The sequence below is a fragment of the uncultured Microbulbifer sp. genome, assembly GCF_947498635.1.
Classification (GTDB): Bacteria; Pseudomonadota; Gammaproteobacteria; order Pseudomonadales; family Cellvibrionaceae; genus Microbulbifer; species Microbulbifer echini.
Window position 1 is genome coordinate 1 of record NZ_CANMKV010000007.1, and the last position, 52,789, is coordinate 52,789.

Genomic DNA, 52,789 nt, shown 5'->3' on the forward strand with positions numbered 1-52,789 from the left:
AGCGCCGACAGTGTCAGCGGCGGTGCCAACCACGGCTGGAGCCTGACCGCCACGGCCAATCAGGTGGTGCACAACGGTGTCACCATTACCGGCGCGGAATCTTTGAGCGCTGGTAACGGCCGCCTGAGCAGCAGCGAGGATGACCGTTACGCGTTCAACGCCGACGCCGATCAAGTCACCGTCGACAGCATGGTGTTCGCCAACCTCACTAATATTGCCGCCAGCGGCAGCGCCGACAGTGTCAGCGGCGGTGCCAACCACGGCTGGAGCCTGACCGCCACGGCCAATCAGGTGGTGCACAACGGGGTCACCATTACCGGCGCGGAATCTTTGAGCGCTGGTAACGGCCGCCTGAGCAGCAGCGAGGATGACAATTACGCGTTCAACGCCGACGCCACCGCAGTTACCGTCGACAGCATGGTGTTCGCCAACCTCACCAGCATTACCGCCGACGGCAGTGCCGACAGTGTCAGCGGCGGCATCAATCACGGCTGGGCCCTGACCGATCAAACCAATCAGGTGGTACACAACGGGGTCACCATTACCGGCGCGGAATCCCTGAGCGCTGGTAACGGTCGTCTGAGCAGCAGCGAGGATGACAATTACGCGTTCAACGCCGACGCCGATCAAGTCACCGTCGACAGTATGGTGTTCGCCAACCTCACCAATATTGCCGCCGGCGGCAGTGCCGACAGCGTTAGTGGCGGTGCCAACCACGGTTGGAGCCTGACCGCCACTGCCAACCAAGTGGTGCATAACGGCGTACTTATCACAGGAGTGGAGTCCTTCAGTGGTGGCGCGGGCAGCTTGGACGGAGGGGAATTTGTCGATACGTTTACCCTGTCTAAGAGCAATAACAGCACCTTGATTCAAGTGGATGCTATGAGCTTCACCGGACTCAATTCAATTGATGCAGCTGGAGGCTCAGACACGGTTGCCGGCGGAAATGATATCAGCGGTGAAGACTGGGTTCTGGGAGCAGACAGCGGCAGTCTCGCTGTTGCCGGAGTGATCTTTGAGGGAATCGAGAAGGTTACTGCGGATGATGTGGCGGTGGATGCGGCTACTAATAATCAGGCCGATACTTTTGAATTGGCAGCATCCGGGCAGTCTCTCAAGGTTCGCGGCATAGCGTTCTCTTCTGTTGCCAGTGTTTCTGCGGGTAGCGGCAGCAGTGAAAGCGATAAGGTTCAGAGTGATGCCGCCACCTGGCAGTTGAGCGGGGCAAATGCGCTGGAGGTTAATGGTGTCCAATTTAGCGGCATCGATATCGCAGAAGCCAACAATGCGCAGTTGTACGGTACGGAGGGGAATGATGCCTTAACCTTAACCGAGTCTGGTATTTCTACAGCCGGAATAGCGTTTACTGGGATTAAGAAAGTCAGCGCTCAAGGTGGTACAGACAAGCTAACTGGCTCTGATGGCAATGATACTTTTACCCTGGCCTCGAATGGAGACATCACCGCAGCCGGTATTCTCTTTACCGGGCTCGAAAGTGTGGATACTGGTGATGGTGAGGATACGGTTAACGCCGCTGGTAGCGGCGCGAGCTGGACCTCTACTCGTAATGGCAATTCTCTAGAGAATGGCACTGCTCAAGCGACGGTAAACGGCCTGACTGTTTTGTTCGACAGTTTGGAGTTGGTTCAAGGGGTGGGCAGCTATATCGGCCAGGATATCGGCAGTACCTACGTGTTCGATAGCGTCAATAGCATGACGGTTGCCGGGGTGAGATTTGCGGACCTGAAGAGCCTCAGTGGTGGTAGTGGTAACGACACAATCGAGGGCGCCAATATTGACGCTGCTTGGGATATTAACGATTCACAACATACGGTAAAAGGCGGCGGCGAAACGCTGGTATTTAGCGGAATTGAATTGATCGAAGCGGGCAGTGAAAGGGATACCTTTAATCTGGGTGGCGGTGAGCTGACCTCTATAGATACCGGCGCCGGTGATGATAAAGTCATTCTATCCGGCACTTCCATTGGTAGCCTCTCTCTCGGAGAGGGAGATGACTACGTACAAGTGGATGTGGACAGCACTGATGCAGTAGCGCTCTCTGGTGGTGCTGGGCGCGACTCCTTCCAGTACAATCTGGGCGGAGATACCTGGCGAGTAAACTCTTCTGGTAACCAGGTAGGCAATTTTGATTTCTCCGGTTTTGAGCTGCTGGATAACACCTCTGACAGTCTCACTCTGGAAACTGATCTTACTTTTAATTTTGAAAACGGCGGAGTCAATTCCGGCAGTTTCAATGAAAACGGAGCGGGCCTGAAATTCACTAATAGTGGTATGCGCCTCGGTTACGATGGCACCGGGGATATCAATGTGCTGAGCAGTGCCAAAGGCACAATAGGCGGTAGCCTCAAGGCCAAGCATGCTGACTTGGTTGTCAGCGGTGATGTAAATATTGAGTCTGATGTCGATGCCTTGGCTATTTCCACTTCTGGGCCCGATATCGATATTACCGTTCTGGCAAAAGATGATTTACTAATTGATGAAATCAATGCTGGCCGCGGTAATGTCCAGCTGACCAGTGCTGGGTTTGGTGATCTCACCGCCGAGACCTACGGTGATACGCATATTACTGCGGGCAATGTCACTCTGGGCACCGATACTCAGTTCTGGCGCATTATCGGTAGTGAACTTACACCGCTGCGTATGGATGTGACTACTAATGTGGAAATTGTTTCTGCCTCTTACTATGAGCCAGAATTTATTGGCCAGGTGCCGAACTTCACCAGTAAGGGGGATGAACTGCAATCTATTGCCGGTGCGCAGGCGTCGCAGGGGCTGCGTTCCGCAATTCAAAATGGTGTTGAGGATTTCACTCAGGTTGATCCGGCCATCTTCAGTGCGGTGAAGCCCTACAGCAGCGGGGTCGATGCGCTGAACTCCCCGGAAATGCGCCTCAGATCTGGGGAGCTGTTGCCGGCAGCGGCACTCTCCGGGGCGGAGGACGGTGAAGATTCGGAATTTGATGCCAGGCTGGAGGAGAATCAGGATGTCACCGCTGACTTCCGCGAGCAGGAGGTGCTGGCATCTAACTGAAACTGGGGCTGACGCAGCGCATTAATATAACCGGCTCTATTTTTGGGCCGGTTTTTTTGTGGGCCTTTATCCAGCAAATAGGATGGGGCTTTTGAGATGGGAATTCGGTAACCCACAACGAAAAAAGGCCGACTCTTTCGAGTCAGCCTTTTTGGAATTGGTGCCCAGGAGAGGACTTAGGGCCACTTTTCCCGGTAGGGCCTATGGGCGCCAGTCAGCTCCAAATTATTGATTTTATTGAATATTTAAGATTTATTTTCCCTTTGTGGTTGTCAGCGGTTTGCAGCTGGTAGCAAAATACTGCACCAGATTTGCACCAGGGAGTAAGGGAGCATGGCGACGTTAGCTAAACGCGGTAAAGCATGGCGCGCTCAAATAAGGCTAAGAGGCCATTCTGTTAGTGGCACCTTTGACACTAAAAGACAGGCTCAGGAATGGGCGCAGGATACCGAATTTCAGATACGACAGGGAACCTACGGGAAGCCACAGGCTGGAACTTTTGGCGACCTAATGCAGCGTTTCGCTGAGACAGTATCACCAGGCAGGGCTGGGGCTAGATGGGAGGCGATCAGGCTCAATAAGCTTCTGGCAGATCCCATATCCCTAGTGCCATTATCAGAACTCAAGACACAGCATTTTGCTGAATTCCGAGACCGGCGCCTTACCTCTGTTTCTCCGGGGTCCGTAAATCGCGAAATCAACTTACTGGGCGCCGTGTGTCGTTATGCGTTGCGCGAGTGGCATCTACTAGATCACCACCCAATCCAAGGGCTTGAGCGACCCAAAGACCCACGACCACGGGATCGCCGCATTAGCGATAATGAAAAGGATCGAATCCTTAGAGCCCTGGATTGGCGAGAAGCTGCGCCCCAAAGCCGGGGCCAGGAAGTTGCTTGGGCGTTTTTAGTGGCTTTAGAGACGGCATTAAGGCTTGGAGAGATACTGGCATTAACCCGCGCTGATCTGGATTTGCCGGGGCGATTTGTCACTGTGCAGACCTCAAAAAACGGGGATAAAAGGCATGTGCCACTATCCCGGCGAGCGGTGGAACTGTTTAGTATGGTGGCGGATAGCTCGGGAAGTTTCTTGGAAGTTGGGCGGGATGTGGCAAGTGTTCTTTTTCGTCGCGCTCGCATAGATGCTGAAATTGAGGATTTACGCTTTCACGATTCTAGACATGAAGCGTTGACGCGGTTAGCCAGAAAACTCGATGTGTTGGATTTGGCGCGTATGGTTGGGCATCGAGACCCACGCTCTTTAATGGTTTATTACAACGCTACGGCTACAGAGATTGCATCGCGCCTAGATTGAACCGAGTTCTAGGCGCAATGAAGAACCACGGTCGTTAAGCTACCGCCCGTGGTCTGCCAGGTCCAGATCTCCTTGAGGGTCTCTGTTTCTTGGCCCATTCGCGGACCTCCTCAGATACCCACCTGCGCCCACTCACCCCGCCGATTTGGACTGGCTCGGGGAATTGGGGTTTAGCAGACAGCCTGAACACGGTGGACTCACTACAGCTTAAATAGCTTGCGATATCTTCGCTGGTCCAGAGCCGGGCATTTGCTCCGCGAAGTGCTTCGGTGATGGTATCGACAATTTTTTCTAGTTCGCTCATTTTGAGAGGGCTCCTTTCCTTTTAACTTTGCACCAGGGCAAACCCCTGGCCGTTGCGTGTGAGTGCGCCTGCTTGCTGCAGGGCGTCGAAAACGGGTTTAACGGTTCTGTATCCGCCGGTGATGCCGTTGCTAATGTTGCGCAACACTGGCTCATTACCAAATTCACCGGCGCGGATACGTTGGGCGAGTTCCTGTTGTTTATCGCTGAGGTGTGCGATGTAGGCTGGCTGTTGTTCTGCTGTTTCGGCCTGTTGCAACAGCGTTGCAGACCGTTTAGCAACTGTTGCAGCGGCGTTAAACGCGAGCAATGCGACTAGTCCCACTATGTCTGTGATGATGGCGAGCGCGAGGAAGCCGATATGCTGAAGCCGCGCGGGGTCTGCGTTTAGGGTGTTGGCGAGGCTATTAAAGGCGCTGTGTGTGTTGGCGGTTTGGCCGGTGGTGGATAACTTTCCTATCAGCTGGGTGCGCTCAGTCTCCAGTGTGGATAACTGCGCTGCGGTATGAAGGGCGCGCTGGCGGTAGCCGTTGTTGGCGTCGGTGTTGATCAGGCCGTTTAGGGTGTTGATCTGCTGTTGCAGGCTGTTGAGCTGCTGTTGCAACGCTTGGTATTCATGGCTGTTGCGGGTGCTGCGCTGCTGCTGCTCCTCGCTGTGGGTGGCGAGGAATCCAACCGTTGCAACAATGCTGATCACTACCAGCAGTGGCCAGAGGCAGAGCAGGGCGTAGCCGCTCTTTTGCCCTTGGCTGCACAACCAGAGGCCCAGCGGGGCGAAGCTAAATTTACACAGCTCCAGGGCCACCGCAGTGGCACCGGCCACCAGCTGTCCGCCCAGACCTGCGGGCATGGATATCCACAGCTGCACGGTGAACGCTAGGCTGGTGCCGCAGAAGATTAGGGCAGCGATGCCGGTGAGGGATTGCCAGAGCTTCACTTGGCCAGCTCCAGAAGTTCTGCGTTGATTTCTAGATTGTCTAAGGCATTAAGACATGCTTCATCAGCAGTAAAGCCCTCTCCTTGAGCAATGCACCTTCCTGATCTTGGGGTTTCAAATAGCCATGCTATCCAGCCTGTCGTTCTGGTTCTGGAAATTCCTGCATGTAAAAGCGGGTAATGATTTTCCAATTCCATAGCCTTACTCAAAAACATGGATGCGCTATTTATTTTTGATTTTTTTTCCATGTTCATGCGGCTCTCCCTTTTTCCTGCTTACGATTTGGCAGAATCTCTGCTTGCCAGCCGTGGTCCTTGTAGTGGTTGGGGTTGGCCTTGCTTTGGATGGTGTCCAGCTCTGGGCGCACCAGCTCGGCCAAATCGTTTAGGCGGACTCCGCGCGCCTCGAACTCCGTTGAGTCGCTGTAGAACTCACCTTCTGAGCTCTCGCATTCGACAAATACCGTTACCAGCCAGTGGTGTTGCCAGTTGAGGATTTCGTGCTGGAGCTTGGCGCGGGCGATATCACCCACAGCACCGCGTTGGCGTCGATGACTGATTTTTAGAATGGGGTCGCCCTCTGTATCCAGACCAGTACTGCTACGAGCAGAAAGGAGTAAGCCGGGCAGCCAGTGGTTTACCTTTCGGGCGTGTTGGGCCTGCTTGCTCATGGGTTTGCGGGGTTTACGTTTGGCCATTCTCTATTCCTCAATCTCCTCTACCCACTTAGCCCGCACTGGGCGGGCTTAGATCGGTATTTAGTGTTCAGCAGGCCTGGGGCTGACCGGTTTCAAATAACCCAGTAGGGCAAGTCTTATCTTTCCGTTCTTTCAACTTTCCATCCACCACGCTGTAAATCTTTGCGGTGTCTGTTTTCTTGTCGAATATCTGTACCCAGCTGGTGAAAATATCGTTTTTGGCAATTTGTGTTGCCACTTCAAAGGCTTCTTTTTCTGTGTGGTATGACTGCTTAAAATCTATTACGCCACCCATCATTAGGTTGTAGGCGCCGCTAAATAGAGCGTATCGTTTCATTGGTTTCTCCCATTTTTAAAATGGGCTCCGTACCGGCAGCCCTAACGGTTACAGCTGACTGATGCGCCTGGGCGCGGTTAAATTTTTAGCTGGCTTTGGGTATGGGTTTGTCTTCAACAAGGTCGCGAATCCAGACCATGCCTTTGGCAGTTACTTTGGTGGTGATGTACTGCACTTTTACCGGGCCACGGTAATATTCATCTGCTTCGGCAATTAGCAGTTGCTGCGAAACTGCTTGTTTTGTAGGTGTGTTGCGCATGGGTTCGTGGTTATGCAGCAAGCCGTTTACCCGCATTAATTTCAGCAGGGTATTTCTACCCAGTTTCACGGTTCTGGCGGCCTGGGTGATGGTGAAGGTTTTTTCTTTTCTCACACTACCTCCTGGTCTTCTTGTTGTGGGGCTTGGCTTTGGGTGGTTTTAGTGAGGGCTGCGATTTGTTCGCGCATTCTCTCCATTTCAATCTTGTGCAGCTTTACCTTGGTCAGTAGTTCTTCGTACAACTCTAAGATTCGGCTGAGCTCATTCATTAGGTAGCCCTGGCTTTTGCGGCGGCTTCGCCGGCTAGGCCAAAATAGGCTGCGCCGTCTTCATAATCGTCCGCCACAAATACGCCGCAGCTTGCGCGGGATTGTTTGAGTAGCACCATAAACATCCAGCCGTGTTCCTCGGTGAGGTCGGTTCCGTACAGGGCATTAAATGCCTTTACGGTTTTGGCCATGGAGCGCTCGCCCTGTTCGCTATCGCGTTGCTCTGCACGGTCGCGCATGTGCTGGGCGCCGTTTTCCAGAAAGGCGGGGGCGCTGTAATCCGATGGTGTAAATTCTTTTGTGCTCATGCGGCTTCCTTCCTTTGAATTTCCAGGTGGTTCCATTCGCGGTAGAGGGCGTGAAACTTTTTCTCACCATCCGCAATGACGTTTTGCGGTGCTCTGCCGTGGTAGCGCAGGTTGATTACGTTGAGTGCGTGCTGGAAGTTGTCGCCATCCAGTAACGAAAGATTTGCAACGGGGACTGAAAAATCACTGCTATTCCAGGCGGAAAGTAAAACCTGTGCGGCAATTTCGCTGGCACCTGAGTGTCTGCCGGCGACCCTGAGCAGGGTTTCCACGCTCTGGGTTGGGCTGAAAGTGTTCATGCGGCATCCCCTCCAAATGGGGGCCAGTCGTTGTTATGCGATGGCCGTGCAAAGGAGGGTTTTGGCTGTACTAAGCGAATGTGCGCTTTGCGGTCGGCACTGGCGATATCGATGCGGCGCTTAAGCCGGTCGATATTGTTTTTGCTCATAGCGGTTGGATGTACAAACACGGTGGCGGTCATGCGATTCCCTCCCGGTTATTGCGGATGCGAATAGTTCGAACTGTGGGGCGGCGTTGGATGCGGGTGCGCAATTGGTCTTGTGCATCGGCACCGATGCCGCTGAGTACGCAGGCGAGCAGTGCGAATTGAATTAATCCGTGCTTTACCGCTTTGGCCACTGCGTCTGTGCTGTTGCGGGCGTGCAGCTTGTAGAAGCATTCGGCCAGCAGGTTGGTGACGTTGGTGACGGAGCACCGCATAGCCTGGGCGGTCTCGCGATTGGATAGCCCTCGGGCGCGATGTGTGAGCGCTTCGGCCTGGCGTGGGGCCAGTGGTCTGAGGTGCTTGGCGGTGTCCATTTGAGTGCCCTGTCCTTGGTTTCTTTTAGATATTAGCTTTCTAATATTTAAAGTCAACAGAATATTCGCAATAGGATTGAATTTTGAGGTGTTTTGCGCATGGGTTGCACCTTGATATTCTTGGGGCGCATTTATCCATGGAGGACAACAATGAAAACACTAGGGTTTGGGGTGGTTTTGCTGGCGGTAGGCCTTGGGGGCTGTGCGATGACTTATGAGGCGCCAGATATAAGTAACAAGCCGTTCTCGACGGTACATTTGTCTAGTAAGCAAGACATCCTTGAGCAGGCCGAGCAGGCTTTGCTGTTGGAGGGGTTTCAGATTCAGTCTTCAGATTTGAAGTCTGGCTATATCTCCACATCGCTCAAGAATTGGAGGCTGACACCTGAGCAGGCTAGTTGCGGTAAGACTATGGGGATTGATTACCTCAAGGATAATCGGACTAAGACCGAGGTGGCCTTTAATGTTGTGGTGAATGATCAGGAGGTGATTATTCGCTCAAATATTCAGGGTGAGTATAAGCCGGGAGCAGCCACGCAGGATATTACGTTAACTTGTGTTTCTCGTGGTGTGATTGAGGCTGAAATTGCAGAGAAGATACTTTTCTAGGTTGTTTTGAGTGCTTCAGGAGAGCCCGCAGTTGCGGGCTTTTTTGTGGGTGCTATTCGGGGCTGAAAGAGCCAATGATAACGCCGCAGAATGTTACTTCTTTGCCGGTGATGTCCATAGGTGAATAGGTTGGATTGATGGGGTGTAGGTAGATATGGCCCATATCTTCCGCGTAGGTTTTGAAGGTTGCCTCGCCATTAAGCTTGGCGATCACGCGGCAGCCATTTACCAGGGGTTTATCTGGGTCTACAAAAATGATGGTGCCTGGTGGGTAGGACTTTTGACCAGGGTAGGGGCTGGTCATGCTATCGCCCTGTATGCGTAATGCATAAGTACGGTCTGAGTGTTTAACCGGGCAGGGCATCCAGTCTTCTGCATCGCCAGGCTCGAAAATGTCAATGGTCTCGCAAAATTCCCCCGCTTGTACCCAGCTAATTAGCGGTACGCGGCCTTGTATGCGTGGGCCTGGGCTTACATTGCTGCCAAAGGTGCCTGCTTCTTGTGCTGCTGCGTCGTAGTCCAGTGAGCCTAGGGGAAGCTCCAGCCCGGTTTCGATCTTTCTGGCGGCTCGGCTACTGATGGAGCGCTTTTCATTGAAGATGAAGTGAATGTAGCTTTCCAGTTCGGGAAGCTTTTCCTTTAGCCCTTCCACTCCATATTTATCAAGCAGCGGATCTAAGTTCTTGCGGCGAATCTCTTCTATCAAGGGGGGGCGCATTGCGCCTTTGCCAGTGGCCAGCCAAATAGGATTGACATTTAAGTATAGGGCAACCTGAGTAAGAAACCGGGAGCCGTAGGACCGTCCACTTTCCAGGTTTGAGTATGAGGACTGTGTAATGCCCACGTCCTCTGAGACCTGCTTTTGTGTCTTGCCGGCAGCTTTTCGGGCCTCTTTCAGTCGGTCCTTTAGGTCGGTCACATGGGTGTTCCATTGGTGGTTACTTGGGCACGTATGTTATTAGTTGCGCTGTATCCAGCATAATTCGTCTTTCGGTTGACCTAATATCGATAAGCTAATACTCTCTAGTCATGAACAAGCTAAACCGGGTCGAAATGGCCGTCAAAAAGCTGATCGAGCACTTTGGCGGGCAGCAAGCAGCTGCCAAAGCCCTAAAGGTCAGTCAGTCTACTATCAGCAACTTAAAGCGTGGAAAGCAAGGTGCTTCAGCCACACTGGCTCTGCGCGCGGAGCGGGAGGCAGGTGGCCTGGTTCGGGCTGTGGATCTTTGCCCGGAATTGGCTGAGCTTTTTGAGGCTGCTGATCAGCAAGGAATTCCAGAAATTCGGGAGGCAAGTTAAGCCCGTGCGGGTTTGTGGGTGAAACCAGAATAACGATCATTTTCAAATCCCCATTTTATTGTCCTGCCATTCTGCGGTGAATGAGGGTTGGGATTAATTAGTTGCGGTATATGGGGATTTGTACAGGGTTATCTCAAATAACCACAGGAAGGGCCGGTGAGGGACGCCAACCCGGCCCGCTTTGATGACGGCGGGAAAGACCGCTGACAGCCGGGAAAGACCGGCATTCAATATCTAATCATTGATTTTTGCCAATTCAGGTGGATTTGCTGGAGGGTTAGTTGTGTCTGAAGAAAGGGCTTTTGAGGGGGTTTGGATTTCGGCCAGTTTATGGCTGGATAAATCCTTAACGATGCAAGAAAAAGTGATGTTGGTAGAGATCAAGAGTTTATCCGCTGACCGGGCGAGGGGCTGTTACAAGTCTAACAAGGCGTTTGCCGAGTTCTTTGGGGTTTCTACATCGAGAGTTTCGCAAATCCTGTCCTCGTTAGAGGAGAAGGGCTATATCACTCTCCGCCATAAACGCGAAGGGAAACGGGTTATTTCACGGAATATTTTCCTGTCTGAAGCTTACTCTAAAAACCAGTCTGACCTATTTAGAAAACCTAAAGGGGGGTATTTAGAAAACCTAAACAACCCCGTTAGGAATCCTAAAGAGGGGTATTTAGGTTTCCTAAAAGAGAGGAATACATTACTGAGTAATACAGTAGAGAATAAGACTATTGGGCAACATCCGGAAGTTTCGCAAATTGATCCGATTGAATCCGAGTTTGAGCAACTGTGGAAATCCTACCCAAAACGGGCTGGCGGTAATCCAAAGGGGGAGGCCCTGAAGGTGTATCGCAAGCAACGCAAATCTCACCCACCGGAAGAATTTCAATCAGGGCTGGAACGCTATCGCAGTTACTGTGAGCAAGCCGGAAAAATCGGTACCGAATTTGTTATGCAAGCCAAGAGGTTCTTTGGTGCTGGAGAACACTGGCAGGAAGGATTCATGCCTCCTGTGAATCACCAACAGGGGGCGGGCAATGAGAATCGGAACTCAGGCGCTGTCGGTCGGCCCCAGCAGCGAACACGAGACCGGCCAATCAGTGAGATTCTGACAGATACCAGCTGGTAAATACGAAACATCAAGGAGCGATAGCTATGACCGTTGTGACCCTCACCGAGGCTAAAGAGCGAATTTTAACAACTGCAGCCAGCAGGCCGTTAGCGGCATTCCGCACGAATAATCCGCGCCAGGTGGATCTGGTGTTTGCGAATACGGTGGTCACTCAAATTAAAATCCGGCAAGTGCATGAGGATTATCTGGGTACTTTCCACCGGGATAACCTGCATGTGGCGAGAAAGGTTTTTCAGGAGTATTTCGATAGTTTGCAGGAAGCTGCGTGATTGGTTCGGTTGGTTTGATTTTCCAGTGTGATTTAAGGGGATTTTGCTAATGTCGGAAGTAGGTATTCGTGATCTCTTGTGGGAGTGGGCCAGAGCTTATCCTGAGAGGGCGGGGGATTCTGTATCTTGGCCGCGTATGGCGGCATTTGGCAGGGAGATGATGAGCGGATGCACGGAAATTCCAACGGGGGTTGATTGGGAAAGGGCGGCTAGAACGGATGCTGTGGTGCTCGCTTATCTGAACACGATTACTCGCCGGCAGGACAGGGGGAAGGCAGAGTTGGAGGGAATGGTTTTCTGGTTGAGGTATTACTATCGATGGGAGATGCCTCATGTGTGTAAGAAGGTTGGTCAGGGTAAAACCTGGGTGATTAATATGTGTCGAGTGATTGAGGGGACAGTTGAGGCATTTTATTTGGCGCGGGATGCTGCATAACTGGATTTTAATACAGTGCCAGGCTGTTGACAGTGCGCACGTGCGCACACTAATATGTGCAAAGCTGCTCAGGTTATTGATGCGGCGAACAGAATATCTTTCTAAACCGGCCTTGAGCCGGTTTTTTCGTTTCTGAATCCCTATTTTTCATTGCTCCATCCTCTGCTCTTGGCGGCGCTCTTTTGGGCGCCTTTTTTTTGCTTAAATATTGAGGCCCTATGTTACAGAGCGACTATTTCACTGAGTCGGAACTGGCCTGTCGTTGTTGTGGCAAAAATCATTTCAAAGATGAAACGCTCAGAAGGTTAATCCGAGTCAGAGAGCGATATGGCAAGCCGATGATTATTAATTCCGGTTACCGTTGCCCAGCTCATAACGTCAGATTAAATGCGACCATGACCCATACCACCGGGCAGGCTGTTGATGTTTCCGTGGCGGTTAGCGGGGCGCATAGGCTTATGAAGATTGCTCTGGAAGAAGGTTTCACTGGGGTAGGGGTGAAACAAAAAGGGCCGATCAAAAAGCGGTTTATCCATTTGGATGACCTTGATTCAGTTCCTGGCGAGCGTGCGCGCCCTACCGTGTGGAGCTACTAATGATTTCCGCTATCTCGAATCTGCTCGGCAAGGTCATAGACAAGGCTTTCCCAGATAAGACAGAGGCCAATCGCCTAAAGGCACAGGTAGATGCAAAGTTAATCTCAATGGACCTGGAGGAGTTGAAAGCGGCTACCCAGGTAATCACTGCTGAAGCAGGGGGGGAATCGTGGCTACAAAGAAACTGGCGGCCGGTAACAATGCTCACGTTCGTGGGGCTGATCGTGTTTCATTGGTTGGGGTGGACAGCACCAAACCTCAGCGAGAGCCAGACCCTCGCCCTTCTGGAAATCGTAAAAATCGGCCTCGGTGGTTATGTCGTGGGGCGCAGCGTTGAGAAGGCAGCCATTGCCTGGAAACAGTCATGACACTTCAGGATGCTCTGAGAGAAATAGCGGATAAGGCTGGTTATATGACTGCCATTGGTGCTGGAACTTTTGCTGGATGGCTTGCAAACAACTGGCTTGGACTTGCCGGTGTGCTGATAGCTGCGGTTGGTTTGGCGGTTAATTGGTATTACAACCATAAGCGTTTGAAGCTGCAGGAGCGGCAGCAGGTTGAACCCTAATGCCAGTTAAAGCTAAGCGTTACTGTGCCCGCTGCAAAGCGGCTCATGCTGGGAAATGCCCTAATGCGGTTAATGGTTGGGAGCGATGGCAGCAGCAGAACGGCACCACCACTGAGCGTGGTTATGGTTACAAGTGGCGCAAGCAGGTGAGGCCGTTAGTGATTAAGCGAGATAAAGGATTGTGCCAGATGTGCTTGCCGGCAGGTGTTGTGACGATAGGTACGCATGTCGATCACATTAAGCCGAAGTCTCAAGGCGGTACTAATGAATTGAGCAATTTGCAGCTGTTGTGCAAGCCTTGCCATCAACGCAAAACCGCGCATGAAGGTGGCGGCGCAAGAGGCGTGACCATAGAGGGAACCTACTGGAAGCATGGTCAGGTTCTAGCGATCGGGCAAAAGGGGAGGGGTGGGTTCAATCTCTGAGAGGTGAAAACCCAGACACCGCCGTCCTAAGTCAATTTTTATGCGCGCTGAATTGAATCGAAAAAACCCACTTGGGTATTTTTTAGGTGATTGGTATGGCAGGTAGATATCCTCAGGGTGGAAATGTTGTTAGCCATCCAGCAGCTGAACAGAATGAACAGGCTTCTATTGAAAGAGAAGCTGAACTCAAAGAGCTGGTTAAAGATTTACGGCCGCGTGGAACGACAAAAGAAGAGCGGCGGACTTGGGATCGTGTAGCCCTGGAATTGGCCAAGGTCAATCGACTGAAGCCGCTCTTTGTAGATTATATATACGAGTACTGTCGCACTAAGGTCGAGATGGATGAGCTGCGGCAATACATCGTGGATAACGGGCGGACCTATACCGTTATGGGTCGCAATGGTGAGCAGATAAAGAATCACCCAGAGGTCGGCCAGTTGCGAGAGGTTGCCCGGTTCTGGAATAGCATGGTGGCTCAGCTAGGAATGTCTCCAGCAACTGAGCTTCGTTTTAACGACAAACAGGGAAGCCTGTTTGGTGATGATGACTTTGACCGCTTATGACTTGGGATATTGATCACCTGGCAGATATCAATGCGTACTGCAACGATGTTCTGACTGGCGTGAAGCCCGCGTGTCGGTGGGAAATCCTTTCTGTTCAGCGTCACATTGAAGACCTGCAGAAAGGGGAAGAATTTCCCTATGTGTTTGATGGGGATAAAGCCTTAAAGGTTATTCGCTTTGTTGAGTTGCTGCCTCACGTGAAGGGGAAGTGGGCGGCCGGGCGAGGCGCTGCAAAACGCATTCGCCTTGAGCCCTGGCAAAAATTTATTCTGGGTGCTCTATTTGGCTGGGTACATAGAGATACTGGCCTGCGCCGTTTTCGGATCGCTTATATCTGCGTGCCAAGGAAAAACGGCAAGTCGATTATTGCCGCCGGTATTGCTCTGTATATGCTCACCGAAGATGGCGAGTATGGTGCGGAGGTTTATTGCGGTGCTACTTCAGAAAAGCAGGCCTGGGAAGTTTTCCGACCCGCGCAGAAAATGGCAGAGCGCACACCAGCATTTCGGCGCGCCTATGGCGTGACATCCCATGCACGGCGGTTGGAGTGTGATAAACGAGGCTCTAAACGCCTACCCGATAACAGTCGCTTTGAGCCGGTGATTGGTAAACCCGGTGACGGCGCCAGCCCCAGCTGCGCCATTCTGGATGAGGTTCACGAGCATACCGATGATGTGCTCTACGAAACCATGATTACCGGTATGGGTGCTCGGGATCAGGCAATGCTGTTACTGATAACCACAGCGGGTAACCATGTTGCAGGCCCATGCTATGCAATACAGCAGGATTTGCAGTCGGTATTAGAGGGCAGTATTCAGAATGACGAGCTATTCGGCATTGTCTACAGCATTGATAAGGATGATGACTGGACTAGCGAGCAATCACTGATTAAGGCAAACCCAAACTTTGGTATTTCGGTTGGCAGTGATTATCTGAAAGCGCGGCTTCGCGATGCAGTGCAAAGCCCACGCCAGCAGAACTCATTTAAAACGAAACACCTGAATGTCTGGGTTACCGCCAAGAGTGCCTGGCTCAATATGGTGGAGTGGAACCGCCAAGCCGATACTTCTTTGCAGCTGGAAGATTTCGCAAATGATCCCTGCTACAAGGGTTTGGACCTGTCTAGCAAGTTGGATATCACTTCTAATATCTGTGTATTTGAAAGGATGGTCGAAGGCTATCGCCACTTCTACATTTTTGGCCGCCACTACTTACCGGAAGAACGGATCAGGGAAGACAGCAACAAGCACTATCAGACCTGGGAGCATCAGGGAGTATTAATCCCCACCGATGGCGAAACCATAGACTATGACCAGATTCAATCAGACATTGAAAATGATGTGCGTGATCTGGATGTAAGAGCCCTGGGCTTCGACCCCTGGGGAGCGACACAGCTCGCACAAAATATTCAGGGGCAACAGCCGGAACTGGAAGTGATCGAAGTGCCCCAGAACTATTCCATGTCCGACGCCATGAAAGAGTTTGAAGCCCTGCTTAAAGATGGCCGTATACACCACGATGGAAACCCAGCATTAACTTGGATGATGGGCAATGTGGTCGCCAAGGAGGTGGACGACGGCAAAAAGATCCGACCCGTTAAGGGAGATCGCGAATCAAAAATTGATGGCGCCGTGGCAACCCTGATCGCCTTTACCATCGCGCTCACTGGCAAAGAGCCTACAACCAGCGTCTACGAAACCCAAGGCATCCGATTCCTATGAAAAATCATACCCCAGACCTGATCGCCCTTATCGGCCTCGGGCTGCTCGCCTATGGGCTGTGGAAAATCAATCACTCCCTGGCGCTCTGTGTCGTGGGTGGTTTATTGATAGCTTTTGGTTTTTTGGTTGCCTGGCGCAATGCTCGGTCCGCTTCGATGGAGGAATTTATAAAAGCCCGCACGGAGAAGGTAAACAATGCTCGGTAATCTTTTTCGCGCTGAGACCAGCACCTTGCAGGACCCCAGTGATGAACTATGGGATGCACTGTGCGGGCCTCAATCTGCTGCCGGAAAGGTAGTCACTGCAGACACCGCCATGCGCGTGGCTGCGGTGTATGCCTGCGTGCGTATTCTCTCGGAAACGGTCGCCGCGCTACCGTTTAACCTCTATCAAAAAACAGCAAAGAATAATCGCGAGGTGGCCAGCAAGCACCCCCTACAAATGCTGCTGCACGATTTGCCCAATGAGGAAATGACCTCAATGGATTTCCGCACCCAGCTGATGGCCGCATTGCAGCTGCGTGGCAATGCCTTTAGCGAAGTGGAGCGGGACCGCGCCGGGCGTGTTCACGGCGTCTGGCCAATTAACCCGGATAAGGTGTGGGTGGGGCGCTCAGAGAAAACCAAGCGATTATCTTTTGAGATCCACGACGGGGATATGCGCACGCTAACACCGCAGCGCATGTGGCGAGTTGCCGGCCTATCCACCAACGGCATTATCGGTCTCTCGCCAATTAGCCAGGCCCGCGAAGGTATCGGTCTATCTTTGGCATTGGAAGAGCACGGCGCAAGGCTGTTTTCTAACGGAGCCAAGCCCGGCGGTGTGCTACAGGTGGAAGGTAAGTTATCAGATCCAGCCTATGCGCGCCTGAGGAAAAGCTGGAGCGATCGGCACCAAGGCGGGGCCAACGCCCACCGTGTGGCCATCCTGGAAGAGGGCACCAAGTGGAATCAGATTGGCATGAGTTCCGAGGATGCCCAGTTCCTCGAATCCCGAAAATACCAGCGCAGCGAAATCGCCTCTATGTTCGGTGTGCCGCCGCACATGATCGCCGACCTGGAAAAAGCCACCTTTTCCAATATCGAACATCAGTCAATTCAGTTCGTTGTGTATAGCCTGCTGCCCTGGCTCAAGCGTATCGAGCAGAGTATTTTCCGTGATCTGCTTTCCCCAGTGGAACGCCGCGAATACTACGCAAAGCATAGCGTCGAAGGGCTGCTGCGCGGAGACTCCAAATCGCGCTCCGAGTTTTACAAGAACCTGTTTAATTCAGGGGCTATCAGCATTAACGATATGCGCCGTCTGGAAAATATGAACAGCATTGACGGCGGTGATCAACACTGGCTGCAGCTGGCGATGGCACCAATCACTCAATCCCGTGAACCCAGCAGCTCAGGAAGCAGCAATGACTAAATGGTTTGAAATCAAAGCGCAGACCGACAGCGCCCCCGCTGAAGTGTATATCTATGATTACATCGGCTATTACGGCGTGGAAGCCAAAGCATTTATCGATGAGCTGAAAGCGCTGGATGCGGATGAAATTGACTTGCGCCTCAATACCCCCGGCGGCAGCGTATTTGAAGGCAACGCCATTTATAACGCCCTCAAGCGCCATAAAGCCAAGATCACCACCTATATCGATGGACTCGCTGCTTCCATGGGATCAATCATTGCACTGGCTGGTGAAAAGGTAATCATGGCCGATAATGCTATGTACATGATTCACAATCCCTGGACCACCGCTTATGGTGATTCTCGCGAGTTGCGAAAAACAGCCGAAACCTTGGACAAGCTGCGCTCCTCCATGCTCAACGATTACCACCAGAAAACGGGTATCGAAAAAGAAGAGCTGATTGCGATGCTCGATGGGGAAACCTGGCTCACCGCCAGCGAGTGTGTGGATAAAGGCTTTGCTGATGAAACCGTCGAAGGGTTGCAGGTGGCCGCCAGCTTCAGCCCGGATAAATTCCAAGGCTACCAGAAAGTACCCACCAAGCTGATTGCCGCAGCGGCACCGCCACCGGCAAAACCGAAGCCCAAAGAAGAGCCCTACAACCACCGAACCCCGCTCTATGCGCGTTTAACTGAAATTCAAACCAGAGCCTCATAATGATCAACGTCATAATCGGTCCACCTTGTGCGGGGAAAACTACTCACATCAGCAATGTAAAACATGATGGTGATGTGGTGGTGGATTTTGACCAGCTGGCACTGGCATTGGGGTCTGAAGTTTCTCATGGCTCTGAAGGCGCAGTCCGTTCGGTAGCCTTTGCGTGTAGAAATGCGGCAATTGATGAGATTTTGGCGGGGCTTGATAGCAATTCCTGGATAATTCACTCTCGTCCAAATGAGGAGCTGTTGCAGCGATATGTTGAAGCTGGAGCAGCATTCACTGTTATTTCGCCGGGCCTTGATGTTTGCCTCGAAAGAGCGGAGGGCGATGGCCGCCCTGAAGGAACCGAAGAGATTATTCGTGATTGGTATGAAAACCCGCCGGATATTCCAGGGTATACCCATGAGGGCAATCAAGCCTACAACCACAGAACCCCGCTCTATGCACGTTTAACTGAGATCGCCGCCAGAGCCTAACCCTATTGCGAGCAGGAGCGCGCCGCGCTTCTCGCAACCACAACCGGCCACTGAAACCAGTGAGCCGGTTTTTTTATGCCTAACCGGAGAGCACCATGAGTAAATTACTCGACCTACAACAGAAGCGCGGCCAACTGGCAGCCTCCATGCGAACCTTGGTGGATAGCGTCGATGCCGCCAAGGGCATGACCACTGATCAGGAAAGCCAGTGGAAAACCATGAATGATGATCTGAATGCGCTGGACAAGCAGGTCGAACAGCTGGAAAAAATGGAGCAGATTGAGGCGCGTTTGGGTGAAGTGCCTGAACCTGCACGGCGGCCAGAGCCCAATGCCAACGCCACAAAAAATCCGCTGGAAACCGACGAATATAGAAATAACTACGAGCAATATATTCGCGGCGGTATGACTCCGGAGATTCGGGGCGCGCTAACGGTGGGCACTGAAGAGAAAGGAGGAATTTTAGTCCCGATTGAATGGCGCAAAGAGTTAATTGAGTCTCTGACAGATGCTGTGGTTATGCGGAATATCTGTACCGTGATTTCAACCAGCAGCACCACAACGCTCCCCTTACTGGCAGATTACGGAAGTGCCGGCTGGCTAGACGAAGGTGCCCCTTATCCAGAATCTGATATTGAATTTGGTTCTGGAGTGCTGGAAGCCTGGAAACTTGGAAGAATTATCAAGGTTTCTGAGGAGCTTTTAGAAGATAACCAAATTAACTTGGCGTCAGAAATTGCCCGAATCTTTGGCCTTACTTTTGGCATTGCAGAAGATGAAGGCTTTATCGTTGGTAATGGAACTAAAAAAGCTACCGGCGTATTGGAAACTGCAGAAATCGGCAAGGTAGCAGCAAGCGCAACGGCGTTCACCTACCAGGAAATTATTGATCTAATTTACTCCGTGCGTGCCGTTCACCGCAAGGGCGCAAGCTTCCTAATGGGCGATAGCACTACTGGAATGATGCGTAAATTGACTTCTACAGAGGGTGTTCCTCTATGGCAGCCCAGCTTGCAGGCTGGAGAGCCTGATACATTCCTTGGCTACAAAATACATACCAGCGAAGCAGTGCCAAACGTTGCTACTGGAAATAAATCCATGGCCTTCGGTAACTTCAAGCAATATCGAATCGCTGACCGTGGCGGAATCATGATGCAGCGTCTCGACGAAAAATACGCAGATAGCGGTCATGTGGGTTTCCGTATGCGCAAGCGTGTTGATGGCAAGCTGCTAATTCCTGAAGCAATTAAGACTTTGCAGCAAGGTTAATTCACCTCTTAAAAGCCCGGCCCCGTGCTGGGTTTTTTTATGTCCGGAGCACAATAAATGTCGGCAAAATTCAAACTAATCCTGCTCACCAGCATGGTTACAGTCTCGGAAAGTTACGTCCCCGGTGATGAAATCGAGGTGGGCAATGATGAGGCTTGGCAATTGCTCAATGAAGGATTGGCCGAGCCTAAAAAGAAAAACCAGAAAGCGCCACAAAAGCCGCAGCGAGTGCTGGAGGCGGAAGCGCGCGCAGAGACGGAGAAGCAGCGCCAGGCAGAAATACAGCTCCCCTGCATACACCCCGAGGGCAAAGAGCTAAACGAAGCCCTGGTCAAACTGGCTGCGCGGGATAAAGAGTCGAAACAGCAAGCCGATGAAATCGCTCAACTGGAAGCCAAGCTCACTGCGGCTGAAGAGCAGAACAGCCAGCTGAGTGAACAACTGGCTGGGCGGCATCAGCAGATCCTAGAGATGACCGATCTTACCGAGCAGCTGGAAAGCAAAGTGGCTGCTCTCGAAGAGGTTTTATCTGAGCTGGATGATCAAGATGAGGCCGGGGTCCAACCGCAGCAGCCGCAATTCCTAGAAGACCCAGCCCCGGAGAACGCCCAGTGATCTTTTCCCTAGATTTTATCAAGCGGCACCTGCGTGAGCCGCCTGAAGAAGAGGATACCTATCTCACTTCGCTGAGCGTGGCTGCAGAGCAAACCTTTAACAGCTACACCGGCCTTATTTTATATGCCGCTGATGCGGACCTCATTGAGGCACCAGAAAACGCCATCGCAGTCACCGAGGAAATCGAACTCGGTGCAGCGGTGCTGGTGGCCTGGCTTTACGAAAACCGCGAGGGGGATGTCAGTAATGATCAATTGCCGGTCCCCACGCGCTTACTCTGGAATCCTCACCGATGGCTAAACGTGTAAATAAGCTGGGGCGTTTGCGTTACCGCGTCACCCTGCAAAAGCCTACGCGGGTGCGCAATAGCGAATCTGGAGATTTCGAAGACAGTTGGGCCGATATCGACACCGTTTGGGCCAGCTTCGACGCGCTCAGTGCCAGCGAGTTTATTCAGGCCAGTGCAGAAACCTCTGAGCTTGTGGGGCAGATGGAAATCTTCAAGCGCTCCGATATCGATACCCAGTGCCGTGTGTTATGGGATGGCAGCACCTACGAGATTAGCGGAATCCTACCGATTCCCGAACGGGGCCGCCTGCGGTTGATGGTCAATAGCGGCGTGCGCCCATAGGGGAAAACCATGGATATGAAATTTGATCTTCACGGTATGGATGAAGTGATTGCCGGATTGCAGGCACTTGAAAAAGATGTAAAGAAAAAGGCCGCGCGTTTTGCCCTGCGCAAAGCGGCAATGCTGGTTTTGAATGAGGCTGTGGGCAACGCTAAACGAGTGGATGATCCCCTTAGTGTTTCGGTGATTAGCGAGAATATCGCCCTCCGATTTGATAACCGGCACTTTAAAAACACCGGCGAATTGAAATTCCGCGTGGGCGTGTTGGGTGGAGCTAACCCCAAGCAGAAGAAGTTCAGTGAGCATTTGCCGGGCGGCGGCACCCAGCACTGGCGCCTGCTCGAATTTGGCACCGAGCATATACCCGCACAGCCGATGATGCGCCCGGCGCTCTCAAGCAATATCGACAATGCAACCGCAGAATTTGCCCGTGAGCTGGATAAGTGGTTGCAGCGCTACACCAGACGCATGGCTAAAGCGGGGAAATAACTGTGCTGGATCTTCCTGTTTTTCGCTTGGCAAAAGCCAGTAGTGATGTTGCGGATGTGCTGGGCGAGGGTGATGACTGCCGTGTCTATCCCTTCGGCGAAGCGCCGAAAAATGTGGCTCACCCCTATGCGGTTTATCAACTGATTGGCGGGCAGCCGCAAAACTATTTAGCAGAGTCGCCTGATGCAGACAGCGCCCTGGTGCAAATCGACGTTTATGGCGGCAGCCCTTCAGCGGTACGCGCAGCGGTAAAAGCGCTCGCTCAGGCCGTAGAGAGCGGTGGCTATATCACTCGCTGGGGTGCCAGAAGCCGTGACCCCAAAACCCGAAACTACCACATCGGTTTCGATGCTGAATTCTTGATTGAACGCTAATGGAGAACCCCAATGTCCCAATTTTCTCAGGGCACCAAACTGTATTTTATCGACCCGGCGGATGACTCTGTTCAAACGCTCACCGGCGTCACTTCTTTCAATCCCGGCGGCAGTCCCGCCGACCAGCTGGATGACACTTCCCTGGAAGACCTGGATAAAAAGTTTAAGCGCGGTATGCGCACACCGGGCCAAGCGTCGGTGGGCCTGAAAATAAACTCTCAAAATGCAGTCCATAAGCGCCTGCACGCGCTGTCCCAGGATGACACGGTGGACAATATAAAGTGGGCGGTGGGCTGGAGTGATGGCACCGAGCCACCTACGGTCACCGACAGTGATTTTGTCCTGCCGGATAGCCGTACCTGGTTCACCTTCGATGGCTATGTGGCCGACTTCCCCTTTGATTTCCAGTTGAATTCCTTGGTGTCTGGTGAAATGTCGATCCAGCGCAGCGGCGGTTCTGCCTGGACTCCGAAAGCTTCAAGCTAAGGGCTAAGCCATGGAATTATCTATTGAGTCCCTGCAGCAGCAGGGCGCCTTCTCTGGCGCGCCGGTTCAGCGTTCCATTACCTGGCAGCAGGGCGAACAGGAGTTAACGGCGACGGTGTATATTCGCCGTCTGTCCTATTACAGCGCGGTCAATGATGTGGCGGCACTGCGCGGTGAGGGCGATGTGATCGCCGGGCGTATTGCCGCCTGTGTTGTCGATGCCGCGGGCAAACCGGTCTTTACCCCGGCGGATATTACCGGCGAGGCAGACCCGGAGCGCGGGCCGCTCAATGCAAACCTCACCCAAGCACTGCTACTGGAAATCGGTGCGGTCAATAACCTGGGAAAGACACCCAGCTCAGCGACCTAGACGAACTCTGGCACGAGCTGGTGCTGAATGGCATCGGCGGTTGCACCATCGCCGAGGCCCAGCAACGGCTCAGCTATGAAGAGGTTCAGCGCTGGGCACTCTACCGCAAGAAGCGCGGCTCCCTGCATCCGGGCATGCGCACTGAAAGATCCACGGCACTACTCGCCACTCTCTATGCCAATACCCACCGCGGTAAAGGCAACCCCGTAAAAATCACTGACTTTATGCCCCATGAGGAAGAGCCGGAATTGTCGCTGCAACAGGCGATGAAAACCTGGCAATAGGATTGCTATGTCTAAAAAAAGTTTGGGCACATTAACGCTGGATCTAATCGCCAAGGTGGGCGGTTTTGAGCGGGGGTTGGACAAGGCCGCGCGCCATACCGATAAGCGTATGCGCGATATCAAAAAAAGCAGCAAGACGGCCGCGCGGGCTATTGGGGCCGCCTTTGCCGCTATCGGTGGCGCTATAGGTAGTAAAGCGATTATCGATGCGACCATACGCCAGGAAAATGCCCTGCGGCAGCTGGAAGCGCGGTTGAAGTCCACCGAGGGCGCCGCGGGGCTTTCCTCGGAAGAACTGCAAAACCTGGCCGGCAGCATGCAGCAACTCACCACCTTCGGTGATGAGGCGGTGATGGAAATGGAAGCGCTGCTGCTGACCTTTACCAATATCCAAGGCGAGGTATTTAAACGAGCCACCCCGGCGATTCTGGATATGTCCGTGGCCATGGGGACCGATTTACGCTCCTCCGCGGTGCAGCTGGGCAAAGCGCTGAATGATCCGATAAAGGGTATTTCTGCCCTCAGCCGCACCGGTATCCAATTTACCGATGCGCAAAAAAGTACCATCGAAGCCCTGGTGGAATCCGGTCGCACGGCCGAGGCGCAGGGCCTGATCCTGGAAGAGCTGGAAAAACAATTCGGTGGCGCTGCGGAAGCGGCAGCGGATACGTTTGGTGGGGCCTTAAAGCAGGCCCAGAACGCCTTTGGCGATCTGCTCGAATCCGAGGGCGGGCTCAATGAGGGTAAGGCCGCACTGCAGGAGCTGACCGAACTGCTGCAAGATCCGGCCACCAAGAAAGCGGCCGCTGCGCTTACCAATGGTTTGATTAAAGGATTTACCGCAGTTTCCAAAGTGATCACTGAGACGGTGAACACCGTCCAGTATCTTGCCGAGGAGTTTGCGGCCATTACCGTGGGCATCCATGCCGACGATATTGTGCGCCTGGAACGGGATGCCCAGCGTATTCGCGATGTGCTCGACAATAATGACTTTGGCGAGCGCCTGCGCTTCTTCGGCCCTAAGGGCGTGGTGGAATATTGGAACGATAAAGAATTAAAGACAGAGCTGGCGCGGCTGGAATCCGCGATCGATACCTATTACAAACCGCGCTCAAAAATTGCCGGCAACTCAACACCGGCCCCCGCCGGCCTGACTGAAAATACCAGCCTAATTACTGATGCGCACCCGGAGGGCGAGTTACTTCCACCGGTGGATCACTGGATCGCCTTTCACGAAGTCATCGAAGAGCTCGGCACCGAATTTAAAACCGCGAAAGAAGAAGCCGAGGCCCTGCAGCGCAATCAGGAAGCCTATGCCAGCTTGCTGCGCGATCTGCGCACCGAGGAAGAAGTACTGACCGATCAGATGCGCGAGCGCCTGGCCATTGTCGATGCCATGGCCGGCCTGACCGACGAGCAGCGCCAGGAAACCCTCGGCCGTATCGCCGACGCCGCCACCGAAGACGGCCCAACCCTGGGCGGCCTCGACAGTGGCGAGGATATCGAAACCGCGCGTACAGAACTCGAGGACTGGTATTCCACCCAGCTACAAATGCTGGAGCAATTCCGCAGCGAGCGTGCCGACCTCAATGCCACCTGGGATGAAGAGGAATTATCCCTGCGCCAGCAGTACGAAGAGCGCCTGACCGAAATCACCCAGGCCAATGAAGACCAGCGCCGCCAGCAGCAGCTGGAGGGGTACGCCACCCTGATGGATGTGGCAGGGCAGTATTACCAAGGCATGGAAGGCGAAGAGGCGGCCTATATGCGCGCGGCCCTTTCCATCGGCGGGGCCCTATTGGATGAGAAAAAACGCAACGCCCTGCAGAGCGTAATCGCCAATACCCAGGACGCCGCCATGGGGGCCTATAACGCGATGGCTTCGATTCCCTATGTGGGCCCGGTGCTGGGCGCCGCGGCGGCGGGTGCGGTCTATGTCACCGGCGGCTTAGCCGCGGCAAAAATTACCGGTATGGCTCACGACGGTATCGACGCGGTGCCGGAGGACGGCACCTGGTTGCTGCAAAAAGGCGAGCGGGTCACCACCTCAGAAACCAGCGCAAAACTGGATCGCACCCTGGCCATGATTCAGGCGGATATGTATCGCGGTGGGAATAGTGGTAGCTCTGGTGGGTCTGCGCCAATCACTCAGAATATTAACGTATCTGGTAAGCCGGATAACCGCACCGCCTCACAGCTCGCCCGCGAAAGCGAACGCAAACAACGGATTAACCGCAGGAGGCTCGGCTCTTAATGTTTAACGAAAGTCGTCTGCTGGAAAAAGTGGCCTATGGCTCCGAATACGGCCACCGCTATAAAACCGAAATTAAAGCATTGCGCAGCGGGGTAGAGCGCCGCAATGCCGAATGGGAGCGCCCCCTGGGCCGTTATTCCCTGCTGTTTAAAAACCTGGATTCTGCAGACCACCACATCGTGGTTGCCGCCCATCACGCCTGTATGGGTGCGCTGATCGGCTTTCGCTTTAAAGACGCCAGTGATTTTGAGGCGGAGCGGGAAGTGATTGGTTTCGGTACAGGCAACAGCGAGAGCTACCAGCTGGTAAAAAAATATACGTTCGGGGCCTTTTCCTATCAGCGCAAAATTGCGAAGCCGGTGATCGGCCGGGTAACCATTTTTGCCGATGGCAATCCGGTGGCCGCCAGTATCGATTACACCACTGGGCAAGTGCAGCTCAGCGCGGATAACGGGGCAGAAATTACCTGGAGCGGCGAGTTCGATGTGCCCGTCAGGTTTGAAGACGATGAGATCGGCTTCAGTATCGACAACCGCCACCAGCGACTGCCGGTACTCAATGGCAATGTGGACCTGCTGGAGATTCGCCTGTGAGACAGATTCCCCCAGCTTTACAGGCCCATTTGGATAGCGGTGTCACCACGCTGTGCCGCTTATTAAAAATCACCCTCACCGATGGCCGTCAGTTTGGTGCTACTACTCTGGACCGCGATATCGAATTCGAAGGGCTGATGTATTACGCCCAGAACGGTTTCGATTCCAGCATTATCGCCAGCGATACCAGTTTCGATGTGGACAACGCCGAGGGCTATTCGCTGTATAGCACCGACGTGCCCGGCATCACCGTCGAGATGGCCGAGCGCGGCGAACTGGATGGGGCAGAGTGGGCCATGGTTCTGGTGAATTACCGCGATCTCTCCATGGGTGCGCTGTTATTGGATGGTGGCGATATTGGTGAGGTGCGCACGGTAAAGAATACGGTGTTTATCCCGGAATTACTCAGCTACGCCATGCGCCTGCGCCAGTCGATCGGCCATGTGGATTCCATCACCTGCCGCGCGATATTTGGAACCGATGCGGACTCGCAGACCGGCTGCGGCGTAAACGCGGAACCGCTGTGGCAATCGGCCACCGTGACCGCCGTGGATGGTGACGAGCCCAAGGTCACCTATATGGCCGATAACATTGCCAGCCTACCCACCGCGGCCAAACGCTGGCGAGTGCGCTGGAAAAGCGGCAACAACGTCAGCTCCCGTTTGTATCAGGTGGAAGCCGTGGATACTGCCAGTGGACAGATCACTCAAATCGAACCGCTGCCCTTCGCCGTGCAACCGGGCGATGCGCTGGAAATACGCGAAGACTGTGACAAGCAGTTTTCCACCTGTAAATACCACGGCAATTGGTTGGATTTTAAAGGTGAAAACCTTATCCCCATTGGCCAGGCCAGCGATACCCCCGGCGCCGGTGTGCCCGGCAGCACCGGTGGTGGCTCCTCGTTTAATTCCAACGGCACCAGCCAGCAGCAACGCTAATGCAACAACAAAGAATCGACACACTGGCCTTTGCCCGCGGCCTGGTGGCTGCTGGCGTGCGCTGGCGCCACCGGGGCCGCACCACCTGGGCGGTGGATTGCGTGGGGTTAATCGTGCTCAGCCTGCGCGCCGCCGGCCTGGAAATCGAAGATGAAAAACACTACGGCCGCGAACCCTGGAAAGACGGCGTGCGCCGCAAGATGCGCGCGCGTTTCGGTGAACCGATTGCGGAAGAATTCTGGCAGCCGGGGGATATTGCCGTTTTTAAATCCCCGCAGCGCAGCGATCCCAGCCATGTGGGTTTTTTAGGGGATTATCCGCACGGTGATTTCTCTCTGATTCACGCCCACGCCGATCAGGATTGCCGCGAGCATGTATTGGATGCGCGCTGGCGTCGCTTGCTGGTGGAGGTGTATTCCCCATGGGCAACCTGATCTTCGGCAAGACCACCATTCAGGGGCGCAAGTTCGACAAGATCCAACTGCAAACCAGCAAGGCGGGTGTGCCGCGCCCGATTATTTTCGGTCGGGTAAAGCCGGTGGTGGGCAATATTATCGCCACCACACCGCCGAAGATTGTCAAAAAAAAGGAAAAGCAAAAAGGAGGCAAGGGCGGTGGATCTACCGAAGTGGTCAATGAGGAGGTGTACCGCACTTACGCCATTCGCATTTGCGAAGGGCCTATCACGGGTATCTGTAAAGTCTGGCGCAACAACGAATTGGTTTACGATCGCGATAGCAACGACCCTACGCAGATCGACAATAACCAGGCGTTTTTGCAGCTGGCCGAGTTTTTTCTCGGCGGCTTCCAGCAAATGCCCAGCGCGGTACTGCAGGCCGCCTTTGGTATTCACAATGTGCCCGCCTATCGCGGCACCTGTTATCTGGTCATCGACAACGAAAACCTCACCAGCACCGGCGGCGCCATTCCGCAGTATGCGTTTGAGGTGGAGCGGGCCGAAGGAACTCTGGTCACCAGTCGGCCCTATGCGCTGGAGGCTAGCGATACGCTGAGTATTCAGGCAGCGGCCAAGGAGATTCGCCAGCGACCGGCGTCAGAAGTTCTGGAAATCCTTCCCTCAGTCACTGCAATCTCACTCGTCCAAAGTGTGATTCTCTCGGAGTACTCTCCAGCTGCAGAGACGCTAGCGTGTGCGTCCTCGGTAACCTCAATCAATCTTCAGCAAATCCTGATTCGCTCGGAATACTCCCCGGCAGCGGAGTCGCTTCATTTACAGCCCAGCGTTACCACTATTCAACTCAAGCGGGTGGTGGGATACCTGGATCATAACAGCGGGGCCGAAAGCCTTGGGGTTCGCACCTCCGTCAACGCAATTCATTTAGAGGAAATATAGCCATGTCCAACCCTTTAGCTGTGGCAAAACTAGGCGTATCGGGTCGTTACAAACTCACCGCAAAGAATGTCGATAATGGCAGTGAGCGCACTGTGGCGGAGTTTCCAAACCTAATCACAAATCTTGGCCTGGATATGCTGGCCACCGTCTCAGAAGACTGGACCCATTACTATGGCATTTTATATACCTGTGTCGTGGGCAGCGGCAATACCACGCCCAGTAACTCCGATACTAAGCTGTCGTCAGAGGTGGCCGTTACAACCTCTATCAATGCAGATACCACTATCAACACCGCAGAAAATTATCTTTCGGTAATAAAAAGGTGGGGTTTTTCTCAGGGGGCGGCAGCGGGCAATCTGGCGGAGATTGGTGTGGGCACGGACTCAGAAAATCTATTTAGCCGAGCTTTGATCCGCGACCCCGACGGGAACCCAACCGCGCTTTCGGTGCAATCCAATGAGGTTTTGACCGTAACCTATGAGCTGCGTATTCATATTCCTACGGCTGATACGGCAAGCACTGTGGATGGCTACGCACTGGTATTGCGTGCTGCTGGAGCTACCAGCACTATCTACTGGAAAGGAAATCAATTTAGGTTGCATACCGACAGTTTTGTTTACGATGGCGATATGGGGGATAGGACTACAATCCCCTGGTCTGACAACGATAAACGATCCAGCTCCTTGGCGAATGACGCCTACATAGCTGGCTCGTTTTCTCGCACAGGCCGGGTACAGTGGGACCCTAGTCGGGGCAATACCACGATTAAAACCATCGTATTTCAATTCGGGTGCGGCTACTTTCAATTCTCAGTAGATCCGCCAATCGTGAAAACCAACGAGCACGAGCTGACCGTCGATGTCGCGTTGGTATGGGGCAGAGAAGGGGAGCTTTAATGCTACCGCAATTTGCTCTTTCCTTAGAGCCAATGCCCACAGCCTTTATCGGTGGCGCCGCCCTGCCGGTGCGCGCGATTACCGACTACGAGCGCGGCGGTATTGCCCTGCAAGATCCCAGTCGAGGGCTGAACTTTCAGACCTGGCGCGCACGGGTATTGGAAGACGGCAGGGCCATAGTGCTGGATGCCCAGCAGGTGAGGGCGAGCACTGTGATTACCGGGGTTAATATCACCGAGGTCAGCTTGGCCTTCGACCAGAATATGCGCCCGGTCATCGCCTATGTAGAGAGCGGCACCGCCAAGCTCTACTGGTATGACAGCAGCCAGGATGCCCAGGTAACCACCAGCTGGCCGGGGTTTATTACTCCCAGGGTTTCCCTGGACGATAAGCGCCAACTGCAGTCCTCTGTAGGCGATGTCATTTTTGCTTATTTAAGAAACGGGAATCTGTATTACCGCCAGCAGCGCGACCGCTATGGCACGGAATATCTACTGGCCAGCAATGTGAACAGCCCTGGCCTGGTCAAAATCGGCATGAGCCGCAATTTACGTTTTCAGTTTTTGCTCAAAAGCCCTGACTAGCCCCCTGAATAAAACCCCGACTACAACCTTCGAATAAACCACTATGTCTTATCCCCTTTATGCCGTGGTCGCGGAGATCTGTGAGCGCGCCGGCCTGCCGTTTGGCAAATTTGATACCACCCTGCTGGAGGGGTATGTCTCGGGGATGCAGATCAGCAACGACGCCCCCGCGTTCGAACCTATTCAAGAGCTGGCCAAGACGTTCTTTTTTGACCCGGTCAATCGCGGCGATTCCCTGGTGTTTACCCCGCGCGGCGCCGAGCCGCTAATGACCATCGATGAAAACGATTTGATCGGCGAGAGCGACGACGAGAAAACCCGCCGCTCCCCCGAGGAAATTGTGCGGGTGCTCAACCTCAACTATTACGACGCAGACGGCGGTATCGATACCTGCAAGCAGACCAGTGATCGCAGCATCGATACACGCGGCGAGGGCGAGAAAAATATTGAGACCCCGCTGGTGCTGGAGACCGACCAGGCCGCGCAGATCGCCGTGATCATGCACAAGGTGATGATCGAAGAGCAGCGCGGGGACTTTGAAATTACCCTGCCGGACAGCTATCTCAAACTCACCCCCGGCGATGTGGTGTTGTTCCATGGGGACCGCTGCCGCATCGATGAAGTCTCCCTCGATAGCGGGGAACAGAAGTACAAACTGATCCACGACCGCAAGAGCGCCTATCAATCCCAGGCCTTCGGCGTAGCTCCCATGGCCCCACCGGCCCCGGTGCCACTGGTGCCGGGCGCTACCACCATCGAATTTATCGACGCGCCCATTCTGGCCAGCGGTGATGATTTACAGCTGGGTTACTACGTCGCCATCGCCGGCAGCAACAGCGCCTGGGCCGGTGCCACAGTGGCGCTGTCCCTCGATGGTGGGCAGAACTATATCGAATCCGATAACACCGATATCGAGGCCGTGATGGGTGAGCTCACCACCAGCCTCAACAGCCACAAACGGGAAATCCCCGATACCCACAACCGCGTGCAACTGCGCCTCTACGATAGCGGCGACGCCCTGGAAAACCGCACCCTCGCTGACTTACTTAACCGCCAGAATAGGGCGCTGATCGGCCATGAAATCGTCAGCTTTGGCGAGGCCGAAGAAATCAGCCCCGGCGTGTGGGAAATCGGCTACTTGCTGCGCGGGCGTCTCGGCACCACGCCGACAAACCACCCAGCCGGCACGCGCTTTGTATTACTGGAACGCAACACCCTGAATTACATCGCCACCGAGCGCTACAACCTCGGCCAGTCGCTCACCTTCCGCGCCACCAGTATCGGCAGCGGTAAAGAAACAACCACCAGCGGCACCTTCACCGGCGCCAGCCACACCGAGCCAGCCCCAACCAATCTCAGAGCGCACCGTACAAATGACCAGCTGGTTATCCAATGGCTTGGTGTAGGGCGCCTCGGCGGCCGCGCTGCTTACGACCAGTCGCAATACTTCAGTGGCTACCGGGTAACGGTCAATGGCCAGAACACCGACACCACAGCAACCACACTCACCATTGCAGACCCAGGCAACGCGACGATTAAAGTCAGCCAGCTCAACAGCATCGCCGGCCCAGGCCCGGCCGCACAGATCAGCGTATAAGCAGGAAACAAACCATGAGCACCACACCGAATAACGGCATTCCCTACGCACAAGAGGGCACCCTCGACCCCGCCGCCAGCCTCAATCAGGCGCTGGATACCATCGATGCGCTGTTACAGATCGAAGTGCTGGGGATCCAAAACGATCCCCCCGGCTCCCCCAGTGATGGCGACCGCTATTTAGTTGCCATAGGCACCGGCACCTGGGCTGGCAAAGACGGCCAGCTTGCGCGCTATGTGGCAGACCCAGGCTACTGGCAATTTTTCCCGGCAAAAGTAGCCCTGAATAAAGCGGATGGCTTGCTGTATATCAACGGCAGCGGCGGCTGGCAGGTGGCCAACCGCCCGGCGGCATTGCCGCAGATTACTGGCGACACAAGTAGCGATTTGGTTGGGGTGGTTACGCAGATGTTAGGGGCTTTGAATGGAGTTTATTGGGATAACCAAGTCACCTAATAGTGTCGCCAAACGACAGTATAAAAACCATAGAGGATACAGACGGTGGTGGATATTGGTCGCGATGACTGTTGTCCTAATTGGCTAATTGTTGCCAAGTGGTTGATGTGTATTGAGTTGATGGAGGAGGATAGGATATTGGTGTAAATTTTTATTAGAAATAGTGTCATGGTGACCACTATGTAAGCGTTAGAATGCTGGGTAGTTATAATGAAGAAATTAGTGATTTTGGCCTGTTAGAATTTTCCGGCTGGAAGCTATAAAAAGAAAAATTTTCAGAATGTAAGTTGCTCCTTCTGTGGGGTTATGATACTTGAGATATCAGCTATGGATTATAAAGTATATTTAAAACAACTCGACGCTATCGTTGACTTTTCTGAGATTACTTTCAACGCACTGTGTATCGATAATAGTACCGATGCCCGATATTTTGTCATGATGGGCTTGTACGCCTCTTTGATTGAACGGAGTAGGGCATTTTCAAGACTGTTCCATGATAAGTTATTCTCTTCGACACAACTTGTTGCTCGATCTGTTTTTGAAATTTTTATCGATATGAAGAATGTTGATTGCAATGGTAATTACGTAAATTACTTGTATGCAGAGTATCATGATAGAAATAAGAGTTTAGCGAGAAAGGAATCTCAAAAAAAAATATACCGCAAGAAAAGAAGTGAGGCTTATAGCCTTTTCAGGCCGGGTAAGAACTATGAAGAGCTTACAATTCGAAATAAATTTACAGCGATAGATTATCAGTCATATTATGATAGTATTTACTCGCGCATGTCTGGAAATGCCCATAGCGGGTATGATCTTATTTTAAGTAGACTTGAAGATGGTGGTGATTTAAATAAATTAAATCCAGATTCTCTCTTTAAAAATTTACCAAACCAGCTTGAGGTTTCCTCAGTTCCGTTGGTTTCTCTGTTCTTAAAAGAGTCGACAGAAATTATTTCAAAACCTTATGGAGTTGAAGGATTAAAAATAGTTGACGATTTTTTTAATGAGTTGGATACTTTTATTAAAAAGTGTCATGACAAGTCGTAGGTGGAGGTCACTGACACTTCACGTTAGCACCTCGCTTCGCTCGGCGACCCCACAAAACAATCGTTATTGTGTCGTGGATTAATAAGAGGGGTCAGAGTAATCCTTTGGTAGTGATGATTTATATACGTTTATTTTCCTTACTTGCTGTAGTGACTACATTAAGCGGCTGCTACGAATATGAGCCCGAGGCCTACGACCGCCAGCAGTGGCTCCCCCACTGGTCCGATGCCGATCGCGATTGCCAGAACACTCGCCAGGAGTTGCTGATTCGCCTCTCCCTAGCTCCGGTTACATTTAGCAATGAAAAGTCTTGCACTGTGGTATCGGGTTTATGGATGGACCCTTATACCGGTCAGTTTTTCCAGATGGCTTCTGACTTGGATGTTGAGCATATAGTCCCACTAGCCTGGGCCCATAAGAATGGTGGCGCCAACTGGACCCGTGAACAGCGTCGCGTCTTCGCCGAAGACCCGGCCAACCTCTGGCTAGTGGATGACGGCCACAACCAGAGCAAGGGCGATAAAGGCCCCGATGAATGGTTGCCCCCCTACCAGCCCGCTCGCGCTATTTATACGCGGCAGTTTGAAGCAGTCGCGCAGAAATATGGGCTGATGTGATTTGACTTAATTGGAGTGGGAAACAAATTTCTTTGCCCTCTCCTTCACTCTCACTCTGTTTAAGCATGTTTTATTGAGCTAGAGCTACCCGCCAGCTTTGGGCTCCGACGCTTCCGGCTTGTAGGTGGCCTTGGTATCCGCAGCAATACTGCCGCTATAAATACATAGCATCCGCCACATTGCATAAGAAATATTCTTTTCCCCGCTGGTGAGCTTGCGCACCTGGCGGCTGGAGGTGTAGCCGAGCAGGGCCGCCGCCTGGGCGCCGGTCAACCCGGCCTGGGCAATCTCTGCTTTAATTTCCGCCGGGGTAGGCTGTTCAAAACCAGCATCGTAGCGCTTGTAGATCGCGGGGCGCGCTGGTCCCTGGTTATAGACTGGGCTCTGTTCACTCATTGTTTTATCCAAGGGCGGGCACTGCCCGCCGGTTGTATTTAGGGGAGGGCTTATAAAAGCCCCTTCTCCGCAAAACTTAAATTGGTCTCGCCGCCGATAATGAGGTGATCCAACACTGGGATTTCTACCAAGGCCAGCGCCTGGCTTAGGCGCTCAGTCAGCCAGATATCCGCCTGGCTGGGATCGGGCAGGCCGCTGGGGTGATTGTGGGCGATGATCACTGCTGCGGCATTCAGCTCCAGGGCGCGCTTGACGATTTCGCGGGGGTAAACATTGGCGGCATTGATGGTGCCCTGAAACTCCTCGCGGTAAGCAATCACGCGGTGCTGGGTGTCGAGGTAGATCACAGAAAAGACTTCGCGCTCCAGTGTGGCCAGGTTCAGCAGCAGGTAATCCACTACCGCACGTGGGCTGGTAAGCGCGCTGCCGGGTTTGCGCAGCTTGGAGAAAAGGATCGCCTTGGCGGCGTTGATGACGAGAGATTCGAATCGTTGAAACATGCTTTTTCCTTTCGGATATTGGGGCCGCGTTGTGCTTCCCACTGATGACAATGTTAGGCCCCTGGGGGCCTGGCGTCAAGCATTTTTTAGGCCCTTAAGGGCCTATTGAGACGTTACATATTCATGTCGAAGTCCGAAAAGTCTCGCTCTTGTTCTTGTCTCTGCTGCTCTTGCTCTTGTCTCTGTCGCTGTTTCTTGAGCGAAAGGCTTTCAAACTTCGCAAGTGCAATATCTCTGTCCCCACTAGTGAAGATAACGCCTGCAAGTGTTTTTATTTCATAAGTAGTGGTCACAATACCTGCGCCATCGACTTCTCTGATTTCAGTAAGAGTGAAATCGTCATTGCTTAGCTGTTCTTCTTTTTCATGCATTTCGATTTATCCTTTTGTTTCTATAGGTATCAGCGCCTACATATTGACCCTTTAGTAGTCCTTTAATTCAACAGGTTGTTTGCATGGATAAATTCTTCACTATGTAATGGCTTTTCTCGAAAAAAAGGAACGAGAGGCATACAATCAGAGATCAACAATTGCGCGGCACCGTGCATGTATTGAGGAGGCGGGACAATGCCAGATAACAGTCAGATCTGGATCGAATGTAAGCCCGATGTAATGGTGGGCAAACCCTGTGTAAAGGGGACACGGATAACAGTAGAGAGCATTTTGCAGATGCTCAGTGCCGGGATGACCTATAGCGAGATCATTGAAGACTTCCCGAGCCTGGATGAAACCAAAATACGCGCGGCAATCGGATATGCTGCGACTCACCTGAGCAAGGGAAATGCGGCTTAATGATACTCATTGATGAGAATCTCTCTTACCGGCTAGCTGCTCGGCTCGCTGGAGATTTTGCCGGCACTCTTGCGGTGCCTAAAGTGCCAGCCTTGGGGGAAGGCACCAAAGATTCCCGAGTTTGGGAATACGCACAAGAGCATGGCTTGGCGCTGCTGACAAAGGATAAAGATTTTGTCGACTTCTGGCGCCGTTTCGGACCTCCCCCCAAAGTCATCCGCTTGGATATTGGTAACAATATTCGGGTACGCTCCATCGAAACTCTGATGAAAACTAACAAGCGTCGCGTGCTGGAATTTTTAGCTGAGCCTAAAACCGGTTTGCTGGTGCTTAATGGTGGTTAGTTTTCCTCTATGGGGCCGTGCGCTTTCTTCTGTGCTTGGTAGGTGCTTTCTATAGACCTTTGGATATGTAGCTGCCATTCCTTGGGCAGTTGTGCATAAAGGCGTGCTGTTAGTGGCGGAAAGGGTATCTGTGCAAAATGGTGCAGGTTCTCGGCCCCGTAAACTTCCGGCAGGGTGATTGACACAGCCTCACACCAGGCCGGTAGCAGTTCCGCCGGCACCTTCTGGCGGCCTGTTTCCATTTTAGAAATCTGTGAAGGTGCAAGCCCCAGCCTCTTACCTAGCTGCGCCCCCGTCATCCTCTTTCTTGTCCTTGCTTCGCGCAGGCGCCTGCCTAGTGTGCCTGGCTCTAACATCCAGCCGTTGCCGTACCCTCATGTAATAACAAGATTTCGATTATCGAAATTCAACCGCATTTTGCATTGCTAGATTAGAAATAATCCAGAATATTCATTTATAAACTGTGATTTTGTTAGTAGTGTTTCGGTGCTTGTCGCCAAAAGCCCGAATAAATCACTGAAGGGATTTGCGGCGGTGGGGGTTTAGAAGTTCCTACAGGAGGTAGACCATGCCAATAACTGCTCATATTCAACAGCTTCATCATATCGATAGCCTTTGTTCTGGCCTGGAGTGGGTCACGGACTGCCCGGATCAAGGTGCGCGAAATGTGTTGCTACGGTTAATCGGCGAGGAGATGGGTGCAACCGTTCGCGGTGTAATTCATACGGCGGAGGCGTTGAGCGTTGGTAAGTGTGGCTTAAGGGAGGAGGCGGATTAGTGCTCCACGCCGGCAGTTAGCCTTTCCGGCCTGCTTGCCAAGTGGGGGGTTCCAAAATAAACTGTATGAATATACAGTTATCTAAGCATCCCCCTATGGCACTTGCTCCCTTATACGGCCACGGCATCAGCTGTGGCTTCCCTTCACCTGCAGATGATTTCAAAGAAGCCGCACTCAGTCTCGATGACCATCTGATCACCAAGCCGTCAGCAACCTACATGGTCCGTGCCAATGGCGATTCTATGGTGAATGCTGGCATTCATGATGGCGACCTGTTGATTGTCGATCGCTCCCTGACGCCTGTACATGGGGATGTAGTCGTGGTGGCCCTGGATGGGCAGCTTACCTGCAAGATTCTGGACCGGCGACGGGGCCGACTTCTGCCGGCAAACTCCAACTATTCGGCAATTCCTATCTGGGAGGGGCAGGAGTTGATTGTGGAGGGGGTGGTTAAGGCGTCAGTCCGTTGCCATCGGGCAATCTGAGAGGCCCTATTCTGAGAGCCCCTATTTGGGGGCTACTTTCGTTAAGCCCCTACTTAATGTGCGCCAACGTCAGGGTGTTCTTACTGCAAGATGCCGGCCTTTGATGGGTGGGGAGTATTCATAGGGCGCTGAGCAGGATGATCGAGCGAGCAGGGGGTAGCTAGTGGCTTGAAGGCGTCAAGCTTTCAGTTGGTATAAAGGATAGGGGATCAAGGTTGCTATTTTTAAGTAGCAAGGGGGTAAAAATCTAGGGGGGGGGATGGGAGTTTTTGAGAGGTGCACCATCTTTACACCAAATTGACCATAACTCATTGATTTGTAAGAGAGTTATGGTGCCCAGGAGAGGACTTGAACCTCCACGACCGTTAGGTCACTAGCACCTGAAGCTAGCGCGTCTACCAATTCCGCCACCTGGGCAAATCAACGTGTGCTCCGTTGAGGACGCGAACTATAGAGATCCGTTGGAAAGGTGTCAACGGGTTCACTGCGGTTTTTTCAACATTTTCCAAGAAGGTCTGGAAATGTGCTGAAATCGCTTATAATGCGTTCAACAGCGGCGAAACATTGAACAAAAAGCTTTCTATCTCTGCCGTCTGCCTTTGACCGGATAACCTCCGGAAGCCGCCCACCCTCGGCGGTTACCCCAACAACGGATGCTGTTTTGACACAAAAAATTACTTCAGAGCCCCTCAATGCTGATCCCCATGCCCAGCGTGAGGCGGAGAAATATGAAAAGCCAATCCCCAGCCGCGAATACCTGTTGCAGCTACTAGAGCAGCAAGCGGGGCCCGTGCCCTGGGAGTTTGTTGCGGATCTGCTGGAACTGGAGGATGAGGACCGCCGCGAAGGGGTACGTCGGCGCCTTATCGCCATGTCCCGGGATGGCCAGATCGCCAGCAATCGCGCCGGTGACTTTGGAGTATTAGATAAGATGAGTCTGGTTCGAGGCCGAGTAATTGGCCACCGCGATGGTTTTGGATTTGTTGTTCCCAGTGATGGCGGTACCGATCTCTACCTGTCCCACCGACAGATGCGCAAGGTGTTTGACGGTGATGAAGTTCTGGTGCGGGAAACTCCCGAAGGTTTTCGCGGCAAGCGTGAAGGCGCCGTGGTACGGGTGATTAAACACAACACCGAGCAGCTTGCGGGCCGTTTATATCTGGAAAATGGGATTTGCTTTGTGCGGCCCGATAACCCGCGGGTGAACCTCGATGTGATGGTGGCAGCGGAAGACACAGCTGGTGCCGAGCACGGTCAGTATGTGGTGGTGAAGATTGTCACCCAGCCGGGGCGCGATCGCGTACCGCAGGGGAAAGTGCTGGAGGTCCTCGGTGACCATCTTGCACCGGGAATGGAGATCGATGTCGCGATTCGCAACTACGGAATCCCCCATGTTTGGCCCACCGCTCTACAGTCCGAAGTGGATGCTATTGCCGACGAGGTGCTGGAAGACGATAAGAAAGCGCGGGTAGATCTGCGCCAGTTGCCTCTGGTCACCATCGATGGTGAAGATGCGCGGGATTTCGATGACGCCGTGTACTGTGAGCTGTTGCCCGATAACACCTGGAAGTTGTTGGTGGCCATTGCCGATGTGTCTCACTACGTACGGCCAGGTTCGATTCTGGATGAGGAAGCCCATAGCCGCGGCAATTCGGTTTATTTTCCCGATTTCGTGGTACCCATGTTGCCCGAGAAACTATCCAACGGGCTCTGTTCGCTCAATCCTGAGGTGGATCGATTATGTATGGTGTGCGAAATGCACATCGATCGTCGCGGTGAGATTAGCGATTTCCGCTTTTTCGAGGGGGTGATGCGCAGTCATGCGCGGCTGACTTATACCCAGGTCGGTGAAGTATTGGAGGAGCGGGACAATCGCGACAGCGGTCTGCGCAAACAGTACGCCGCATTGGTTCCGCACCTGGATAATCTGCACGACTTGTACCTGGCGCTGCGCAGTGCCCGTGATCGACGTGGGGCTATCGACTTCGAAACCACCGAAACCCGAATCCTGTTTGACCGCGAGCGCAAGATCGAGCGCATCGTGCCGATTACACGCAACGATGCGCACAAGTTAATCGAAGAGTGCATGCTGGCGGCGAATGTCTGTGCGGCCAACCTCATGGAGCTGTCGAAATTACCGGCGCTATTCCGTGTGCACGATGCGCCTAAAGAGGAAAAACTCAGCAACCTGCGCGAGTATTTGGGCGAGTTGGGCCTGCGCCTACCCGGTGGGGCTGAGCCTCAACCGGCGGATTTTCAGGCTCTATTAGAGCAGGTCGAGGGACGTGCCGATGCGCATATTATTCAGGTCATGTTGCTGCGCTCTATGAATCAGGCGGTTTACCAGCCGGAAAATAGAGGCCACTTTGGTTTGGATTATCGCGCCTATGCGCACTTTACCTCGCCGATTCGCCGCTACCCAGATTTGTTGCTGCACCGCGCGCTGCGCTGGCTGATCCGCAATGGCAGCGCCAATGAGCCTGCAGTGGCGCAGAAGATTCACGTCGTACCCGGTGCCAAGCCCATCGATCAGCAGAAAATTCTGCCCTACGACATGCCGGCGATGTTACAGCTTGGTGAACAGTGTTCCATGACCGAGCGTCGCGCCGACGATGCCACCCGGGATGTGGTCAGCTGGCTCAAGTGCGAATACCTGCAGGACCATGTGGGTGAGGTTTACCCGGGTGTCATTAGTGCTGTCACGGGGTTTGGCTTATTCGTGGAACTGGATAACCTCTATGTTGAGGGACTAATTCACGTCACTGCGTTGCCAAAAGACTATTATCGCTTCGAACAGGCGCACCAGCGTTTGATTGGAGAGCGTAGCGGCAAGCGTTACCACCTCGGTGACTCGGTTGCCGTCCAGGTGGCGCGGGTCGACCTCGATGAGCGCAAAGTTGATTTTATTCTTGAAGAACTTGTACCGCGCAATAAAGCAGCGCGGACGAAAGCAGAGACTACGAAAGTAAGTTCTCGCGCAATGGAGATGGCCGTGGAGCACCAACAGGAACGCGAGCGCCGCGGTAAGCAAGAAAAAGAGAGTGGCAGTAAGTCTCGTGCCAATCCATGGGGCAAGCGCGCGGAAACCTCAGAGGAAGTTGCGCCGATCCGCAAACGTAAAGTTGGTTCCAAAGAAGCCGTTGTTGTGGAAGATTCTGCACAGGAAAAGCGCCCGGCGGAGCAAAAAGAGTCGAGTGACAAAGCTGAACAACAAAAGGCTGATGCTCCGGCAAAGCGCCGTGGCAGTAAACGCACCCCGCCGCGTAAGGGAGGTAAACGCCCGGCGGTAGCTGCGCGCAAGGCTGCGCAAAAAGTAGATAAAGACAAGACGCGCAGCGGCAAAGTCAAAAAGAAGAAAAAAACTTCTTCTAACAGTAAAAAGAAAAAGTGATTGAGGAATACATTGAGCCAAGAATTGGTGTACGGCCTGCACGCGGTGCAGGCGCTTTTAAAGGGTTCTCCACAGAATGTGCAGGAGCTGATGTTATTGCGCGGACGCAAGGATCAGCGTTTGCAGAAAATTATTTTGCAGGCGGAGAAAAATGATATTGCCCTGAGCTTCGTTGACCGGCGCACTTTGGATGACAAAGTGGAAGAGGGTGCGAATCATCAGGGTGTAGTGGCACTCTGTGTCGGTAAAACCAAAGTCCATGATGAAAAATTTCTGTTGGAATTACTCGAGCAGCTTGATCAACGGGCCGAGGCGCCTTTCCTGTTGATATTGGATGGTGTCACTGATCCCCATAATCTGGGGGCCTGCTTGCGCTCTGCTGAAGCCGCCGGGGTACACGCCGTTATTGCGCCAAAGGATAAATCTGCGGGCCTTACGCCCACCGCGCGAAAGGTGGCTTGTGGCGCAGCGGAGGTTTTGCCCTTCGTCACAGTGACTAATCTCGCGCGTACCCTGCAGCAATTACAGCAAGCCGGGGTATGGATATTTGGCGCGGCTGGTGAGGCCACTCAGAATGTTTATCAGTCTCAGTTAACGGGCCCTATGGCTCTGGTGATGGGAGCCGAGGGCAGTGGTCTGCGCAGATTGACCCGAGAGCACTGTGACCATCTGATTAAAATTCCCATGGCCGGTGAAGTCAGCAGTCTTAATGTCTCTGTCGCTACCGGAGTCTGCCTATTTGAGGCGGTGCGCCAGCGCGGCGGCTGATTTTCTTTCCGAGTTTAATCCGGCTTCGCGACCCGGTGTTTACTGACGCCGGGTCGTGTATTGGCCCGGCGTAGCTTTTCACGTACAAATCCCTTTCACTGCTCCTCCCCAGCGAATTACTGCTAGATTTTTTCTCACTGCCATCATGTGGTTTCACTGTGCAGTTTTCATTTTATTTATGTCGCGAGTAGAGAAAAACTTGCGGACACCTTTTCCCTAATTTCCGGGAGTAGTGGTTTGTACGCCTGGCCCTCCAAATTACTGCTGCGGCGATCGAGTGGTGCTCGCTTTGCCGAATTCGTTCACCCACATATCCGTCAGCTCTATCGTATGGCCTATCGTTGGACCCGAAATCGAGAAGAGGCCGAAGATCTCGTACAGGATGTACTGGCCAGTTTGTTGGCGCGATCAGTGGCATTGGAAAAAATTGAGCGCCTGGGTCCCTGGTTAATCAAGGTGCTTTATCACCGTTATGTCGACCTCTACCGCAGGCGTCGCATCTCACCAATTGATTCTGAGGTCGATTGGCAAGAGGCGGCAGGCAGTGTATTTGAAGAGGAGCCCTATGCGCGGGTGGAAACTCAGCGCCTGTTGCTACAAGCCTTATCGACCTTAGAAGCGGGATGGCGCGATGCTGTTTTACTGCACGATGTGGAGGGCTATTCAGTACTGGAGGTGTCGGACATTTTGGATGTCAATGTGGGTACAGTGAAGTCGCGCTTGCATCGCGCACATAAAAAATTAAAAAAAATACTGGGCGAGGGAACCTATAGCGAGAGTCAGCCGTGTTAATGATTAGAGGAAACGGCAATGCTAAAAAATGACTTGGCAGATTTTTCAAGTGATGCGGATTTGGAGAGGCAGCTCAGGTGTCTGCCGGTTGAGGAGCCCGGCGATGATTTAGAAGAGCGCATTTTGGCATCCTTATTTGCTCGTCAGGAGGCACATGCTGCGTATTCTGCAAAGCGCCTCTCCGGTGGTAAATACCCGAAGCTGGGACAGCTGGCGGTAGCCGCTAGTTTTCTTCTAGTCATTACATTGGTAGCGCTGTTCGCCCCCTCAAAAAATTTGTTATCGGAAGTCGCATCGGTTTACACACCCGCGCATTCCAATCGGGCTCATACACAAGCGGCGACTTCACGGCCAGTGCATTTTGTGCTGCATAGTGGCCGGTCCATGCCGGGCGCGGTAATCCGGATAATCCTACCGGAGAATGTACGTCTCGAAGGGTATGCGAGCAGACAGGTATTGCAATGGCAGACGGATATTGCGGTTGGAAGTAACCGCCTGTCACTACCGGTGAAAGTTCTCGGCGATAGAGACGCGGGGGAGATATTGATTGAAGTGGAATATGGCGGGGCGAGTAAGCGCATGCGACAACGATTAACGCATTTGTGAACTCAACACCTCCCGCCGTATTGAATGGCAATGTACGTCACAACTTAGAGGTAACCAAGCGATGTGGAAACAGGGAATATTGGCGGCGAGTGTCGCTGCGACAGTGCTGTGCACCGGACCACTAATGGCACAGGAAATGCCTGAAGATCTGGATGTCACTTTAACCGTGGTAGAGGAGGACCAAGATGCGCTGGATGTGGTGAATAACATAGAGTTGCCGCCGGATCTGCAAGAAATTGCCGAGGAAACCATGGCCGCGGTGATGGAGGCGATGGCTTCCTCAGGGATGGGGGCCGAGCACAGCGAGGAAATTGAGGCGAAGATGCATGAGGCTATCGCGCGGCACCAGGAAATTATGGCCAGTGCGCGTCTCTCAGCGGAAGCGGCTAGGGAAGAGGCCATGCGAACAGCCGAGGTCGCCAGGGAAAATATCGAAGAAGCTGTGAAAAGTGCTATGAATGGTGCCGATATTCAGGGTGTGATCGAGCAAATGATGCAGGATATCTTGAGTAGTTTGCCAGTTGATATTCGCGATCAGATTTCAATGGAGCTCGATGGAATTTTGGGGCAAGTTCAGGAGGATTTACCCGATGGCCCGGATGCCTAACTGACGGATACGAAAAAACTTGATGACAGGGAATGTTTAGGAGTAATCCACAGTGCAACATGGGCAGATCGGAACAGTACTAATCACACTGATGGTATTGATACCTTCAGTATCTATGGCGGCGGATTCCTTTAGCGAGGCGACGGAGGCTTTTAAGCAGGGAAAATACCGTAAGGCGCTAAAGTATTTTGAGGCTGAGCGTGAGTCTGGCAATAACTCGGCAAAGATCAGATATAACACCGGCGTTACCCTGATGAAACTCGAGCGTTATTCAGAGGCCACGATTTATTTTCTCGGCTTGCTGAATGACGCTCGCTGGCGAGATCTGGCCCACTATAACCTGGCCATTGCTGCGGAGCGCAGTAAGCGAGAGCTGGTTGCGCTCAAACACTATCGTATTGTGCGGGAGGGAGCGGCCAGTGAAAAACTGCGAAACATGGCCGCTCGCCGCCTGCGTTTACTTGCCGATGCACATCGCGGAGAACAGGATAAACCCTGGTTGGCTACGGTTAGTTTGAGCGCCGGCCATGATGACAACGCTTATGCGTTGCAAAATGAATTGCTGGAAGAATCCTCAATCGGCGATGACAACTTCGCAGAATTTTTTGCCTGGGGGCAATATCGTTTTAGCGGATCGCAAGCAAATGGATGGCGGGTGCACGGTTACGGGTTTGGGCGGAAATATAAAGAGTATGAGAATCTTGATCTAGCCAGTGCCCGTGCAGCGTTTTCCCGAGATCAGCAGCGGTTTGGTTGGGCGACAGAGTTGGGCCTTGCGGCCGAGATGGTGACGCTGGGAGGAGAGTCTGTCACCCAGCAGGTGCGGTTACTTGCCAAGGCCTCAAAAAATTGGGGGCACTCAAAAGTAGCTATTTCCTACAGCCCAGGATACTACATTGGTGGCGATGAATATGCTTACCTGGATGGTTGGCGCCAGTTTTTTGATGTGAGCTGGCAGCGTGTATTATTTTCTGCCGAGGCTTCCATTTTTTATCGTTTCGACTACAGCGATCGCGAAGGTCAAGTGAAATCCCAGGGGGATTACTATAGCTATTCTCCTGCCCGACACTCCTTGGGTGGGGCCCTGGCCTGGAACCTCTCTGCTAAGTGGAATTTTTCTACCGGCTTGGAGTATCGCAGTAGTCTCTATAACGAAAAAAATCGTATTACTGACAATGAAAGCAATATAGATTTTTACTACAGGGAGGCTGATAGGGTGAGATCTTGGTTGGCGGCAAAACTTAGAATTACTCCAGATTTTCACGTCAATGGAAAATATCAGTATATTGATAATAGTGAAAACCGGGACTTGTATTCCTATAGCAAAAGCGAGTTTAGTCTTGGTGTTGCTTATGTCTTCTGAGAGGAAGATAGAGAATCTAATCAATTTATAAATTACTTGGCGTTAGTGATGACTTTTTTCTAGGGAAAGTCATCACTAGTTTCAGCAGCTATCTTGATCAAAACTTAAAAAACGCTGCTGAGAAACGCTTAATTTCTGTATTCGCTCAAGGGGGAACCTCTCTCTAAAACGAACACTTCACTATTTAAGTAATCATAATCCAGCGGGTGATCAAATATTCCAACGGGGATTTTGTTTTTTAGAACGTCTTTCGATAAATGGTTAAATAGGGCATAGCTCGATTGGAATGGTGCTGCTCCATAACTCAATCTGCGAATGCCCGCTGTGTAGAATTGCGTCGGCGCCTCCATTCCAGGTAGCAACATTAAGTTGAGCGGGATAGTGATTTTCTTTGCAAGGCGCTGAGCCTCCGCCAGGGAGGTTAAACCCGGGATAAATCCTCCATTCGCACCGGCATTTTGATAGTGCAATAATCTTTGTATCACTTCACTGAGCGAATCTTCACTCTCATTTCCCCTGTTTAGGTATACGTCAGTCCGCGCATTAATAAAAAGTGATCGCCCCTGTAAGGCAGATCGAATGGATCGGATTTTTTCGCACAGCAATTGCGGGCTCCCGTTGCCATCCTCGATATTAATCCCTACGACACCGAGATCGCTCAAAGTTTTGACCAGCTCGGCTACCTGAATGGGGTCGGAGCTGTATCCATCTTCTATATCTATGGATACCGGTATCCGGGAAACACGCAAAATACGCTGAATGGCTCCGAGGTGTTCCGATACAGGCAGGCTGCCGCCATCCGTATAACCGAGTGACCAAGCGACCGCGGCGCTACTGGTGGCCAGAGCGGAGGCACCAACTGCCTGGCAAAGCAGCGCGCTGGCGGCATCCCAGATATTGGGCAGAATGAGCACCTGGTTACCTTGATGCAAAGTTTCGAATTGCTTGAAATGGTCAGTAGTCATCGAATTCCCCAGGCGATCGTTTATTGGTTTAGCTTGCTGGAAGACAAGTTACTTCCGACCTGTTGTGGATACTGGCCAGAATCGGAAGCGAACAGAAAATGACTGGGCGGAACGATGAAGGTCGCAGAGGGTGTCGCGGCAAAGAAAGCATTAAGGATGTGTTGATCATTAGAGGTCATCGCCTGGCGCCAGGGGAGCCGTTTTCAGTTCGAGATGGCGGGTTGCTGGGTCAGCCAACTGTCCACTTCGGCGACGATTGGGCGCGGATTTTTTATCCAGCTTAGATGCGGATTGCCTATAGGGTGCGTGGCAGCCATCTCTCGGGTTTCGCCATCCATAATCGCAGCCAGTCTGCGGGCTGCTTCTAGCGGTGCGAAAGGATCACCGGCCAGGGCGATATGCAGTGTGGGTTGGTCACTGGCTTTGCGTTCAATAAACTGTTTTTCCGGGGAAAAATGGCCGCTGAAGATCGCGCTGGCCCAGTCCTGCATCAGCTTGCGCGCTTCGCGCCAGCCAAAGCCCATTCGCGCGCCGGGGAAATAGCCCAGCACGCTCGATGTGGCACTGGCAATCGCGGCGAAAGTCAGCAGGGCATAGCGCTGTAGCCCGTGCCAACTGCGGTGATCGACATGTCCTGAAGCAATGGTCACCACTTTGGCGTTGCCGGTCAGGCCCGCGCGCGCCGCCAGGGTGCTGGTTTGGCCGCCGATGCTGTGGCCGAGAATCAGGGCCGGGCCGGCGGGGAAGGACTGCTCTAGCAGCTTCAGTAGCTGCGGGATAAATGTGAATACCAAATCGTCGTAACCGTAGTCGGCACTGCGGCTTGGTTTTGGCAGGCTGTCGCCTGTACCCGGTAGCTCGGTGATGGCGGTGCTGTAGCCGAGTCGCTGTAGCTCTTCGAGCAAAAGTCGGTAGCGATTGGCCGGTACCCCCATGGCGGGAATGACCAGGACGAGAGGGCTTTCGCCATTGTGAAAAGTGGCGACTGGCACCTGGAAGGCGCCAAATGTGAGATTGTGGATTTCTTGGGGCACGGTACTTCTCCCTGCAACTGGTGGCACTATATGCCAGCACAGTGGTGAAAACCCATGACCAGATCGCACACTTCAGTGGCTTAATCCACGCAAGCACCGCCCCCGCTCGCGCATAACATCGATTGATACACCGATTAATTGATCAATTTGCAACCGGGTTGGCGACGGCATCGGCCTAGATGAAATTGATCAACTTGCAACCAATCCCGCAACTGCCTAGAATACGCCGCCCGCAATGGGCTCGGTATCACCGCGCCTGTTGTACTCCTTGCCTCATCGGACTGTCCGGGAGGCTGATTAACCCGTAAGGAGCTAAAATGCGTCATTACGAAATTGTATTCCTGGTTCATCCGGACCAGAGCGAGCAGGTACCTGGCATGGTGGAGCGTTACACCGCTGCCATCAAGGACACTGGTGGTGAAGTTAACCGCCTGGAAGACTGGGGCCGTCGCCGTCTGGCTTACCCGATCAACAAGATCCACAAAGCTCACTACATTCTGATGAATGTTGAGTGCACTGAAGAAGCTCTGGAAGAGCTGACCACCAACTTCCGTTACAACGATGCGGTTATCCGTAATCTGGTAATCCGTGAAGACGAGGCGATCACCGATGAGAGCCCGATCATGAAAGCGGAAAAAGAAAGCCGTGAACGCAAGGCCGCCCGTGCAGAGCGCACTGAGCGTCGCGAGCGCACCGAGGAAGACAAGCCTTCCTCCCATGCCGCGGAAGAATCTTCCGATAACGCTGAAAGCGAAGAGTAAGGGGATAATCAGATGGCACGTTTTTTCCGTCGTCGTAAGTTCTGCCGTTTCACCGCGGAAGGTGTTAAGCGTATCGACTACAAAGATCTCGATACTCTGAAAGCCTACGTTTCTGAGACTGGCAAAATTGTACCGAGCCGTATCACCGGCACCAAAGCCAAGTATCAGCGTCAGCTGGCCACCGCGGTCAAGCGTGCACGCTACCTGGCACTGCTGCCGTACACGGACAGCCACGAAGTTTAAGCCGCAGTTTGCTTAGACTCATTAATAGAGAAGCTATCTAGATATGCGCGCCGTAGCTGAATTTATTATGCGCGGGCGCGTGCGGGCGGTAGTCCTCACCATGGTGGGGATACCGCTGATAAGCCCGGCAATCCTCGCTCTGGTGAGCTTGCGCCGCGGCGGCAGCGAAGGCCTGATGGTATTGGCCTGGGCGCTGTTGCCGATCGTCGTTATGGGTATGAGTGGCCATGTGCCACCCCTGGTGACCGGCATATCCGCCGGCCATTTCGCCGCAGTATTCTGCGGTGCCGTGGCGCTGCGCAGCCGCCGCTCATGGGTTGCCGCTCTGCTTGCAGTAACGGCGGCCTCGGCGGTGGGTATACTGCTCACCTCGGCTTTCAGTGGCGGCTTGCTGCAGGGCTTTATGCAGGCGCTTGAAAGCGCCGCGCAACAGCCCAACACTGTGCCGATGGAAGAGCTCAAGCAGGTGTTCTCAGGCGAGTTGCAGATTACTGGATATCTGAGCCTGATATCGGCGATGAGCGCCACACTGGCTTTGGTCTTGGGGCGCTACTGGCAGGCGCTGTTGTATAACCCCGGCGGTTTTCGCCAGGAGTTTCATCAGCTGCGTATGCCTCGGTGGCTGGCGGCACTAAGCATGCTGCTTTGGGTGTTGAGTCTGGTAACCCCAGGCTACGCCTTTTGGGGCGCCGTCATCGCCTTTCCGATGGTGGTGGCGGGCATTGCTCTGATTCACTGGCTGGTCGCCAGTCGCGGTTGGGGGATAGGTCCCCTGGTGGCGATGTATGTGATGCTGGTGATCGGTGGCCTGCCCCTGGCTGGATTCCTGTGTGGCCTGGCTCTGGTAGATAGCTGGATAGATATTCGCGGGCGCTCCACAAAATAGGCGCTCTCGCACAATACAAAATTGAGGAAACCGAGATGGAAGTTATTCTGCTCGATAAAGTAGGCAAACTGGGCAACGTGGGTGACCGCGTTGACGTAAAAGCCGGTTTTGGCCGCAACTTCCTGCTGCCGACTGGTAAAGCAATTCCGGCTACTGCAGCCAACGTTGCTGAGTTCGAAGCCAAGCGCGCTGAACTAGAAGCCGCGGCTGCTGCCAAGCTGGCAGAAGCCGACAGCCGTGCCACCAAGCTGGCTGGCCTGGTTGTTACTATCGCTGCCAACGCCGGTGACGAAGGTAAACTGTTCGGTTCTATCGGCACTCGCGACATCGCTGAAGCGATTACCGCTGGCGGTGTTGAAGTCGCTAAGGCTGAAGTGAAGCTGCCGGAAGGTGCTCTGCGCGAAGTGGGTGAGTACGAAGTAGACGTACAGCTGCACTCCGACGTGACTGCTGTAGTTAAAGTCGTAGTCGAAGCCGAATAAGGTTTTGCCGACAAGCAGTTGGTGCCATAGGCGCCAGCCGCGCTACAATCGGGCGCTGTACCCCACCGGGTCAGCGCCTGTTTTGTTTCTGGTATCCAGTAAAGCCCCATGATCGACGAATATCCCACGCCGCAAGAAGATATCCACAGTGAGGAGAGCTCTCCACTGCCGCATTCGGTAGAGGCGGAGCAGTCCGTGCTCGGTGGTCTGATGCTTGACCCGGGGCGCATCGATGCCGTTGCTGAGCAGTTGAGTGAAGAGGACTTCTTCACCGCCAGTCACCGCAAGATATTTGCGGTGATGGGTGAATTGAGCAATGGCGAGCAGCCTCTGGATATCGTTACCCTCGCCGAAGGGCTCGCCAGTCGCGACCTGCTCGGTGAAATAGGCGGTCCGGCCTATTTGGCGGAGCTGGCCGAAAACACCCCCTCCGCCGCCAATATCGTTGCCTACGCCAAGATCGTGCGCGAGCGCTCGATGTTGCGCCAGCTGATCGCCGCTGCCGGTGAAATCAGCCGCACTAGCTTCAATCCGGGCGGTCTCGCCTCCGCCGACCTGCTGCAGATGGCCGAGCGCCGCGTGGCGGAAATCGCCGAAGGGCGCGCCAAAGAGGGCGGCTTTGTCGGTGTGGATACCCTGCTGAAAAAAACCGTCGAGCGCATCGATGAGTTGTTCAAAACCGAGGGGGATATCACCGGCCTCAGTACGGGCCTCACCGAGCTGGACCAGCGCACCTCGGGTTGGCAGCCGGGCGAACTGGTGATCCTCGCCGCGCGCCCCTCCATGGGCAAGACTGCGCTGGCATTAAATTTTATTGAGAGCGCCATGCTGGTACAGGAGCGCCCGACTCTGGTATTCAGTATGGAGATGCCGTCGGACAGCCTGGTCATGCGGATGCTGTCTTCTATTGGCCGTATCGATCAGGGTCGTATCAGGAACGGCAAGCTGCAGGAAGAGGATTGGCCCAAGCTCTCCAGCGCCGTACAGAAAATGAAGGGCAAGGCCCTATACATTGACGATACCCCGGCGCTCAGCCCCAGTGAGGTACGCGCGCGCACCAAGCGCACGGTACGCGACCACATCAACAAACTGATGCGCGAAAATCCGCGTATGAGCCGCGAGGATGCCGAGGCCAAAAGTTTGCCTGCCATGATCATGGTGGATTACCTGCAGCTGATGCAGGTGAAGGGCTCTACCGAGGGACGTACCCAGGAGATCTCAGAGATCTCGCGCTCTCTCAAGGCGCTGGCGAAAGAATATGAGTGTCCGGTAATCGCCCTGTCGCAGCTCAACCGCGGTGTGGAGCAGCGGCCCAACAAGCGCCCGATGAACTCGGATCTGCGCGAATCCGGAGCGATCGAGCAGGACGCGGATGTAATTCTGTTTATCTACCGCGATGAGTACTACAACGAGGACAGCCCGGATAAGGGGTTGGCCGAGCTGATTATCGGTAAGCAGCGTAACGGTGAGATCGGTACTTGCCGCGCGGCGTTTATCGGTAAGTACACCCGCTTCGATAACTTGGCACCGGAATACTATCAGGGCGAGTAAGCCGCTCCCCGCCTCGGGTTAAAGCCACCGCCAGCCACGCTATTGGCTGGACACAGGGAGAGTCGCACCTTGCTGTCAGAGCAGAAAATTCGCGCCCTGGTGCTGCAGCGCCAGTTTATCCACAGCCCCTGGACCGAGGGGCTCTCCGGGTTACTAGAGCATTTGGGCGCGCTGCAATTGGATGCCATCCAGCGTATTACCCGCGCCCACCACCACCAGCTGTTCAACCGACTACCGCACTACCGCGAGGTACACCTGGCCGAGGCGGAGCAGCGCCGTGAAATTTTTGAGTACTGGTCCCACGCCGCCGCCTACCTGCCCATGGCGCACTACCGCTACGCGCGTGTGCGCATGGAGCGTATCCGCGCCGGCCAGCGGCATTGGTACGAGAAAAATGCCAAGCTGTGTCGCTATGTGCTCGACCGGGTGTGTTCAGAGGGGCCGCTGCGCGCCAGCGATTTCGTACGGACCAAAAGCGGTTGGTGGGCGTGGTCCGACGAGAAGAAAGCCTTGGAACAGCTGTTTCACGAGGGTGAGCTCATGGTCAGCCACCGCGAGGGTTTCCAGAAAGTCTTTGATCTGCCCGAGCGAATATTGCCGGCAAAATTGCCTACCAGCGCTGCTTCAGAGCTCGACTACGGCTGTCACTTGGTGCGCACCTTTTTGGGGTGCCAGGGGATTGGTCGGGCTGAGGAAATTGCCTACTTGCGCCGCGAAGACAAGCCTTTGATACAGCGGGCTGTAGAGGCCATGCTGGCGAGTGGTGAGCTGTCCCCGCTGGGGAAGGAGCTGATATTGACCGAACAGCTGGAACAGGGGCCCGCTAGGGTATCGCGCAAAGTGCGCCTGCTATCGCCATTCGACCCGTTGATATTGCAGCGCAAGCGCCTGCGCCGACTGTTTGAGTTTGAGTACCAGTTGGAATGCTATGTACCCGCGGCCAAACGTCGCTATGGCTATTTTTGCCTGCCAATTTTATATGCAGACCGCTTTGTGGGACTGGTGGACTTAAAGGCCGATCGGGAGGTTGGGGTGTTGCGTATAGAGAGCCTGCATTGGACAGAAAAGCCCGGTACCTCGCTCGAAGCGAGCTTTCACCGGGCTCTTGGGCAGTTCGCCCGTTTTCACGGGCTGGAAAGCAAAGCGCGGCTTACAGCTTGACCACCACATAGACTTCGCGGCCATCGCGTTGGGTGGGCATAAAGTAATTGCCGCCATAGCGGTAGTACTGGATGCCGTTAATCATTTCAGCGGTGTAACCCGTTGGCAGAGTCTCCACTACCTGGCCGGGCTGGAAACCGTTGGGGCCAGGGTTCGGCGTCGTGGGAATGGTTGCCGGTGCCGGAGCTGGAACTGTGACAACTGGGGCTGGAGCGGGAACTACGGCCACCGGTGCGGGAGGCGCAACCACAACATAGGAGCGGTTGGCGGGTATCCACTGATAATAAGAGTCGGCGTATTGGTAGTAGGTCAAACCGCCCACCTGTACTGGCACAGCACTTGCTGGCAGAGTCACTACAGAGGCGCCCAGCGGCGCACTGACCACCACATAACCCCTGGGGCTGTGGCGATAGAAATGACCACCGTGATAATAATAGGGGCGTCCGCCAACGGCGACGCGCACATGCTCTCTGGGCAGTGTCGCGGCGATAAAGCCGATAGAAACACGGGGGCCGCGATAGTGTCCACGGTGGTGGTGGCGGTGATTGTCCCCACGTTCGTATCCACGCGCATCGGCAGATGGGCTAAAGGCAAAGGCCGCCAGTGCAATGAAGGCACCGGCGCCCAGAACTAGGTTCAGTTTATTCACAGTCTCTCCAGCGAAGTGATTACTCACATCTGCATACTAACCCTTATCCTGACAGCAAAGACAGGTGAATTGGTTAAGAATTGTCAAAGCGCTGGAGTGTGGAGGATTGGTCAGCGATTGCGCTGGATAATACCCATCAGCTTGTACATCAATTGTGCAGCGGCGAAGTCATAGGCGTGAAAGCCTTCAATCGGCGCAAATTCCAGCACGTCGAAGCCGATAATCTCTCTTTGCCGTGCAACAGATTCGAATAGATTGAGGGTCTGATACCAGCCCAGGCCTCCGGGTACTGGGGTGCCGGTGGACGGGAAGACCGAAGGGTCCATGCCGTCGATATCCAGGGTAAAGAAGACCTTTTTGGGGAAGTTATCCGGTAGCTGGAATTCCTGCACGTTGTTGGGCACCAGCTGGTGGGCATCCAGGAAGCCTACGTCATAGTCCTTGCGCGCCTGCACTTCCTCTTCGCAGTAGGCGCGGATACCCAGCTGGAACAGCGGCACGCCGGCCTCCACGACCAGGCGCATCACGCTGGCGTGGCTGTGTTTGTAGCCCTCGTAGCGATCGCGCAGATCGGCATGAGCATCAATTTGAACCACGCCGAAGTCGGTCTCCCCGGCGTCCAGCAATCCCTTGATAAGGCCCCAGGTCACCGAGTGTTCACCGCCGATACCTACCGGCATCTTACCCAGTGCCAATACCTCTTTGGTGGCTGCGGCGATATTGTCCATCACCTGTTCGGCGGGTGCCGATACCGTTACCGGTGGCCGGGTGTAGATACCCAGTTTGCAAGGTGAGGAAAAATTGTCGTAGGTCTCCAGCTGCCAGGAGGCTTCGAGAATAGAGGCCGGGCCCTTGCCGGTGCCGCCGCCATAGGAGACGGTTTCTTCATAGGGGA

The 52,789-nt window shown here is 53.6% G+C and carries 73 protein-coding genes and 1 tRNA gene (1 of these 74 cut by a window edge); 53 read left to right on the forward strand and 21 right to left on the reverse strand.

Translation table 11 applies throughout. The features are described 5' to 3' along the window. A partial coding sequence (locus Q1A69_RS04940; RefSeq protein ID WP_299581997.1) for a hypothetical protein occupies positions 1 to 3,051 on the forward strand: 3,051 nt, incomplete at its 5' end. A gap of 333 nt (positions 3,052 to 3,384) precedes the next feature. Next, positions 3,385 to 4,362: a site-specific integrase gene (locus Q1A69_RS04945; protein WP_299582000.1), complete on the forward strand. Its 978-nt coding sequence runs from the start codon at positions 3,385 to 3,387 to the stop codon at positions 4,360 to 4,362. Between the two features lie 34 nt (positions 4,363 to 4,396). Here the strand turns inward: Q1A69_RS04945 and Q1A69_RS20340 are convergent, their stop codons facing one another. The 11 genes from Q1A69_RS20340 to Q1A69_RS04995 form a co-directional block, all read right to left on the reverse strand. Continuing rightward, on the reverse strand, positions 4,397 to 4,666 hold the full coding sequence (locus Q1A69_RS20340; protein ID WP_366525551.1) for an AlpA family phage regulatory protein: 270 nt from the start codon (positions 4,664 to 4,666) through the stop codon (positions 4,397 to 4,399). A gap of 21 nt (positions 4,667 to 4,687) precedes the next feature. Then, positions 4,688 to 5,602, reverse strand: coding sequence for a hypothetical protein (locus Q1A69_RS04950; RefSeq protein ID WP_299582002.1), 915 nt, complete (start codon positions 5,600 to 5,602; stop codon positions 4,688 to 4,690). Beyond that, complete coding sequence (locus Q1A69_RS04955; RefSeq protein ID WP_299582004.1) at positions 5,599 to 5,856, reverse strand: hypothetical protein; 258 nt, start codon at positions 5,854 to 5,856, stop codon at positions 5,599 to 5,601. The genes Q1A69_RS04950 and Q1A69_RS04955 overlap by 4 nt, the downstream gene beginning before the upstream one ends. Continuing rightward, positions 5,853 to 6,299, reverse strand: a complete 447-nt coding sequence (locus Q1A69_RS04960) for a hypothetical protein (protein ID WP_299582006.1) — start codon at positions 6,297 to 6,299, stop codon at positions 5,853 to 5,855. The genes Q1A69_RS04955 and Q1A69_RS04960 overlap by 4 nt, the downstream gene beginning before the upstream one ends. A gap of 67 nt (positions 6,300 to 6,366) precedes the next feature. Next, positions 6,367 to 6,636 carry a hypothetical protein gene (locus Q1A69_RS04965; RefSeq protein ID WP_299582009.1) on the reverse strand — a complete coding sequence of 90 codons (270 nt, stop codon included), beginning with the start codon at positions 6,634 to 6,636 and terminating at the stop codon, positions 6,367 to 6,369. An 85-nt stretch (positions 6,637 to 6,721) separates the two neighbouring features. Beyond that, positions 6,722 to 7,009 carry a phage antirepressor KilAC domain-containing protein gene (locus tag Q1A69_RS04970; protein ID WP_299582012.1) on the reverse strand — a complete coding sequence of 96 codons (288 nt, stop codon included), beginning with the start codon at positions 7,007 to 7,009 and terminating at the stop codon, positions 6,722 to 6,724. Beyond that, positions 7,006 to 7,164 (reverse strand): hypothetical protein, encoded by a 159-nt coding sequence (locus Q1A69_RS04975; RefSeq protein WP_299582015.1) that lies wholly within the window; start codon positions 7,162 to 7,164, stop codon positions 7,006 to 7,008. Before Q1A69_RS04975 ends, Q1A69_RS04970 begins: the two co-directional genes overlap by 4 nt. Continuing rightward, positions 7,164 to 7,472 (reverse strand): DUF6378 domain-containing protein, encoded by a 309-nt coding sequence (locus tag Q1A69_RS04980; RefSeq protein WP_299582018.1) that lies wholly within the window; start codon positions 7,470 to 7,472, stop codon positions 7,164 to 7,166. The genes Q1A69_RS04975 and Q1A69_RS04980 overlap by 1 nt, the downstream gene beginning before the upstream one ends. Continuing rightward, positions 7,469 to 7,771: a hypothetical protein gene (locus Q1A69_RS04985; protein WP_299582022.1), complete on the reverse strand. Its 303-nt coding sequence runs from the start codon at positions 7,769 to 7,771 to the stop codon at positions 7,469 to 7,471. The genes Q1A69_RS04980 and Q1A69_RS04985 overlap by 4 nt, the downstream gene beginning before the upstream one ends. Next, entirely contained in the window at positions 7,768 to 7,953 is a 186-nt protein-coding gene (locus tag Q1A69_RS04990) for a hypothetical protein (protein WP_299582025.1), read from the reverse strand. The genes Q1A69_RS04985 and Q1A69_RS04990 overlap by 4 nt, the downstream gene beginning before the upstream one ends. Next, positions 7,950 to 8,291, reverse strand: coding sequence for a LuxR C-terminal-related transcriptional regulator (locus Q1A69_RS04995; RefSeq protein ID WP_299582028.1), 342 nt, complete (start codon positions 8,289 to 8,291; stop codon positions 7,950 to 7,952). Before Q1A69_RS04995 ends, Q1A69_RS04990 begins: the two co-directional genes overlap by 4 nt. Before the next feature lie 150 nt (positions 8,292 to 8,441). On the opposite strand from Q1A69_RS04995, the gene Q1A69_RS05000 reads away from it, so the two are divergent. Further along, on the forward strand, positions 8,442 to 8,900 hold the full coding sequence (locus tag Q1A69_RS05000; RefSeq protein WP_299582031.1) for a hypothetical protein: 459 nt from the start codon (positions 8,442 to 8,444) through the stop codon (positions 8,898 to 8,900). Between the two features lie 52 nt (positions 8,901 to 8,952). On the opposite strand, the gene Q1A69_RS05005 is transcribed toward Q1A69_RS05000, so the two are convergent. After that, positions 8,953 to 9,819 (reverse strand): S24 family peptidase, encoded by an 867-nt coding sequence (locus Q1A69_RS05005; protein ID WP_299582034.1) that lies wholly within the window; start codon positions 9,817 to 9,819, stop codon positions 8,953 to 8,955. Positions 9,820 to 9,929: 110 nt separating this feature from the next. Here Q1A69_RS05005 and Q1A69_RS05010 point away from each other — a divergent pair, with 110 nt between their 5' ends. The 34 genes from Q1A69_RS05010 (at position 9,930) to Q1A69_RS05175 (ending at position 33,341) form a co-directional block, all read left to right on the forward strand. After that, entirely contained in the window at positions 9,930 to 10,199 is a 270-nt protein-coding gene (locus tag Q1A69_RS05010; RefSeq protein ID WP_299582037.1) for a YdaS family helix-turn-helix protein, read from the forward strand. 241 nt (positions 10,200 to 10,440) lie between these two features. Next, a complete protein-coding gene (locus Q1A69_RS05015; RefSeq protein ID WP_299582040.1) occupies positions 10,441 to 11,319 on the forward strand; it encodes a helix-turn-helix domain-containing protein in 879 nt (292 codons plus the stop codon). A gap of 26 nt (positions 11,320 to 11,345) precedes the next feature. After that, positions 11,346 to 11,591 (forward strand): hypothetical protein, encoded by a 246-nt coding sequence (locus Q1A69_RS05020; protein ID WP_299582042.1) that lies wholly within the window; start codon positions 11,346 to 11,348, stop codon positions 11,589 to 11,591. A 49-nt stretch (positions 11,592 to 11,640) separates the two neighbouring features. Next, complete coding sequence (locus Q1A69_RS05025) at positions 11,641 to 12,027, forward strand: hypothetical protein (protein WP_299582045.1); 387 nt, start codon at positions 11,641 to 11,643, stop codon at positions 12,025 to 12,027. Between the two features lie 218 nt (positions 12,028 to 12,245). After that, a complete protein-coding gene (locus tag Q1A69_RS05030; protein WP_299582048.1) occupies positions 12,246 to 12,623 on the forward strand; it encodes a D-Ala-D-Ala carboxypeptidase family metallohydrolase in 378 nt (125 codons plus the stop codon). Next, positions 12,623 to 12,991, forward strand: a complete 369-nt coding sequence (locus Q1A69_RS05035) for a 3TM-type holin (protein ID WP_299582051.1) — start codon at positions 12,623 to 12,625, stop codon at positions 12,989 to 12,991. The genes Q1A69_RS05030 and Q1A69_RS05035 overlap by 1 nt, the downstream gene beginning before the upstream one ends. Beyond that, entirely contained in the window at positions 12,988 to 13,191 is a 204-nt protein-coding gene (locus Q1A69_RS05040; RefSeq protein WP_299582054.1) for a holin, read from the forward strand. Before Q1A69_RS05035 ends, Q1A69_RS05040 begins: the two co-directional genes overlap by 4 nt. Continuing rightward, the gene (locus Q1A69_RS05045; RefSeq protein ID WP_299582056.1) at positions 13,191 to 13,616 is read left to right on the forward strand and encodes an HNH endonuclease; all 426 of its coding nucleotides are present in this window, start codon (positions 13,191 to 13,193) and stop codon (positions 13,614 to 13,616) included. The genes Q1A69_RS05040 and Q1A69_RS05045 overlap by 1 nt, the downstream gene beginning before the upstream one ends. A gap of 95 nt (positions 13,617 to 13,711) precedes the next feature. Continuing rightward, positions 13,712 to 14,179 (forward strand): P27 family phage terminase small subunit, encoded by a 468-nt coding sequence (locus Q1A69_RS05050; RefSeq protein WP_299582058.1) that lies wholly within the window; start codon positions 13,712 to 13,714, stop codon positions 14,177 to 14,179. After that, the gene (locus Q1A69_RS05055) at positions 14,176 to 15,900 is read left to right on the forward strand and encodes a terminase TerL endonuclease subunit (protein WP_299582062.1); all 1,725 of its coding nucleotides are present in this window, start codon (positions 14,176 to 14,178) and stop codon (positions 15,898 to 15,900) included. The genes Q1A69_RS05050 and Q1A69_RS05055 overlap by 4 nt, the downstream gene beginning before the upstream one ends. Then, a complete protein-coding gene (locus tag Q1A69_RS05060) occupies positions 15,897 to 16,106 on the forward strand; it encodes a hypothetical protein (RefSeq protein ID WP_299582065.1) in 210 nt (69 codons plus the stop codon). Before Q1A69_RS05055 ends, Q1A69_RS05060 begins: the two co-directional genes overlap by 4 nt. Next, entirely contained in the window at positions 16,096 to 17,313 is a 1,218-nt protein-coding gene (locus Q1A69_RS05065; RefSeq protein ID WP_299582068.1) for a phage portal protein, read from the forward strand. The genes Q1A69_RS05060 and Q1A69_RS05065 overlap by 11 nt, the downstream gene beginning before the upstream one ends. Next, complete coding sequence (locus tag Q1A69_RS05070; RefSeq protein WP_299582071.1) at positions 17,306 to 18,010, forward strand: head maturation protease, ClpP-related; 705 nt, start codon at positions 17,306 to 17,308, stop codon at positions 18,008 to 18,010. The genes Q1A69_RS05065 and Q1A69_RS05070 overlap by 8 nt, the downstream gene beginning before the upstream one ends. Further along, positions 18,010 to 18,489, forward strand: a complete 480-nt coding sequence (locus tag Q1A69_RS05075) for a hypothetical protein (RefSeq protein ID WP_299582074.1) — start codon at positions 18,010 to 18,012, stop codon at positions 18,487 to 18,489. Before Q1A69_RS05070 ends, Q1A69_RS05075 begins: the two co-directional genes overlap by 1 nt. Before the next feature lie 95 nt (positions 18,490 to 18,584). Then, complete coding sequence (locus tag Q1A69_RS05080; protein WP_299582077.1) at positions 18,585 to 19,757, forward strand: phage major capsid protein; 1,173 nt, start codon at positions 18,585 to 18,587, stop codon at positions 19,755 to 19,757. Positions 19,758 to 19,814: 57 nt separating this feature from the next. Further along, positions 19,815 to 20,372: a hypothetical protein gene (locus Q1A69_RS05085; RefSeq protein WP_299582079.1), complete on the forward strand. Its 558-nt coding sequence runs from the start codon at positions 19,815 to 19,817 to the stop codon at positions 20,370 to 20,372. Continuing rightward, the gene (locus Q1A69_RS05090) at positions 20,369 to 20,680 is read left to right on the forward strand and encodes a head-tail connector protein (RefSeq protein WP_299582082.1); all 312 of its coding nucleotides are present in this window, start codon (positions 20,369 to 20,371) and stop codon (positions 20,678 to 20,680) included. Before Q1A69_RS05085 ends, Q1A69_RS05090 begins: the two co-directional genes overlap by 4 nt. Further along, on the forward strand, positions 20,665 to 21,003 hold the full coding sequence (locus Q1A69_RS05095) for a phage head closure protein (RefSeq protein ID WP_299582084.1): 339 nt from the start codon (positions 20,665 to 20,667) through the stop codon (positions 21,001 to 21,003). The genes Q1A69_RS05090 and Q1A69_RS05095 overlap by 16 nt, the downstream gene beginning before the upstream one ends. Positions 21,004 to 21,012: 9 nt before the next feature. Beyond that, positions 21,013 to 21,492, forward strand: coding sequence for an HK97-gp10 family putative phage morphogenesis protein (locus tag Q1A69_RS05100; RefSeq protein ID WP_299582087.1), 480 nt, complete (start codon positions 21,013 to 21,015; stop codon positions 21,490 to 21,492). A gap of 2 nt (positions 21,493 to 21,494) precedes the next feature. Further along, complete coding sequence (locus tag Q1A69_RS05105; protein WP_299582090.1) at positions 21,495 to 21,866, forward strand: DUF3168 domain-containing protein; 372 nt, start codon at positions 21,495 to 21,497, stop codon at positions 21,864 to 21,866. Positions 21,867 to 21,878: 12 nt separating this feature from the next. After that, positions 21,879 to 22,352, forward strand: coding sequence for a phage tail tube protein (locus tag Q1A69_RS05110; protein WP_299582093.1), 474 nt, complete (start codon positions 21,879 to 21,881; stop codon positions 22,350 to 22,352). Positions 22,353 to 22,362: 10 nt separating this feature from the next. Continuing rightward, positions 22,363 to 22,722 (forward strand): phage tail assembly chaperone family protein, TAC, encoded by a 360-nt coding sequence (locus Q1A69_RS05115; protein WP_299582096.1) that lies wholly within the window; start codon positions 22,363 to 22,365, stop codon positions 22,720 to 22,722. A gap of 20 nt (positions 22,723 to 22,742) precedes the next feature. Next, positions 22,743 to 23,006: a hypothetical protein gene (locus tag Q1A69_RS05120; protein ID WP_299582099.1), complete on the forward strand. Its 264-nt coding sequence runs from the start codon at positions 22,743 to 22,745 to the stop codon at positions 23,004 to 23,006. A gap of 7 nt (positions 23,007 to 23,013) precedes the next feature. Then, positions 23,014 to 25,260, forward strand: a complete 2,247-nt coding sequence (locus Q1A69_RS05125) for a phage tail length tape measure family protein (RefSeq protein WP_299582102.1) — start codon at positions 23,014 to 23,016, stop codon at positions 25,258 to 25,260. Then, on the forward strand, positions 25,260 to 25,853 hold the full coding sequence (locus Q1A69_RS05130; protein ID WP_299582105.1) for a DUF2460 domain-containing protein: 594 nt from the start codon (positions 25,260 to 25,262) through the stop codon (positions 25,851 to 25,853). Before Q1A69_RS05125 ends, Q1A69_RS05130 begins: the two co-directional genes overlap by 1 nt. Beyond that, entirely contained in the window at positions 25,850 to 26,791 is a 942-nt protein-coding gene (locus Q1A69_RS05135; protein WP_299582108.1) for a DUF2163 domain-containing protein, read from the forward strand. Before Q1A69_RS05130 ends, Q1A69_RS05135 begins: the two co-directional genes overlap by 4 nt. Next, complete coding sequence (locus tag Q1A69_RS05140) at positions 26,791 to 27,225, forward strand: NlpC/P60 family protein (RefSeq protein ID WP_299582110.1); 435 nt, start codon at positions 26,791 to 26,793, stop codon at positions 27,223 to 27,225. Before Q1A69_RS05135 ends, Q1A69_RS05140 begins: the two co-directional genes overlap by 1 nt. After that, a complete protein-coding gene (locus Q1A69_RS05145; protein ID WP_299582112.1) occupies positions 27,213 to 28,145 on the forward strand; it encodes a hypothetical protein in 933 nt (310 codons plus the stop codon). Before Q1A69_RS05140 ends, Q1A69_RS05145 begins: the two co-directional genes overlap by 13 nt. 2 nt (positions 28,146 to 28,147) lie before the next feature. Then, the gene (locus Q1A69_RS05150; protein ID WP_299582114.1) at positions 28,148 to 29,041 is read left to right on the forward strand and encodes a hypothetical protein; all 894 of its coding nucleotides are present in this window, start codon (positions 28,148 to 28,150) and stop codon (positions 29,039 to 29,041) included. After that, complete coding sequence (locus Q1A69_RS05155; protein WP_299582117.1) at positions 29,041 to 29,625, forward strand: hypothetical protein; 585 nt, start codon at positions 29,041 to 29,043, stop codon at positions 29,623 to 29,625. Before Q1A69_RS05150 ends, Q1A69_RS05155 begins: the two co-directional genes overlap by 1 nt. A gap of 43 nt (positions 29,626 to 29,668) precedes the next feature. After that, positions 29,669 to 31,222, forward strand: coding sequence for a phage tail protein (locus Q1A69_RS05160; RefSeq protein WP_299582120.1), 1,554 nt, complete (start codon positions 29,669 to 29,671; stop codon positions 31,220 to 31,222). 14 nt (positions 31,223 to 31,236) lie between these two features. Further along, positions 31,237 to 31,677 carry a DUF2793 domain-containing protein gene (locus Q1A69_RS05165; RefSeq protein WP_299582123.1) on the forward strand — a complete coding sequence of 147 codons (441 nt, stop codon included), beginning with the start codon at positions 31,237 to 31,239 and terminating at the stop codon, positions 31,675 to 31,677. Between the two features lie 327 nt (positions 31,678 to 32,004). Next, the gene (locus Q1A69_RS05170; protein ID WP_299582126.1) at positions 32,005 to 32,724 is read left to right on the forward strand and encodes a DUF5677 domain-containing protein; all 720 of its coding nucleotides are present in this window, start codon (positions 32,005 to 32,007) and stop codon (positions 32,722 to 32,724) included. 113 nt (positions 32,725 to 32,837) lie between these two features. Further along, positions 32,838 to 33,341, forward strand: coding sequence for an HNH endonuclease family protein (locus Q1A69_RS05175; RefSeq protein WP_299582396.1), 504 nt, complete (start codon positions 32,838 to 32,840; stop codon positions 33,339 to 33,341). A gap of 84 nt (positions 33,342 to 33,425) precedes the next feature. On the opposite strand, the gene Q1A69_RS05180 is transcribed toward Q1A69_RS05175, so the two are convergent. The 3 genes from Q1A69_RS05180 to Q1A69_RS05190 all read right to left on the reverse strand — a co-directional run bounded on the left by Q1A69_RS05180 (position 33,426) and on the right by Q1A69_RS05190 (position 34,608). Then, entirely contained in the window at positions 33,426 to 33,737 is a 312-nt protein-coding gene (locus tag Q1A69_RS05180) for a hypothetical protein (protein WP_299582129.1), read from the reverse strand. 50 nt (positions 33,738 to 33,787) lie between these two features. Then, positions 33,788 to 34,237: a DNA repair protein RadC gene (radC, locus tag Q1A69_RS05185; RefSeq protein WP_299582132.1), complete on the reverse strand. Its 450-nt coding sequence runs from the start codon at positions 34,235 to 34,237 to the stop codon at positions 33,788 to 33,790. A 113-nt stretch (positions 34,238 to 34,350) separates the two neighbouring features. Continuing rightward, positions 34,351 to 34,608, reverse strand: a complete 258-nt coding sequence (locus tag Q1A69_RS05190) for a hypothetical protein (RefSeq protein WP_299582136.1) — start codon at positions 34,606 to 34,608, stop codon at positions 34,351 to 34,353. A 195-nt stretch (positions 34,609 to 34,803) separates the two neighbouring features. Between Q1A69_RS05190 and Q1A69_RS05195 the strand changes: the two genes are divergently transcribed. Beyond that, the gene (locus Q1A69_RS05195) at positions 34,804 to 35,028 is read left to right on the forward strand and encodes a DUF433 domain-containing protein (protein WP_299582138.1); all 225 of its coding nucleotides are present in this window, start codon (positions 34,804 to 34,806) and stop codon (positions 35,026 to 35,028) included. Next, positions 35,028 to 35,372, forward strand: a complete 345-nt coding sequence (locus Q1A69_RS05200; protein ID WP_299582141.1) for a DUF5615 family PIN-like protein — start codon at positions 35,028 to 35,030, stop codon at positions 35,370 to 35,372. Before Q1A69_RS05195 ends, Q1A69_RS05200 begins: the two co-directional genes overlap by 1 nt. On the opposite strand, the gene Q1A69_RS05205 is transcribed toward Q1A69_RS05200, so the two are convergent. Continuing rightward, positions 35,369 to 35,728, reverse strand: coding sequence for a helix-turn-helix transcriptional regulator (locus Q1A69_RS05205; protein WP_299582144.1), 360 nt, complete (start codon positions 35,726 to 35,728; stop codon positions 35,369 to 35,371). The genes Q1A69_RS05200 and Q1A69_RS05205 overlap by 4 nt on opposite strands. 212 nt (positions 35,729 to 35,940) lie before the next feature. Here Q1A69_RS05205 and Q1A69_RS05210 point away from each other — a divergent pair, with 212 nt between their 5' ends. Beyond that, on the forward strand, positions 35,941 to 36,150 hold the full coding sequence (locus Q1A69_RS05210; RefSeq protein ID WP_299582147.1) for a hypothetical protein: 210 nt from the start codon (positions 35,941 to 35,943) through the stop codon (positions 36,148 to 36,150). 95 nt (positions 36,151 to 36,245) lie between these two features. Then, positions 36,246 to 36,635 (forward strand): translesion error-prone DNA polymerase V autoproteolytic subunit, encoded by a 390-nt coding sequence (gene umuD / locus Q1A69_RS05215; RefSeq protein WP_299582149.1) that lies wholly within the window; start codon positions 36,246 to 36,248, stop codon positions 36,633 to 36,635. A gap of 330 nt (positions 36,636 to 36,965) precedes the next feature. Here the strand turns inward: umuD and Q1A69_RS05220 are convergent. Next, positions 36,966 to 37,052 (reverse strand) — tRNA-Leu (locus Q1A69_RS05220). 244 nt (positions 37,053 to 37,296) lie between these two features. On the opposite strand from Q1A69_RS05220, the gene rnr reads away from it, so the two are divergent. The 6 genes from rnr to Q1A69_RS05250 all read left to right on the forward strand — a co-directional run bounded on the left by rnr (position 37,297) and on the right by Q1A69_RS05250 (position 44,162). Next, positions 37,297 to 40,026, forward strand: coding sequence for a ribonuclease R (gene rnr / locus Q1A69_RS05225; protein WP_299582152.1), 2,730 nt, complete (start codon positions 37,297 to 37,299; stop codon positions 40,024 to 40,026). A gap of 12 nt (positions 40,027 to 40,038) precedes the next feature. Then, positions 40,039 to 40,794 carry a 23S rRNA (guanosine(2251)-2'-O)-methyltransferase RlmB gene (gene rlmB / locus Q1A69_RS05230; protein WP_299582155.1) on the forward strand — a complete coding sequence of 252 codons (756 nt, stop codon included), beginning with the start codon at positions 40,039 to 40,041 and terminating at the stop codon, positions 40,792 to 40,794. A 237-nt stretch (positions 40,795 to 41,031) separates the two neighbouring features. Beyond that, a complete protein-coding gene (locus Q1A69_RS05235) occupies positions 41,032 to 41,586 on the forward strand; it encodes an RNA polymerase sigma factor (RefSeq protein WP_299582158.1) in 555 nt (184 codons plus the stop codon). Between the two features lie 18 nt (positions 41,587 to 41,604). Beyond that, positions 41,605 to 42,192 carry a hypothetical protein gene (locus tag Q1A69_RS05240; RefSeq protein WP_299582160.1) on the forward strand — a complete coding sequence of 196 codons (588 nt, stop codon included), beginning with the start codon at positions 41,605 to 41,607 and terminating at the stop codon, positions 42,190 to 42,192. Positions 42,193 to 42,253: 61 nt separating this feature from the next. Beyond that, a complete protein-coding gene (locus Q1A69_RS05245) occupies positions 42,254 to 42,799 on the forward strand; it encodes a hypothetical protein (protein ID WP_299582162.1) in 546 nt (181 codons plus the stop codon). 52 nt (positions 42,800 to 42,851) lie between these two features. After that, positions 42,852 to 44,162 (forward strand): hypothetical protein, encoded by a 1,311-nt coding sequence (locus Q1A69_RS05250; protein WP_299582165.1) that lies wholly within the window; start codon positions 42,852 to 42,854, stop codon positions 44,160 to 44,162. Between the two features lie 128 nt (positions 44,163 to 44,290). Here the strand turns inward: Q1A69_RS05250 and Q1A69_RS05255 are convergent, their stop codons facing one another. Then, a complete protein-coding gene (locus Q1A69_RS05255) occupies positions 44,291 to 45,127 on the reverse strand; it encodes an isocitrate lyase/phosphoenolpyruvate mutase family protein (protein ID WP_299582167.1) in 837 nt (278 codons plus the stop codon). 203 nt (positions 45,128 to 45,330) lie between these two features. Then, positions 45,331 to 46,161 (reverse strand): alpha/beta fold hydrolase, encoded by an 831-nt coding sequence (locus Q1A69_RS05260; RefSeq protein ID WP_299582169.1) that lies wholly within the window; start codon positions 46,159 to 46,161, stop codon positions 45,331 to 45,333. Between the two features lie 317 nt (positions 46,162 to 46,478). On the opposite strand from Q1A69_RS05260, the gene rpsF reads away from it, so the two are divergent. The 6 genes from rpsF (at position 46,479) to Q1A69_RS05290 (ending at position 51,245) form a co-directional block, all read left to right on the forward strand. Next, positions 46,479 to 46,922, forward strand: a complete 444-nt coding sequence (rpsF, locus tag Q1A69_RS05265) for a 30S ribosomal protein S6 (protein WP_299582172.1) — start codon at positions 46,479 to 46,481, stop codon at positions 46,920 to 46,922. 12 nt (positions 46,923 to 46,934) lie between these two features. Continuing rightward, positions 46,935 to 47,165 carry a 30S ribosomal protein S18 gene (rpsR, locus tag Q1A69_RS05270; protein WP_299582174.1) on the forward strand — a complete coding sequence of 77 codons (231 nt, stop codon included), beginning with the start codon at positions 46,935 to 46,937 and terminating at the stop codon, positions 47,163 to 47,165. Positions 47,166 to 47,208: 43 nt separating this feature from the next. Beyond that, positions 47,209 to 48,051: a hypothetical protein gene (locus tag Q1A69_RS05275; protein ID WP_299582176.1), complete on the forward strand. Its 843-nt coding sequence runs from the start codon at positions 47,209 to 47,211 to the stop codon at positions 48,049 to 48,051. Between the two features lie 35 nt (positions 48,052 to 48,086). Further along, positions 48,087 to 48,533 carry a 50S ribosomal protein L9 gene (gene rplI / locus Q1A69_RS05280; RefSeq protein ID WP_299582179.1) on the forward strand — a complete coding sequence of 149 codons (447 nt, stop codon included), beginning with the start codon at positions 48,087 to 48,089 and terminating at the stop codon, positions 48,531 to 48,533. A 108-nt stretch (positions 48,534 to 48,641) separates the two neighbouring features. Beyond that, positions 48,642 to 50,084: a replicative DNA helicase gene (gene dnaB / locus Q1A69_RS05285; protein WP_299582181.1), complete on the forward strand. Its 1,443-nt coding sequence runs from the start codon at positions 48,642 to 48,644 to the stop codon at positions 50,082 to 50,084. A gap of 69 nt (positions 50,085 to 50,153) precedes the next feature. Next, positions 50,154 to 51,245: a crosslink repair DNA glycosylase YcaQ family protein gene (locus tag Q1A69_RS05290; protein WP_299582183.1), complete on the forward strand. Its 1,092-nt coding sequence runs from the start codon at positions 50,154 to 50,156 to the stop codon at positions 51,243 to 51,245. On the opposite strand, the gene Q1A69_RS05295 is transcribed toward Q1A69_RS05290, so the two are convergent. Both Q1A69_RS05295 and speB read right to left on the reverse strand, forming a co-directional pair. Continuing rightward, positions 51,235 to 51,894 carry a DUF6515 family protein gene (locus Q1A69_RS05295; RefSeq protein WP_299582186.1) on the reverse strand — a complete coding sequence of 220 codons (660 nt, stop codon included), beginning with the start codon at positions 51,892 to 51,894 and terminating at the stop codon, positions 51,235 to 51,237. The genes Q1A69_RS05290 and Q1A69_RS05295 overlap by 11 nt on opposite strands. A gap of 110 nt (positions 51,895 to 52,004) precedes the next feature. Then, positions 52,005 to 52,789, reverse strand: the 3' portion of a protein-coding gene (gene speB / locus Q1A69_RS05300) for an agmatinase (protein WP_299582189.1). The gene runs 88 nt beyond the window's last position; only the last 785 of its 873 coding nucleotides appear in the window; its start codon lies off the right edge, out of view; its stop codon occupies positions 52,005 to 52,007.

Coding starts and splice junctions, on each gene's coding strand:
- Q1A69_RS05130 (WP_299582105.1), top strand. CDS start 25,260: ATGTTTAACGAAAGTCGTCTGCTGGAAAAAGTGGCCTATGGCTCCGAA.
- Q1A69_RS05020 (WP_299582042.1), top strand. CDS start 11,346: ATGACCGTTGTGACCCTCACCGAGGCTAAAGAGCGAATTTTAACAACT.
- Q1A69_RS05165 (WP_299582123.1), top strand. CDS start 31,237: ATGAGCACCACACCGAATAACGGCATTCCCTACGCACAAGAGGGCACC.
- Q1A69_RS05115 (WP_299582096.1), top strand. CDS start 22,363: ATGGAATTATCTATTGAGTCCCTGCAGCAGCAGGGCGCCTTCTCTGGC.
- Q1A69_RS05140 (WP_299582110.1), top strand. CDS start 26,791: ATGCAACAACAAAGAATCGACACACTGGCCTTTGCCCGCGGCCTGGTG.
- Q1A69_RS05160 (WP_299582120.1), top strand. CDS start 29,669: ATGTCTTATCCCCTTTATGCCGTGGTCGCGGAGATCTGTGAGCGCGCC.
- Q1A69_RS05145 (WP_299582112.1), top strand. CDS start 27,213: ATGGGCAACCTGATCTTCGGCAAGACCACCATTCAGGGGCGCAAGTTC.
- Q1A69_RS05180 (WP_299582129.1), bottom strand. CDS start 33,737: ATGAGTGAACAGAGCCCAGTCTATAACCAGGGACCAGCGCGCCCCGCG.
- Q1A69_RS05255 (WP_299582167.1), bottom strand. CDS start 45,127: ATGACTACTGACCATTTCAAGCAATTCGAAACTTTGCATCAAGGTAAC.
- Q1A69_RS05075 (WP_299582074.1), top strand. CDS start 18,010: ATGATCAACGTCATAATCGGTCCACCTTGTGCGGGGAAAACTACTCAC.
- Q1A69_RS04995 (WP_299582028.1), bottom strand. CDS start 8,291: ATGGACACCGCCAAGCACCTCAGACCACTGGCCCCACGCCAGGCCGAA.
- Q1A69_RS05055 (WP_299582062.1), top strand. CDS start 14,176: ATGACTTGGGATATTGATCACCTGGCAGATATCAATGCGTACTGCAAC.
- Q1A69_RS05110 (WP_299582093.1), top strand. CDS start 21,879: ATGTCCCAATTTTCTCAGGGCACCAAACTGTATTTTATCGACCCGGCG.
- Q1A69_RS05195 (WP_299582138.1), top strand. CDS start 34,804: ATGCCAGATAACAGTCAGATCTGGATCGAATGTAAGCCCGATGTAATG.
- rpsR (WP_299582174.1), top strand. CDS start 46,935: ATGGCACGTTTTTTCCGTCGTCGTAAGTTCTGCCGTTTCACCGCGGAA.
- Q1A69_RS05275 (WP_299582176.1), top strand. CDS start 47,209: ATGCGCGCCGTAGCTGAATTTATTATGCGCGGGCGCGTGCGGGCGGTA.
- Q1A69_RS04985 (WP_299582022.1), bottom strand. CDS start 7,771: ATGAACACTTTCAGCCCAACCCAGAGCGTGGAAACCCTGCTCAGGGTC.
- Q1A69_RS04975 (WP_299582015.1), bottom strand. CDS start 7,164: ATGAATGAGCTCAGCCGAATCTTAGAGTTGTACGAAGAACTACTGACC.
- Q1A69_RS05125 (WP_299582102.1), top strand. CDS start 23,014: ATGTCTAAAAAAAGTTTGGGCACATTAACGCTGGATCTAATCGCCAAG.
- Q1A69_RS05010 (WP_299582037.1), top strand. CDS start 9,930: ATGAACAAGCTAAACCGGGTCGAAATGGCCGTCAAAAAGCTGATCGAG.
- Q1A69_RS05045 (WP_299582056.1), top strand. CDS start 13,191: ATGCCAGTTAAAGCTAAGCGTTACTGTGCCCGCTGCAAAGCGGCTCAT.
- Q1A69_RS05080 (WP_299582077.1), top strand. CDS start 18,585: ATGAGTAAATTACTCGACCTACAACAGAAGCGCGGCCAACTGGCAGCC.
- Q1A69_RS05200 (WP_299582141.1), top strand. CDS start 35,028: ATGATACTCATTGATGAGAATCTCTCTTACCGGCTAGCTGCTCGGCTC.
- Q1A69_RS05060 (WP_299582065.1), top strand. CDS start 15,897: ATGAAAAATCATACCCCAGACCTGATCGCCCTTATCGGCCTCGGGCTG.
- dnaB (WP_299582181.1), top strand. CDS start 48,642: ATGATCGACGAATATCCCACGCCGCAAGAAGATATCCACAGTGAGGAG.
- Q1A69_RS05040 (WP_299582054.1), top strand. CDS start 12,988: ATGACACTTCAGGATGCTCTGAGAGAAATAGCGGATAAGGCTGGTTAT.
- Q1A69_RS05205 (WP_299582144.1), bottom strand. CDS start 35,728: ATGTTAGAGCCAGGCACACTAGGCAGGCGCCTGCGCGAAGCAAGGACA.
- Q1A69_RS20340 (WP_366525551.1), bottom strand. CDS start 4,666: ATGAGCGAACTAGAAAAAATTGTCGATACCATCACCGAAGCACTTCGC.
- Q1A69_RS05035 (WP_299582051.1), top strand. CDS start 12,623: ATGATTTCCGCTATCTCGAATCTGCTCGGCAAGGTCATAGACAAGGCT.
- Q1A69_RS05070 (WP_299582071.1), top strand. CDS start 17,306: ATGACTAAATGGTTTGAAATCAAAGCGCAGACCGACAGCGCCCCCGCT.
- rpsF (WP_299582172.1), top strand. CDS start 46,479: ATGCGTCATTACGAAATTGTATTCCTGGTTCATCCGGACCAGAGCGAG.
- Q1A69_RS05085 (WP_299582079.1), top strand. CDS start 19,815: ATGTCGGCAAAATTCAAACTAATCCTGCTCACCAGCATGGTTACAGTC.
- Q1A69_RS05150 (WP_299582114.1), top strand. CDS start 28,148: ATGTCCAACCCTTTAGCTGTGGCAAAACTAGGCGTATCGGGTCGTTAC.
- Q1A69_RS04960 (WP_299582006.1), bottom strand. CDS start 6,299: ATGGCCAAACGTAAACCCCGCAAACCCATGAGCAAGCAGGCCCAACAC.
- Q1A69_RS05095 (WP_299582084.1), top strand. CDS start 20,665: ATGGCTAAACGTGTAAATAAGCTGGGGCGTTTGCGTTACCGCGTCACC.
- rplI (WP_299582179.1), top strand. CDS start 48,087: ATGGAAGTTATTCTGCTCGATAAAGTAGGCAAACTGGGCAACGTGGGT.
- Q1A69_RS05065 (WP_299582068.1), top strand. CDS start 16,096: ATGCTCGGTAATCTTTTTCGCGCTGAGACCAGCACCTTGCAGGACCCC.
- Q1A69_RS05155 (WP_299582117.1), top strand. CDS start 29,041: ATGCTACCGCAATTTGCTCTTTCCTTAGAGCCAATGCCCACAGCCTTT.
- Q1A69_RS05175 (WP_299582396.1), top strand. CDS start 32,838: ATGATTTATATACGTTTATTTTCCTTACTTGCTGTAGTGACTACATTA.
- Q1A69_RS05170 (WP_299582126.1), top strand. CDS start 32,005: ATGGATTATAAAGTATATTTAAAACAACTCGACGCTATCGTTGACTTT.
- radC (WP_299582132.1), bottom strand. CDS start 34,237: ATGTTTCAACGATTCGAATCTCTCGTCATCAACGCCGCCAAGGCGATC.
- Q1A69_RS05100 (WP_299582087.1), top strand. CDS start 21,013: ATGGATATGAAATTTGATCTTCACGGTATGGATGAAGTGATTGCCGGA.
- Q1A69_RS04980 (WP_299582018.1), bottom strand. CDS start 7,472: ATGAGCACAAAAGAATTTACACCATCGGATTACAGCGCCCCCGCCTTT.
- Q1A69_RS05190 (WP_299582136.1), bottom strand. CDS start 34,608: ATGCATGAAAAAGAAGAACAGCTAAGCAATGACGATTTCACTCTTACT.
- Q1A69_RS05030 (WP_299582048.1), top strand. CDS start 12,246: ATGTTACAGAGCGACTATTTCACTGAGTCGGAACTGGCCTGTCGTTGT.
- Q1A69_RS05210 (WP_299582147.1), top strand. CDS start 35,941: ATGCCAATAACTGCTCATATTCAACAGCTTCATCATATCGATAGCCTT.
- Q1A69_RS04945 (WP_299582000.1), top strand. CDS start 3,385: ATGGCGACGTTAGCTAAACGCGGTAAAGCATGGCGCGCTCAAATAAGG.
- Q1A69_RS05240 (WP_299582160.1), top strand. CDS start 41,605: ATGCTAAAAAATGACTTGGCAGATTTTTCAAGTGATGCGGATTTGGAG.
- Q1A69_RS05025 (WP_299582045.1), top strand. CDS start 11,641: ATGTCGGAAGTAGGTATTCGTGATCTCTTGTGGGAGTGGGCCAGAGCT.
- Q1A69_RS04955 (WP_299582004.1), bottom strand. CDS start 5,856: ATGAACATGGAAAAAAAATCAAAAATAAATAGCGCATCCATGTTTTTG.
- Q1A69_RS04965 (WP_299582009.1), bottom strand. CDS start 6,636: ATGAAACGATACGCTCTATTTAGCGGCGCCTACAACCTAATGATGGGT.
- umuD (WP_299582149.1), top strand. CDS start 36,246: ATGGCACTTGCTCCCTTATACGGCCACGGCATCAGCTGTGGCTTCCCT.
- Q1A69_RS05245 (WP_299582162.1), top strand. CDS start 42,254: ATGTGGAAACAGGGAATATTGGCGGCGAGTGTCGCTGCGACAGTGCTG.
- Q1A69_RS04990 (WP_299582025.1), bottom strand. CDS start 7,953: ATGACCGCCACCGTGTTTGTACATCCAACCGCTATGAGCAAAAACAAT.
- Q1A69_RS05050 (WP_299582058.1), top strand. CDS start 13,712: ATGGCAGGTAGATATCCTCAGGGTGGAAATGTTGTTAGCCATCCAGCA.
- Q1A69_RS05000 (WP_299582031.1), top strand. CDS start 8,442: ATGAAAACACTAGGGTTTGGGGTGGTTTTGCTGGCGGTAGGCCTTGGG.